Source organism: Carboxylicivirga mesophila (assembly GCF_018271975.1).
GTDB classification, from domain to species: Bacteria; Bacteroidota; Bacteroidia; order Bacteroidales; family Marinilabiliaceae; genus Carboxylicivirga; species Carboxylicivirga mesophila.
This window is the reverse complement of the sequence record NZ_JAGUCN010000022.1, coordinates 1-57671: the sequence shown is the minus strand read 5'-3', so window position 1 is coordinate 57671 and position 57671 is coordinate 1. Positions and strand designations below refer to the sequence as shown.

The following is a 57671-nucleotide window of genomic DNA, read 5'->3' as shown; positions in this document are numbered from 1 at the left end:
AATAGCTAAATCAAAACCTTTGTAATTTACTTCAGTATCAAATCCTCCGTAAATATCAGGCAGCGCACTTTTATTTAAATACTTGCGATTGGCATTACTAGGGTTATCAGTCGTCTCAACTTCTCCCGTTGGATTTCCTTCAGCGTCAAATACATCTGCATAAAACAACTCTTTACCTGTCTTTTGATCAACTCCTGCGTAATCGTACATGTAGTACTCATACATATCATGACCTTCAGACCATTTAAAAGTGGTACCTACAATAACATCATCAGGCAAAGATGTAACCTCATTTGTAACATGAGTAGCATTCAGATTAAACACCCAACTTAAATGGTCGTTGCGGATAATATCAGTACTGATTTCGAATTCAATACCATTATTTACCATACTGGCAGAGTTCTCATAGCGTCCTTTGTAACCAACAGACAATGGGAATTGACGATAGTACAACTGATCATCCTTATTTGAACGGAAGAAGTCAAGTGCTACGCGCGTGCTGTTAAATACACCCAATTCAACACCCACATCAAGTGTTTTATTACTTTCCCAGGTTACATCATCGTTTCCATACTCACCGGCAAATAGTCCAGGCTGCCCGTTATTAGGGTAAGAATTATAGGTTGACTGATAAGCATAATACTGAGCATCTCCATTTGTTTTCAATAAACGATCATTACCAGTCTCACCATAGCTTACCTTAAGCTTTAGATTATCTAACCAGTCTGCTCCAACCAGGAAGTCCTCTTCAGACATACGCCAGGCTCCGCTAACTCCCCAGAAATTACCCCAACGATTATCAGGATGGAAGCGCGACGAACCATCAGCTCTGAAGCTGAATTCTGCAAAATATTTACTCTTGTAGTCATAAGCGAAGCGCGATAAATATGACTCCAACGAATACTCATCCTGGTATGATCCAGAATTCTCATTAACAGCGGCCAAATCTAATTCAATAGCATCAGGCGTTGGAAATCCGGTTCTGGTAGCGGTCATTTGGTTAAAGCGACGAGTAAAATTCTCATGCCCAACTAAAGCAGATACTTTATGATCTCCAAATTGCTTTGTATAAGCAACGCGCTTTGACCAGGTAACGTTGAACGAACGATATCCATATTTTGATGTACGACCTTTGTAGTTGGCTGCATCACCATAAAGTGCATTTTGATGACGGGTATAGTGACGTGCGTAATAGTTAACACCCAAAGCAGAAGTGAAAGTAAAATCTTTCAGAAACTTAATGTCAACATTCAGCTGTGGATTGATAAAGTCAACAAGTGCTTCACGCGAATCCAAATCTGTAGTAGCAATAACATTTGAGTTAGCAGGTACAGAAGCTGGGCGCGATGGTAAGCCATAAAGGCCATTTCCGAAATCATAGATTTTGTTACCATCTGTATCTGTTACATATCCACCTTTACCATCCATCACATAGATAGGATAGATAGGACCAATACCCTGAATATAGCTAAATGGGTTAGAAACTGAACTACCAGCTGTCAAGGTATTTTGCTTAGATGTACCAAAATCAGCATTGAAGTTCAACTTCAACCAATCAGTTACCTCATTGGTTACATTTGCTTTAGCAGAGTAACGCTCAAACTCACCATTATTGATGATACCTTCATCGTTGAGGTAACCAAAGCCAAGGTAATAGGTAATCTTATCAGAACCACCATTAAAACCAACGTTTATTTCAGAACGTTTCCCGTTATGCAGCAGCGCATCCTCCCAATCAGGACGATAAAGAATATTCGCATTTGGATTGAATGTTCCATCAGCTAAAACTACTTCTTCGTTTGCTACATCAGTAATGTTATAGCGTACTGTTTCTTTAATAAAATTACTAGAGGCATGCCCGTTAATTACCTCATCGCTATAGCCATCGTACTTTGGATTAAAACGGAAGGAGTTTCTGTAACTTTCCCAACTCTTCTGGTAAAAGTCTTCAATACCAATTTTATCGTAATCGGCTACAGCTCTCGAGTTAACACCATGACGAACATTTACGTTAACTTTGGTTTTACCCGATTTACCTTTCTTTGTGGTAATCATCACCACACCGTTTGCAGCACGCGAACCATAAAGAGCTGTTGATGCCGCATCCTTAAGTATGGTAATATTCTCAATATCCGAAGGATTTATTGAGTTTAGGTAACCACTGTAAGGCACTCCATCTACAACATAAAGCGGATCGCTCGAACCATTCAAAGAACCAATTCCACGAACACGAATAGTTGCATTAGCACCCGGCTGCCCTGTGGTAGTAACAACCTGCACTCCGGCTGCTTTACCTTGCAAGGCCTGTGAAACGTTAGATGTAGATGTTTTTTCCAACATTTTCTGGCCAACAACAGAGGCAGAACCAGTAAAGGATTCCTTCTTTGTAACACCATAAGCTGTTACAACCACCTCATCAACCGCAATTGCATCGCTTTGCAGCTTAACATTGATTACTTTTTGACCAGCAATAGCTACTTCCTGAGTTGTCATTCCCACAAATGAAAAAACAAGTGTAGTAGCATCTGACGGAACTTCAAGGGTATAATTACCATCCGGCATGGTAATCGTTCCTACAGTAGTTCCTTTTACAAAGACTGACACGCCTGGGATGGGCATTCCATCGCCGGCATCAGTCACTAAACCGGTTATGTTAGTGGTTTGAGCCAATAATGACTGCAAGCCAAGCACAACCATAAACGAAAGCGCAAATAGTACTTTCTTCATAGACTAAAGGTTTTAAAATTAAATACTAGTTGTTTACAAAAAATTGCGGCGCTAAAATAGTATTACTAGTTTTTCAATAGCAATAATGATTCATGATTATAGTCATGCTATTTTTCTTTTACTTTCGATTTGAAAGTTCTATGGCGAATTACTATCCGTAATTTTTTGGGAGCGCAAGTATAACAATTATTCTATAACCCTTATGGGTTCGCGCTTTCATTTATTATATTAACATTTTTTATCTACTTTTACCGCTTAATTAAACATCTGTTTCAAAGGGTTATTTTTTGGTTAATTATCCTTAAATAGCAAGCTATCCGTGTTAATTATTGTTATCACTTTTACTTCCTTACATTTCGAAAGTTCTGCTAAAATTGAAGTCCAATAATTCACCTGATTCGGTTTTTCGATTGAATAATTTTACTTTTGAAACCCAAATTAGCGGCAGGCAACCTTTGTTATATTGCCTCACTCATAACACTAGATTCAAACTTTTAAACACCAACACTTTGGCTAAAACAACAAAAGCTCCGGTTCAAACTCCATTAATGAAACAATACTATAGTATTAAGGATAAATACCCTGATGCTATCCTACTATTCAGAGTTGGAGATTTTTACGAAACTTTTTCAGAGGATGCTATTAAAGCCTCAGAGATACTGGGCATTACCTTAACAAGAAGAGCCAACGGAGCAGCATCCTATGTTGAATTAGCCGGTTTTCCTCATCACGCCTTAGATACCTACTTGCCTAAACTGGTAAGAGCTGGTGAAAGAGTGGCTGTATGCGACCAACTGGAAGACCCCAAAATGACAAAAAAGATTGTCAAGCGTGGTGTTACAGAGCTCGTCACGCCTGGTGTTGCCATCAATGACAATATATTAGAGCACAAAGAGAATAATTTTCTGGCCAGTGTACACATCGATAAAAAAGTAGCTGGTGTAGCCTTTTTGGATATATCAACAGGCGAGTTTCTGACTGCTGAAGGCTCATTTGAGTACATTGAAAAATTACTGACCAATTTTAAACCTAAAGAGGTTCTGTTTGAGAAAGGCAAGCGAAAGGACTTTGAAAGCTATTTTGGTGACAAATACTATACCTATGCTTTTGACGATTGGGCATTTGCCCCTGACTCGGCACACGACCGTCTTTTAAAGCACTTCGAAACCAACTCGTTAAAGGGATTTGGTGTACACAACCTCAGTTATGGCATAACAGCGGCCGGTGCTATACTGCATTACCTCGACCTAACTCAGCACCACAAAGTGCAACACATCACTACACTGAGCAGAATTGATGAAGACAAATATGTGTGGCTCGATAAGTTTACCATACGCAACCTGGAACTCTTCTCTTCATTGAACGAAGGGGGGAAATCACTCACTGAAGTTATTGACTGCACCATTAGCCCAATGGGCTCACGAATGCTTAAACGTTGGATTGCTCTTCCTCTTAAAGATGTCAAGCCAATAGAAGACCGCCTGGGAGTAGTTGAACACTTTTTTAAAGAGCCGGATCTCAAAAGCAACATCACCGAGGAATTACACTCCATTGGTGATTTAGAGCGATTGGTTGCAAAAGTGGCAGCCGGACGCATTACGCCGCGGGAACTCATTCAGCTAAAAACAGCCCTTTTTGCCATTGAGCCTATAAAAGAAAGCTGCCTGAGAAGTACAAACGAGCATTTGCAGCACATAGGTGACCAGCTTAATCCATGCACAACTATCCGTGAACGCATCCATAGAGAGATTGAAGCGGAGCCTCCTACTCTGATAGCCAAGGGAGGCGTTATCCAAACCGGTGTTAATAACGAGCTGGATGACCTGCGCAAAATTGCCTATTCAGGCAAAGATTACCTGGCCAGCTTACAACAGCGCCTAAGTGAAGAAACCAATATCCCCAGCATCAAAATTGCCTTTAATAATGTGTTTGGCTACTATATTGAAGTCAGAAACACGCATAAAGACAAAGTTCCTGCAGAATGGATTCGTAAACAAACCCTGGTGAATGCCGAACGATACATCACTGAGGAACTAAAAGACTACGAATCGAAAATACTGGGTGCCGAAGAAAAGATTCAGGCCATTGAAACAAAACTATACAACGATTTAGTGCTGGCACTTTCTGAATTCATTCCGGCCATTCAGCTAAATGCTGTTCTTCTTGCTAAAATTGATGTATTGATATCTTTTAATAATCTGGCAACAGTATCAAAATATGTTCGGCCAGTCATTAATGATGAACTGGAATTAAGCATCAAGGCAGGCCGACATCCGGTGATTGAAAAACAGTTACCCGCCGGTGAAGAATATGTGCCGAACGATGTTTACCTTGATAACGACAAGCAGCAAATCATTATCATCACAGGACCTAACATGGCGGGTAAATCAGCTCTTCTTCGTCAAACGGCACTTATCACACTATTGGCTCAAATAGGCTGTTATGTGCCAGCTGAGTCGGCCACCATCGGAGTCGTTGATAAAATATTTACACGCGTAGGAGCTTCTGACAACATCAGTTTGGGTGAATCAACATTTATGGTAGAGATGAATGAAGCCGCCAGCATCCTGAATAATCTGACTCCCCGCAGCCTGGTTCTATTTGATGAATTGGGACGAGGCACCAGTACTTATGACGGCATCTCCATTGCCTGGTCTATTGTTGAGTATATTCATGAACATAAGCGCGCCGGAGCTAAAACACTTTTTGCCACTCACTACCATGAGCTCAATGAAATGGAGAAGACTCATAAACGCTGTAAAAACTTTAATGTTTCGGTAAAAGAAGTTGATAATAAGGTGATATTCCTGCGCAAGCTGGTGCCAGGCGGCAGTAACCACAGCTTTGGTATTCATGTGGCTAAAATGGCCGGAATGCCTAAAAGTGTTGTTAACAGGGCCAACGATATATTGGGCGAGTTGGAGAAGTCAAACCGTAAAGGTGAATTAAACAAACCAATGGATGATATCTCCAATAATCGCGAAGGCATGCAGTTAAGTTTCTTCCAATTGGATGATCCTGTTCTGACACAAATACGCGATGAAATACTCACCTTGGATGTAGATAATTTAACCCCTGTTGAGGCCCTGAATAAATTAAATGATATAAAAAGGTGGGTTGGAGGCAAATAGCCTTCAGCCTCTATTTTTTCTGCAAAAAATGCTATTTTTTTGTTTGGAGATAAAAAAAAAGCCTCTATATTTGCATCCGCATTTGAGAAACAAACTCTGATACGCAGAGGGGGCAAATGACACTGAAAGTAGGACACCAACTAGGTTTGGTGAAATACAAAACTGCGAAAATAGCTCAGTTGGTAGAGCACGACCTTGCCAAGGTCGGGGTCGCGGGTTCGAGTCCCGTTTTTCGCTCCAAGGATGCCCGAGTGGTGGAATTGGTAGACACGCAGGACTTAAAATCCTGTGGCCATTAGGCCGTGCGGGTTCAAGTCCCGCCTCGGGTACCAATCTAGATTCATCTAGAACCAAAAGCGCTTAAAACTAACGTTTTAAGCGCTTTTTTATTTTCAGAAAACTTCAAAAAAAGTGGTCAAAACAGGTATTTAGCGCGACCAAATCGAGACCACTACCATTTTTAGAATAAGTGGTCGCGCGACCACTTAACAAATTGGTTACCAGTATACAATTTGACTCATTTTGATATTATTTGAACTTGGTTTTGTGTGGAATGCTCAAGAACTTTATTCTTTTTGCGAGACCATCGAGACCACAAAATTTATTATTATGAGGTTTTATTCAAATTACTTACTTAGAAAATCCAGAACTGGAAAAGACGGTTCATGTCCCATCTATGTACGCATATTGCTTAATAGCAAAAGAGTCGAACTATCTACAGGCATTAGGGTACTTCCTGATAAATGGGATGAAGTACATCAGGTATTACTTGGTGAATATCATGAAGTACATTCTTCAAATGAACGCTTAAGAAAAATTAAAACCATTCTGATTGACATCTACAATAGATTTGTTTCATCGGGAAAAGATTTTGATGTGGTCGATATTAAAAATGAATTCCTTGGGAAAAGCTATTCGAAGGGTGTATTGGAGGTTTTTGATTATTATCTGAAGACAATTGAAAATAATATTGGTCATGGCTATGCCTACCGCACCTTAAAGCACTATCGAGTTTCGCGCAAAAAATTAGCTGTGTTTATCCAGTCTCAACTTCGAAAAAAAGATATTCCGATAACAGCTGTTGACTACAATTTCCTTAACCAATTTGACATGCATTTGAAGACAGAATATGGTGTTCATCAGAATACAGCCTGGAATTACCACAAACACCTCAAAAGAGTGATGAATTTGGCTATTTCGATGGAATATATCCAAAAGAGTCCGTACAATCAGTTTAAAACAAAATTGGAGCAGGCCAATCGTGATTTCCTAACCAAAGATGAGCTTCACAGACTCGAAACAAAAAGCCTAGAAATTGACCGACTATCCATCGTCAGAGATATATTCATTTTTGCCTGTTATACAGGATTAGCCTATTCGGATATTTCGAAGTTAAGTCCGCGTCATATTCAAAAACGAGACGATGGTAACCAATGGATAATTATTAATCGAACAAAAACCAAGTCGCAATGCAGTATCCCGCTCTATCCTAATGCTCTTGAAATACTTGAACGATATGCTGATTATCCTGAGTCCCTTTTAAAAGGAAGGGTATTACCAGTTGCTTCCAACCAAAAACTCAATAGCTACTTAAAAGAGTTGGCAAACATCTGCAACATCAACAAAAACCTAACGATGCATATGGCCCGACATACTTTTGCCACAACTGTGACATTATCAAACGGGGTACCTATTGAAACAGTTTCAAAAGTACTTGGACATAAATCTTTAAAAATTACTCAGATTTATGCCAGGGTTTTAGAGAATAAGATATCAGATGATATGATGGCAATTAAAGGTAAATTGGGGATGTAAACTATCAATCTAATAATTCATTTCTTGACTACCTAATCTATCAAACAGGTGCCAATTTTGGCACCTGTTTGATAGATTAGGTTTGCTAAAAGCTATATACAAAACATTTTACAAGGAATAACCATTATTTATACGGTTTAAACAAAGTCCTAATGAATTAAAAAGAAATATTTTAGCTCTGTTATCTACATACTAAATCAATGCTTACCTGATTCCAATCCCCCAAAATCAGTATCCGATATACGTCTTAATTCATCATGCGATTTCGTATTCGAATACTCTGCCTTTAATAACCATAATTCCTCCTTTAGTTGTTGAATAAGTTCTTGATGTTCTTGCGAATTAATCAAATTATTCATCTCATTGGGATCATTCTTAAGATCAAAAAATTCCCAAACATCCACATCGTAGTAAAAATGAATTAGCTTATACCGTTGATTTCTGATCCCATAATGCGGTTGAACATGATGCCAAAACGGGTATTCGTAATAATGGTAATACATGGATTGTCGCCAATCATCGGGAGTTTCTCCGTTTAGGTTGGCAAAGAAACTTCTTCCCTGTACTTCATCCGGAGCATGCAATCCAGCCATTTCTAATATGGTTGGTGCGAAATCGATGTTGGTAACAACATCATTCCAACTAACGCCTGCCTTTATTGAATTGGGATAACGTACCAGGAAAGGCATTCGAAGTGCTTGTTCATACATAAATCGCTTATCGAACCAACCATGGTCGCCTAAGAAAAACCCCTGGTCAGCAGTGTAAATTACAATGGTATTATCTGTTAAACCTTTTTCATCCAAATAGGCTAACACTTTTCCTATATTATCATCAACAGAACGAATTGTGGCCAGATAGTCTTTCATGTAGCGCTGATATTTCCATCTACGTGCCGCCTCTTCACTCATTCCTCCTTTTGGAATAACATTCTCATCGCGTTTAATACCAAAATCAATCCATTTCCGAAGTTGTCTTCCTTTGAGTGAATCTGGCGGTGTTAATTTCATGTCTTCCCGACTGAAATCATTCATTGTCATCTCAGTGTTACCAGCTGTTAATTCTCTCCCTTGATAATCATCATTAAAGGTAGATGGATATGGTAGTTCTATATCGTCAAACAGTTGCTGATAAATGGAGTCGGGTTGCCATGGTCGGTGAGGCGCTTTGAACTGCAGCATCAGGCAGAAAGGATTATCCTCATTTCTTTCATCTAGCCAATTTAATGCAAAATTGGTGGTTAAGTTGGTAGCATAGCCATTCACTCTGACTGTATCGCCATTATCGTTGTAAACAGGATTCCAATAGAAGCCCTGCTCACCCCTTGCAACATGGTATTTATAGTAATCAAAACCTGTTGGCTCTGATGCCAGATGCCACTTTCCAACAATAGCTGTTTGATAGCCATTGGCCTGTAGCTCTTTCGGAAAAGTCCATTGCGTATTATCGAATCGACCGCCTTTGTAATTCTTCAGGTAGCCATTCATATGACTATACTTCCCTGTTAAAATAGCTGCTCTACTTGGCCCACAGATAGCATTGGTACAAAAAACATTATTCATTAATACGCCTTCATTAGCCAAGCGATCGATATTAGGCGTTGGTGCAATATTGCTGTATATGCCTCCATAGGCTGAAATAGCATGACTCGCATGATCATCAGTCATTATGAATAGAATATTAGGTTTCTCAACCTTTTCAGCACACCCAAATTGCAGGATGATTGTAAAATAAATCCCAAACAGAAATAAATATTTTTGCATACTAAATAGATTAAAAAAAAGCACCCTAACCAAAGTCAAAGTGCTTTTAGATTATTTATTAACCAGACTATTTTACAACTACCTTCTTAATGGCTTCACCATTTTCTCCGGATATCTGTACTAAGTAAACTCCTTTGGTTAATCCAGATACATCAACCTGTGTATTATTGATAACTGACTTAACTAGTGTACCGCCTAAGGAATAAATAGAAATTTTATCTATTTTATCTGTTCCTGTTACTCTGAAATAATCATTGGAAGGATTAGGAAAAATATTAATTGATAGTTCCTTAATATTATCTATGTCGGTTGAAACACCGTTATACTCGTAAGCACCCGCGTCTGGAGAAGCATCTCTCGAATATCCTCTAGCATCAATTGTTGGTAAGGTAATACCCGTTGCAGCCGTACAATAATCAATGGCATTCGCTCCATCAGTCAATGCTAATACTTTCACTTTACCACCTTCATCGGTTAAGGTACCTGATAAGCCTGCAAATGTTGCCGTTTTTCCTTTGGCGTTATTCTTTGCGACATCATCAATAATTGGGTTTGCTGATGCGGCTGCTTCTAAACCTCCAATTATACAGTTTACCATATCAGTTAGGCTGGCATTTGTGAAGTTTATTACCTTAACTGATAAATCATCTGCTGATACAATAATAGAATTATAAGCACTTAAGTTAGTTGTATAACCCGCTGTACCAGTAAATCGCAATCCACTTTTAACAAGAGCAGCATGAGTATTATTATAAATTGTGGCATGTACAAAATTCAAATTGATATTACCCGATGTTCCGTCTCCTCCAGCATTTGTGGTCCACTGGGCAACTTTACACCAAATAGCTCCACCACCTGCTCCACCTGAAGCGCTTGTTGCATTATTATTAGAAACAGTTGTGTTCTCTACATTCACATCAATGGCATAATCATTACCATAATCATTATTTCCATTAATATATATCCCCCCGCCATTTCTACCTATATTACTATCAATTAATGACTTATTGATGTTGATAACACAATTAATGGCCGCACCATTATTTGGTACTGCAATCATACCACCACCATCAAGAGAAGACGTATTATTTGTAATAGTACATTCAATTACGTTTGCATTCGTACCAGCCAAACTAACTCCACCACCATTTTTAGCTGTAAAGTTATCTTTGATAATCAGATTCCTTAATGTAAGTAAGCCTGTTATCTTATCTGCATTAATACCTCCTCCATTATCAGTATCAGGTGCATTACCATTTTGGATACCTAAGTTTTCTATTGAAACAGTTGTAATACCCTCAACTACATTAATCACTCTGGTACCCGTTCCATCAGATGACGCAGATGCCGCTGCCTGAATTATATCAGTATTCGGATCTGCTCCTCGTAAAATGATGTTTTTATCAATTGTAATCGATTCGGTATGGACACCTGTAATTTCAATAACATCATTATCACTTGCGGCAGTTATTGCCTCTGTTATGCTGTTATAAGATGTACTACCGATTTTAACGGTTTGCGCAAAAGTTGTACCAATTGCCATTGCCAATACAAGTAGAGTAAACGTTTTCTTCATATCAATTTTATTTAGCTTTTGATTTAATTCTTTTATTCAAAATCAAATGTATTTATTGAAGTAGAAAATAAGGTTTACATATCGGTCAGATAGGTTTAAATACTGCTAACAACCTAAATACATTCCCATTACCTCCAAGGTATATTCCCTGAATTCTGAATATGCTTCATTAATTTCTTCCTTAATTCTTCCTTAACAGCCGCGTTTTCAACAGGTATTTCTACTGAACTGGTATCACTGATATGAATTAACTGATACGATTCAAAAGGGGAATTCTGCATTAACTTATATTCGCCATTGGAAATGGCATAATAAGCACGTCCTCCAAATCGATGCCCTTCACGTCGCATAAAAACCAATTCTCTGCCCACGGAATTAGGTGGTTCTTCTTTTAATAAGTTGACCAGGCTTTTAGAGGGGAGTTCCTGTTGATGATTACCCCCAGCCAATTCAATGAGACTTGGGTAAAAATCCATTAAGATGATAGGTTCTGAAACAGTATTGGGTTTTATCTTATCGGGCCAGTTAACTACACAAGGAATTCGAATCCCGCCTTCGTATAAATCACCTTTACCCCCTTTTAACAGGCCATTATTGGCTCCATACTGCAAAGCACCGCCATTGTCTGATGTAAACACAATTAATGTATTATCTGCTTCTCCACTCTTTTCAATGGCTTCCATTACTTTTCCCACACCAGCATCCAGATGCTCTATCAAAGCAATTAGCTTCTGGCGCGTTATATTGGCCTGTGGCTCTCGTTTCTTTATCTTCTCCAACCAATCTGCAGGTGGCTGAATCGGTTCATGTGGAGCATTGTAGGTTAAAAACAAGAAATAGGGATTGTCTGCATTGGATTGTATATTAATATATTCCCTTGCCCAATTGGTAAAAACATCCGTTGCATGTCCCTTAGGCTCTATCCGCTTACTACCTTCACGCATCCAGTTAATGCCGGCTCGTTTATGGGTATAATAGTCATCCATCATATCTCCCACATAACCTTTGAAATGGTCAAAGCCTCTATCGTTTGGTAAATCGGGACTTTCATAGCCTAAATGCCATTTTCCAACTAAAGCTGTGTGGTAACCAAGCGCTATTAATTGTTCTGGAAGAAAAGGAACTTCATCAGACAGGTTACCCCAGGTATTATCCGGCATATCCCTGATAACGCCAGGTACTCCAACCATATCGGGGTAATTACCGGTTAATATGGCAGCCCGACTTGGCGAACAAACTGTACTATTAGCATAAGCTCTGGTAAACTTTATACCGTTCTCACATAGTTTATCAATGTTTGGCGTATAAAGGTCTGTAGCCCCATAACAGGATAAATCACCATATCCAAGGTCATCAGCAAGAATGAATACGATATTGGGCTGTTGTGCATTAGATAATAAAGTCAGAAATAGGGTTGTGCAGAATATTAAGAGTCGCTTCATCATCTCCTTATTAAATAAGCAGGCACCTATAAAATAGATGCCTGCTTATTAGGTTTATAAATTACTTCTGGTTCTTCGGAACAAACTCCACTGCATCCGATATTGGCAACTGATAAGTATATTTTTCCAAATAAACAGGCACTTCTCCTAAACGTGGTGATGTGCGGGTATATTTCGGCATCGCCATCACCCAGTAAAATCCTTTTTTAGGCACTTTATATGACAACTCTGTCAAACCTTCTGCCACCATTTTTGCAGCTCCCGGATTATTGTCAGGTGCATAATACACGCTATAGCTATCGGCTTGTTCAAAGGCTTGCCAGTTAATGGTGCGATGTTTAATAGAGATAGCCATGTTTTGATATTCCAAAATCGGTTTGTCAACTAAGGTATGGAAACAGAAGTCACGCGCCATATCCTGATAAGCCGGGTCTAATACCAAGTTGTTTAACTCTTCCGGATCATCGACCACATTATAAAGTTGACTGATGATTCCATGCGTATAAATAAATTTATAGTCATCCACACGGAACATACGCGATGGCAGGTTTTTAATTTCCTTAAACCCATTGTAATTTCCACTGCGGTACTCCGAAAGTATTGGACGATTTAATAGTCGGGTTCCATTCTTAAGGTTATTGACAATAGAAATACCTTGCGCCGTTTCCGGCACTTCTGTTCCTGTCAATTCGCACATCGTTGGCATGATATCCACAAAGCTCACCAACATATCATTTACCTCACCTTTAGGAAAAGCCTTAGGGTATGAAATAATAAAGGGGACATTTACCGCATCCTCATACATACAATGCTTACCTCTTAAACCATGCTCAAACAAGTGCTCACCGTGGTCGGTTGTATATACAATGATGGTATTGTCGTATAGACCTTCTTCTTTTAGGGCATCAACAACACGCCCTACCATATCATCAACTTGCGTCACACAGGCATAGTAAGATGCCATAATATTTTTTGTGGCTACCGGGTACTTGTTTGGCCAGCCTGAGTGAATCCAGTCGGGAACCCATGGATATTTCCCTTTGCCATGCCATTCGGTAGCAGTTTCAGGCAAGGTGAAATCTTCCGGATTATACATATCCAGATACTTCTGCGTGGTGGTAAATGGCGGATGTGGTTTTTCAAAACCTACATGTAAAAAGAAGTTTTCTCCGTCTTTACCACGCTTTTTGATAAACTCCACTGATTTGCGGGCGACGACCATATCAAAGTTATCTTCATCTTTCTTCACCAAAGCTGGTTCATACTTCTCGTTTAAGTGACCAGGCCCTCCTTTATATACTTTAGCATACTTTTTAAACTGACGATAACGCTGGTAAGCATCTTCACCCACCTCATCCTGATAATGTCCTCCGGGAAAATGAGTGTAGTAACGAGTATTGATCTCATCCCAACCCAAATTATTACCTTCCGGATGATCCTCATCAACATTCTTTTGCAGCTCGCCATGCACATGCATTTTACCCGGTGAGGCAGTAATATAACCATTAGACTGAAAGGCCTCGGCTAAAGTCACAATGCCCTCATGGTATCCTGTTTCTCTAAGAAAACCAGAGCCTAAATGTTTTTCTTTGCCATTGGCCATTTTAACAGGTGCCTTGTGATAAGGAGCTCCGTTGGCAAACGGATACATACCAGTAATCAATGCCGCGCGACTAGGAGCACACACCGGCGCTGCCACATAACAATTGGTTAACCGTACGCCTTCTTTAGCCAGCGCATCAATATTGGGCGTAATCACCAGTTCATCGCCATAACAACCCAATGCATCTTTTTTATGTTGGTCAGAGATGATGAATACCACATTGGGGCGATTATTCTCTTTCTTTTTCTTTGCCTGCACCAAGCCTGGCATTAACACCAGACTTAATACAGCTATACACACAAATCTTATCATCACAGTCATTCTTATTCGTCAATATTATCGTTGGCAGACGTCTCGGTAATAGGAATTGGCCACGTATAATCCTCAGGACCACGAATACCCTGAATTTTACCCTGATTCTTCGGATCAAAAGCAATCTTACATTTTTCCTCATAAACACCCAGGCGCGTCAGGTCAAACCAGCGCTGACCTTCCATAAAGAATTCAGCTGCTCTTTCTCGTAATAATGCTTCTCTGAATTCAGCCATGGTCAGGCCAGTAAAATCTAAACCAGCCATTTCGACACGTGTACGAAGCATATTAACATCAGAATTCGCCAATGTAGGATCTTCATTTATTTCTGCTAAAGCTTCAGCGCGCATTAGATAAACATCAGCTAAACGAATCACATGCCAGTTTTGCTGACTTGTATATTCAGTTGTTGCATCGCTGTCGATAAACTTTGACGTAAAAACATTATAGACAGCTCCTTTTCGGTCGCCAGAATCCAGTAGGTAACGCGCATAACCGTTATAGGCTGGTAGTAATTCATAACGATAGGTATTATCTTCATAATATTGAATGATTCCTTTATCGAAGCGTACATCAGTGGCATCCACACTATTTTGCGTAAAACCGGCCACCATTTTATTGGTGCCACCCCAACCTCCGCCACTTAATCCAGCATTACGTGGGCTAAAGAGGTTGGAAACAGCAGTACCTTGTCCGGTAGCTGATGAGCCTTGAATATCAAATAGCATCTCAGGAAAATTTCCTTTATCTGCATCAAAAAGGGTTTGCCACTCTTCAAAAGAAGATGATAAAGCATAACCTGGTTGTATTAAAACAGAATCACACATTACTCTACATGAATCGTAATACGTTTTGTAGTCAGTGCCAAATTCAGCATATGGCGAACAGCCTTCGCTTCCTTCTGCTGCGCAACGGGTTGATGAGGCGATATGCAAATATACACGAGCCAATAAAGCCTGTGCAGACGCATCTGTTGCACGTCCTAAATGATTCGTTTCACCCAGGCGTGTCTCATTACGCCCCCAACAATGCTCTGAGGCATATTTCAGATCACTGATAATGACATTGTAAATATCCGTCCTGGTTGAAACAGGCAGGCCTGCATCTTCACCAGGCTGAACAGGCTCAGTACGCAAAGGTACTTCACCCCAGCAACGCACCAGGTTGAAGTAATGCAGAGCACGCAAAAATTTAGCCTCACCTATTATACGCGCTTTGATGGTTTCATCCATTTCAACATCGGCTACATTGTAAATCACATTGTTGGCATCGCGAACTGCAATATAAATCTGGTTCCATGTCTCTGGCAAAGTACCGTTGGTAGACGTCAGAATTCCTTTATTATAGTCACCATGTTTCCAGCTGGATGTGCCCTGGTCGGATGAAGCAAACACATTGGATAAAAACTGCTGATTATAATAACCCGGCCCATTTTTTAGCTGTGCATAAGCCGCTGTTAAAGCCATTAAGGCCTGGTCTTTATCCTGATAGAAGTAATCGGTTCCAATTTGGGTTTTAGGCTCTTCTTCTAACCAGCTTTCGCAGGAAGAAAAAACAACAATACCCAATAGTAAAAATGTGATATATTTTAAATTATTCATTGCTTACAGTTTTGCTGATTAGAAATCAAGTTTAACACCAAACACATAGTTTCTCGTTCCAGGGAAAGCTCCGAAGTCAATGCCTCTTCGCTGTGGATCTTTATTGAAAGCCTGAACTTCAGGGTCATAACCAGGGTAATTCGTCCAGGTAAACAAATTCTGACCTGAAGCATATAGTCTCAGACTTTTCTTGTTTTTGAATCGGAAGGTATAACCAACATTGATGTTCTTTAATTTGATAAACGACCCGTCATAAATCTGACGGTCAGATACAATTGCTCTTTGTCCACCATCGGTGGCAGCTGCCGGGTTAGCTACTCCTGTTGTTTGACCAACAGCTGGGTTATAAGCCACTTCGTAGGTATAGTCTTCTGTTACCTCATCATAAACGGGCGTTACAGTCAATGGTGCTATCCATGAATCATTATAAGCTTCAGTAGCTACATTGGTACTTTTCTTCAAAGCATTTAAAGGCCATGAATCAACCCATAATATGTCACCACCTTTTTGGCCGGTAAACAATATGCTTAAATCCCAGTTTTTATAGCTTACGGTATTATTTATCGAAGCCGTAAAATCAGGGTTTGGATCACCGATCTGCACATAATCATCGAAATTGATGGTTTGAACATCCAATGGATTTCCTTCTTCATCATAATCTACAGAGTGGTTGATGTATTTAATCTCACCTGCTGCAGCATCATTTATACCACTGGCTGCTGCCTCATCCCAATTGGCATACACACCATCCGTTTCAGCACCCCAGAAAATACCGAGAGGTTTTCCTTCCATAAACATAGATGGATAGGTTTTATCATAACCAACCGCAGGTCCTAACTGACGTTCAAGATTAGAATTTAGCTTCACTAACTTGTTTCGATTCACACTAAATGTTCCCAGAACGTTCCACTGCCAGTCTTTATTTCTAATTATATCACCACCAATTGTTAGTTCAATACCTTTATTCTCAACTTCTCCAAAATTGTCTGTTCTCCAAGGATATCCATTTGAAGCAGGTAGATTTACTAGCTGCAATAAGTCGTGTGTCAGCTTGTAATAAGCATCAAAGGTTAGGTTTAGTCGCGAATTAAACATACCAAAGTCAAGCCCAACATTGTACTGATCAGTTGTTTCCCATGTTAAGTCAGGATTGGCCAAATTCTGTTCAAAATAACCTACTACAACCTGACCATTAAAATTGTAACGGATAGGTGACATCACACCCAACGACTGGAAAGCTGCGATAGGGTTACTACCAGTTTTACCATACGACATTCTTAATTTAAGATTAGAAATAGATTCTACATTTTTTAAGAATGGCTCTTCAGATGCTCTCCAAGCTAAGGCTACAGAAGGGAAGAAAGCACTCTTTTTGTTTTCAGCAAACTTGGAAGAGCTATCCATACGTGAATTGACATCCACATAATACTTACCTTTGTAGCTATAACCAACTCTAAAAAGGCCAGATAACAACCCGACTCTTGTAAATCGTGTTACAGGAACCATGATATCGGTTGCTGATTCAAAAGTATAGTAAGTGGTAATATCACTACCGTATCCATAAGCCTTATTAAAAGTGGATCTAATATTATTAACCTCGTAGGTTCCGACCACAATTGCATCTACTTTATGCTGACCAAACTTTTTCACATAGTGCAAGTTGGCTTCGGCGTATGTTTTAATATTTTGAGTATAGGATTGTGTTGCTTCACCATTATTACGGCGACCTCGGGTTGTAAAAGTAGGATAATAACTATCTCGTAGACTCATTTGATAATTGACTGCCCCCTTAGCAGTAGCACTTAAATGTGGTGTTATTTTTCCAACTAAAGATAATGCCTGATTAAAGGTGATGGCTGTTTTCTCATCTTCCACATATTTAGCTAGCGTATAAGGGTTAGACATGATTTGACCTTCATTTAAGTCAGCATAAACATCATCATCCTGACCTGGCTCTAACAAGTCAAATATTGGCTGAAAACGTAAAGCATTAGATACCACACTTCGGTCCTGATACATTTGACCATTCCCTACTGAAGACGCTCTTCCCTTGCCATAAGAAGCATTTGTTTTGGAGTAAATCTCCACCTTTTTATTAAAGGCTTTGCGCATGCCATTCATATTAAAAGTGGCACGCTTGTAATCTGTATTGATAATCACCCCTTGATTATCAGACAAACCCAAACTAACTGATAGGTTACTATTCTGGTCACCTCCACGATAAGCCACATTGAAAGCCTTTGAGTAAGCTTTACGATACACCTCATCCTGCCAGTTAGTATTAATACCGGTTGTTGTTGGGTAAGGCAAAGTATAACCATCTAACTCCTCAAAGTTTTCCGGTGTTAAGTCCTGTGTGCCATCAAACACCATTCCGTCACGACCAGGATTGGTAATATCAATATACAATTGATTGATCGTACGCTGATTCATATACCCTTCGAATTGAGGTCCATTAAGCACATCAATTTGCTGGTTCAGCTCCGACATGGCAAAATCGGCTGTTACAGAAAATTGGTCTTTTGTACTTTTGCCATCAGCCTGCTTGGTGGTAATCACCACAACACCATTCGCACCACGTGCTCCATAGATAGCTGTTGCAGCAGCATCTTTAAGCACTTCCATCTTCTCAATATCATTCGGGTTAAGGAAACTCAAGGAACTCTGAGACTGGCCAGAATTACTGTTCCCCTGAGCATCCTGAATCGGATCAATTGGTATACCATCAACTACGTATAATGGTTGTGTACCTCCTAACATCGAATTGGTTCCTCGAATGGAGATACTCACACCGCCACCTGGTTCGGAGTTTTCGTTAACTACCACCCCAGCTACCTGTCCTTGTAACATGCGCTCTACTGAATTTGTGCGCACTTTTTCCATCTGATGAGAGGTGACCTGTGCCACAGAACCAGTCAGGTCACTCTTCTTCACATTAAAGTAACCTACACTCACTACTACTTCATCCAATTCCGATATTTCTGGTTCAATATAAATGGTTAAGTTGGTCTCATCACCCACTGCTACTTCTTTTGTTTTCATCCCAATAAAAGAGAAGACCAAAACATCTGCTTTTTTAGCTTTAATATTAAAATCTCCAGAAGTACCACTTATTGTTCCATTGGTAGTGCCTTTTATATACACCGTCACCCCTGGAAGTGGTTGGTTGGATTCTCTGTCTAATACCTTCCCTGAAATGTTTAGTTCTTGAGCAATCAGGCTTATTGGCACCAAGAACAATAATAACATTAATAGTTTTTTCATCAGATTATGTTTTTAGTTACTGTTTTATAAATTTTAAAGCAATCGACTGTAGCCCATCATTAATCATTAGCACATAAGTACCTGTTGGCAATTGACTCATGTCAAGAAGTTCACTGCTATAGTTATTATACGATTTTAGTAATTGTCCCCTAAGTGTGTAGATGCTCAGCCGGGCATTTCTAAGCCCTTTCACCTTTGCATAGTCACTTACCGGGTTAGGAGTCATTTTATAGGATAATCTTTCCGTTTCAAAATTAGTTACGTTTGTTGTTGTATCAAACTGTTCCATCAGGAATTCTGCTGCATGCCCCCAGGTGCCATCCGGTTCAATCAACCATTTCCCATCCATCCATTCATATAAAAATGAAGTTTCATATTCCACACCCTTTTCCCAGGTAAATCCATCGGGTGCACCTTGTTGACCAGAGCAGTATAAGTTCCACAAGTAGAAATATGGTAAATCCATAGCTAATGCCAAACCACACAACTTATCATATTTAGTACGAATTTGTGAGCGACTATGACTCGAATAGGGAGCATTTTCGTTGATGGCAAATTCACCAATCTGAACAGACAGATCGCCATACTCACCTGTTGAAGTGGTGAAGTAATTAATCATCTCCAGCCCTGTCCACATGGCTGATGGAAATGGATAGTCGTTATTTTCCCATCCGCCATCGTAGGCCGACCAGGAGGCCAGGTCAATGCGGCAATGCGGTATCACATCCGCTGCCAGACAAGGGGTGTTATTATCCATCATGGTTAATCTCTGCCCATCTTTTTGCATCCATAACTTATTGAGCTCTATCCCATGCATTACCCTTGTCGTGGCATCCGGAAATTCCTTTCGTGCTCTTTCCGTGCCTCTTTGACGAGCCCTGAACATACGTGCCATACCTGCAATTTGCCATTCTACATCATCTGGTATCAGTGCTGGATCTTTCTCCCATAAAACACCTTGACCACGTAACATCCAGTCACCTTCCCAGTTTTGGTAAACGAAAGTCTTATCCAGATGTCCATAGGTTTCGAGCAGTTTTACCGTTAATTCGTACCACTGCTGCTCTTCATTCACATAAGAAGCATGCTGAAAATCGGGTCCATCTTTATAATCTCCCTTATTTTTTGAAGTCACCCAAAAGGTATGAGTTTTGATATTAGAGCGACTGTATAAATCCTGTATCTCCGGCACATCCAATAATTCCACCACCCTATTTACATTACTCCAGGTATGATTGAACGGATAGGCCGAACTCATCTTTCCGTTAATTGCCGACAAAGTTGTTTTAATGGCTGTTGAACCAAACTCTTGATAGTAGTCCAAGCCTTCGGTCATAAACGGTTTATCGGTAAAGTGATACCACCCAGCTATGTGCGAAGCTCCAAATATATCACGAAGTGCTTCCTTCTCATTATTCACCGATGGCTTGTACTGATTAACCTGATTAACAATCTCTGAAGGCGGTGTTAAGGTTTCGCGATAATGTACACGAACCTCACCATTATTTACCAGGCTAAAATTGGGGTTATCCAATGTGAGATTGGTAAAATTAATACCTTCTCCTAAACGCAATAAACCGCTTTGCGCAATTGAAAGCGTAAAGCCAGCGGCTTCCGACTTCTTATTTAAATTACCATTATTAATCATTAGTGTATAGATACTGCCTCCATCATTAATGGTGATGGACGAGCTCTCTCCATTACTTGGATTTTTAGTAAACAAACTGATATCGTTACAGACTATTAAACCATTTACAATTAAATTGGCTTTAGCTGTTGCTGAGCTCCATTGATAGGTACTGCCTGTTAAACCAAGAGTACCTTTTACATAGATATACGAATAACGTTCGGTGGTTACTATTACCCTGTTATTTGACTTCACAACGAGGTTTTCATCGCATACCAGATTATACAAATCAATCAACACATTTTTTTCGCCACTATCACTAAACATACTTAATGTGCCCGGATGAAAATAACCCTTACCGGTTATGTAAGTTGTGACATCCTGCAGATTCATGAAAATGCGACTATTATATTTGTATAACGAACCATCGCCCGAACTACCGGGCTGCACTCGACCAGATGAGAATGTGCCTTGACACTCAATACTACCGTTAATCACCAGGTCTTTGGCAAAATTATCGGTATCATGCCCCATGCTTAAACTTGCCGACTGATTAACTTTCAGATGTCGGCATAGTACAATGCGTTCTCCCGATACGCTTCCCTGTACATCGATGTATACTGAATGATTATTTTCAATTCGCACATCATCATCAGGTCCCGGAACAAAACCACCTGACCAAAGGCCCGGGTCGGACCAATTGCCACTTTTAACAGAGTATATAGCCCCGGAAAAATCAATCTGCGCACTAATATTCACAGCGTAGAATAAACCTATTATTATGTATAGAATTTTCTTCATAACCTATCTACAGTTTAGAGCTTACCTAATACTTCGATCCCTTTCTTTTTGAAGACCTCATATTCTGGATAAACTTTGTGCTCATTTTTATAGGTTTTCAAGAACTCATTCATCTCTGAATAGAAATTCTGATGCAGATAATAAACCGGCTTCTTTTTACCTTCTTCACTAATCATCGACATCCCCTTGGACACTCCTGCGTTTGTGTATTCATTATTGTACATCTCCCAATGCAATGCAAAAGGCAAATTCAAATCCAGACTCACTCTCATCATTCGTTTAGTCAGAAAGAGCTGTTTAGCATCATCCTGATTGGCATTGGTTTGATAGCCATACTCGCCAATATATACACGACGTTTAAAAGGGACCCCATCTTTCTCAGCTAACTTACTCTCAATGTAGTCCATAGCTTCGCCTACGGCTTTCTTTAACTCTAAGTAGGTTGGCTTCTTCTTGATGATTTCGTAGCTGGAGTAGGACACCAAATCAGGGTTTGTATGTGGTAGCACACTATTGACAATGCATTTTTTACCTTCTAGACCTTTAGTCACAAGGTTAAGTTCAATATAGTGCCAAACCTCAACCTCTTCATGAGGTGTATTCCTTTTAGCATCATCCACTGCAATCTGACGAATATTGAACCAGTCAATCATACCTTGAACCTTCTCATCGGACGGAATATTGTCTCGTTTACCCAAACCGTGTAGCAACCAATCGCCCTCCCAGTTCCCAAACAAAAAGGTTTTGCCGGACCCACTGTAGGTTTTCAATACATACTCTGTCAGTTCATACATCTCCCGATATAGCATCAACTTCTCCTCTGAAGTTAAGCCATCCTGCCATTTGGCTTCTGTAAACGTATGAACCCAGGCGAATATGTATTTAAAATCCATATCCATGACCTTCTGGTAGTCTTCTTTCTTCTTAATTAAATCTAGTGTTGTTTTAATACCTGAAGCCGGTTTCATGCCGTAAGATTTGGCATAATTTTTACCCATTGAAATCTTCAGGATATTGGAGCCCATACCTTGAATATGTTTGGCCTGCTCAACAATAAACGATTCTTTGGTAAACTTATAGTTAGCACCAATGGCTTGAGTTCCGCAAACAAAGTTATAGTCTTCCAGTTCAGGCGCTTTATCAAATATCTCTCCATCTACTGTTTGGGCCTTAAGCTGGCCCAATATAACTATGACAACTAATAAGATGTTTAAAGCTCTCATCGTTCTCTATTTTAATGCATTAAAATTCAAAGCCGCTTCCTTAAATATTGCCAAGGATGGTACATGGTTATGCTCTTTATAATACCTTTTGACAAATCGCTGACTTTCTTTATAGAACTTATTATGAGTGTACCAAATTTGCTGTTTCTTACCCTCGTCATCAATCATCCAGTAGCCCACTTGTTCGCCAGTTTCCTTCTTTATTTCGTTGTTATACATTTCCCAGAACAAAATAAATGGAGACTCCCACTCTAAGCCTGCTTTAATCACCCATTTAGCACGCTCATCCTGCACATCTTCGCCATGACTCATAAATGGGCTGCCATATTCGCCTATCCAAACTCGCTTACCTTCAGGGAGTCCTTCTTTTGCAGGCAAATACGATTCAATGTAATCCAAAGCTGTTTTAAGCTTCGTGTTCAACTCAGCTTCTGTTTTAGGCGGGTTGGTTACATCGTAAGTTGAATAGGATACATAATCAGGATTGACCTCTTTTAACACAGAGTTGGTAAGCACTTTATCATTCAAATCGATGCCACGTTGAACCAAATTCACCTCCATGTAATGGTATATTTCTACATTTTGGTATTCCGTATCACGCTTGGCATCATCAATGGCTTTTTGACGTATTTTAAACCACTTTTTGATACCTTCCAAGGTAGCTTCATCTGCTGGCTTTGTACGGTCGTAGTCCCAACGCAAGTGCCAGTCACCTTCCCAGTTACCCAGGTAAAATACCTTACCGGAGTTGTTAAACTCCTTCAGCATGTATGTTGTTAAATCGTATAATTCATCATACAATGCCTCAGCATAGCAATCTTCATAGCCACCAATGAACTTAACTTGCGTGGTGTCGTTTTTCTGCCCAACAGGTTCGGGTAAATATTGCGAAAAGCCATACACCCAAATGTGGTAATATTTAAAATCCATGTTCAACACTTCTTTAACCGATGGCTCCAGCTGTGCCAGTTTTGTTAAAGAAGTGATCTCTTTATTCTCGGGTAAACCATAATTCTCAGTACAATAACGAGGATGCATCGAGAACTTAAGCAAGTTGGAGCCCATGTCTTTTATCTGTCGTGCCGTTTCCACCAACATGGATTCTTCGGTGAATTTGTATTTCGACCCAACTGTTTGTGTGCCGATCATATAATTATAATCGTTAATCACTTTTTGAGAAACGTCATCTTTTTTTTGTCCGGCCAATGCCCAGGCACTCACCAGTATGACCAACGCGATGACAAAATAGATAATCTTCATATTACTCGTTTTTCTTTATAGTTATTGACAATTTCATTTTTAGAAGTACATATTCACATTCATCCATTGATTACGCGATGATGTACTTTCACGATTGCAATATGAAAAACAATAAGAAAACAAGGGTTTGAATGCTGTGCAGATAGGTTGAATCTCCAACCGAGCAAGATAAGACACTAATTCACTTGCACTTATCAAATTTAAACATGCTATAAATTATACATGTAACATTAAGTTTGTTATCCACTAATATCCTTTTTACACAAAATATAGACTCATAAAAAATGCGGATAAAACAAAAGTCCTCCGCATTCATATTTTAAACTTCAGTAGTTGACTATCAACCCTGACTTTCCATAAACTCTTTGGGTGTTTTACCATGGAATTTTTTGAAAACCGTGCTAAAATATTTGGGATCATGAAAGCCCGATTCGTAGGCAATATCAGCAATGCGCATATTCTTACCCGATTTAAACAACTCTACGGCATGGTTAAGTTTGATCTTAATCATCAGGTCAGATGGTGTCATACCGGTTAAGCCTTTTAACTTGCGAAAGAGGTTTGAACGACTTAAGCCCAATTGCTCACAAAGCACATCAATGGTAAAATCACGGTCCGTCATATTCTCTTTGATGAGCTGAACCGCATTGGACAAGAACTCTTCATCGGGTGACGCATGCGTTGCTTTCTTTTCTTCACCAGACTGCTCAACCTGCCCGAGGGCCTGCCGTGTACGCAACAGGTTATTAATGGTGGCTTTTAACACTTCAATGCTAAAGGGCTTCTCCACGTAGGCATCGGCACCCACTTCCAATCCCTCCACCTTATCGTCAACACCAATTAAGGCCGTAATCATCACCACAGGGATATGACTTGTTTTAAAATTACTTTTTATCACCTGGCACAATTCTTTGCCATTCATTTGTGGCATCATCACATCGGTAATGATGAGATCAGGATTTTTCTCAACCGCTAACACCAAGCCCTCTTTTCCGTTGGGTGCCTCAATAATCCGATAGTTCTTAGCCAACTCCGATTTGATGGTTGCCCTTAAATCATCGTTATCTTCCACCAGCAATACGAGTTTATTCTCACCAATGATATCAGCTACTTTCTGTCCTTCATCAACATGGCTCTCTTCCAGCATGATTTCATCACTAACAAAATGCTGCGAACCCATGGGCAGTTCAACTGAAAATGTGGACCCTATGTTTTCTTTACTTTCCAGACAAATCGTTCCATGGTGCAACTCAACAATGCGCTTGGCCAGCATTAAACCGATGCCTGTACCGGCTATACCTTTTAAGCGTACGTTTTCACCACGTGAGAACCTGGAAAAAATCTGCTTCTGCTGCTTTTCGGGCACGCCTAATCCATTATCGATAAAATCAATCCTGAGCTTTCCATCTAACAAATGGGTTTTCACCTTAATATGCCCACCTTCTTCACCGTACTTAATGGCATTGGATATTAGATTATTAAACACACGACTAATTTTTACTTTGTCGACCCATAGGTTGACTTCATGAGATGACACCTCGATATCCATTGATTGTTTTTCCAGTAGGGGTTGAAAATCACGACTTATGGAGTAAAGTAGTTTACCCAAGTCAACCTTCTGCACCTTTAGTTTTAACTTCTGACGTTCGGCTTTTTGGAACTCCAGAAGCTGAGAAACATATTCATTAAGACTACCGGCGTTACGCATAATTAACTCAATGGCGTCCTTACTCTTCTCATCTTTCGGCAACTGCTCAACCAGTAGCTGAATTAATGATATGGGCGTACGAATATCATGCGCCACATTCACAAAAAACTGTATTTTCTCATCACTAAAGCGTTGTTTCTGCCTGGCCTGGTTGGTCATAATAACAAGTATTAACAAACCTAATATCACGAAGACATAAACCACAAAAGCCCACCACCTTAACCATAATGGATTTAAAATCTTAATATCCAATCGGTATTGCGAATCGAGGTATTTACCATCGGGAGAAATGGCCTTTACAATCAATTGATAAGTACCAGGCCGAATTTTTCGATAGCTGGCTCTTCGTTTATCCGATGAAACAATCGCTTGCTCATCATAACCTACCAGCTGCCACTCAAAACTGCTTTTACGCGGCCCATGCAATTCCACCACTTCAAAAGTAAATGCCAGTGAATTTTGATTATAGCTTAACTCCAACTCATCGAGATAATTCACATCTTTCAATACTGTTAATGTGTCAGGACTTAAACCGTTAATTAAAAATTCCGACACTCGTAGTTTGCCCCTATTGTTATATTCCCTCACGCTATCGGGGTGAAAAATAACGGCTCCATCAGGACCTCCAAATGCCAGTTCTCCATTCTTCAATTTGGCAGATGCTCCAAAACCAAATTCGTTAGCTACAATACCATCCTTTACATCGTAATGCCTAAAGTGTTTTTTATTCATGTCGAGCTTCCAGAGCCCTGTGCTGGCTGCCAGCCATAGATTATTGGAATTATCATCCAACAAAGAGTATACGATTCCAAGTTGCTTATTGCTTTCTGGATTTAATTGCTCAACGTCATTAGATTGTAAATCATAGACAAATAAACCTTTATCAGTGCCAATCCACAAATTATGTTTGTCATCGTAAAATAATCCATATACATTAGTAAGTACATTATTCGCTATTTCAGTTGAATATGTCAATCTTCGATGACTACCATTACGCTTATTTAACTCAAATACACCATTCATGCCACCAACGTATATGGTCTCATCTTTTCCCTTGACAAAATACTTGGCACTTCCGACCGGATAGGTTTGATGCAGTCTACCACCAACAAAACACATAACCGGGCCATCGGTCCCCCCTATCCAGACCTCATCATCGTCAACAAAAGTGGTAAATACCAATTTATGAGGCGGTTTTTCAATTAATTTCCTAGAATCTGATAAGCCTTTGAGTGGATCAAACTCAATGATTCCTTCACCATATGTTCCCAACAACAGATGCCTATGGTACCCTGAGATAGACAACACCGGAATATCTGATAACTGATTGAATCGATTAAAGGTAGACCATTCACCGCTTGGTGACAAACAACTTAATCCATCTTCTGTACCAAACCAAATATTACCATAATTATCCTCACAGATTGAGCGCACACTGTTGTTGTGCAAACTATTCTTCTCATTTAAAATGTGTGCTATATTCTTAAATGGTTTATTACTATTGTAAAGTATATCAATCCCGGTTTCTCCTGAGGCCAGCCAATAGGTATTAAACTCATCGATGTAAATATCATGAATACTATTTTGCCGAATGCTATTTGTATTATCCGGATCATGCGCAAGTTGCTGTTTGACCTTATGTGATTTATCCATAATAAATAAACCTAACCTGTCTACAGCAACAACTGCCTCTCCTTGTTTATTAAAGGCAATACTTCTAACGGTATTATACCTGTCAGCCGATCTAAATAAATCCGGGTGATGTAACTTGTCCGTCTCATCAATAATGAACAAGCCATCATTTTCAGTACCTACCCAAAGCTGATTGCTCTCATCAATATCAAAGTGAATAATATCCATCTTCTCCAAATAGACTTTACTCTTTGTAAGTTGTCCATTATTAAAATGGAAGATATGAATACCTTTCGATGTAGCTAAATAAATCTTCCCATCTTTTACTTTAAGGTGACGGTTGTACGTTAACTCAGGAAAAATCACTTCGCTAAATTGATTTGAATTGATATCGAACACCAACAAACCATTGAGCATGCCAATAACCATAAGGTTGTCATCTACCAGACAAGCAGAAATAAACTCATGTTCATAGGCTTCACCAAGGGTTAAAAAATCGTCATATTCATATTGGTACTTATAAATACTACCGCCAGTGCTTATTACAAAAAGCTCACCTTCATGATTGATGAGCTCAATAACCCTGTTACCCCATTTGTTTTTCTTTTGATTAAAGCTATAGTTGCGAACTTCATACCCGGAGTGGCGGTTCAGACCATTTGATGTAGCAATCCACATATAACCCAGTGAATCCACTTCAAAGTCATTGACATAACCATTACTTAAGCCATCTTCAACACCAAGATGTTTGATTTCATAAGCGTGCGATGCATGGCTCAAAAAAAATAATACAAAAAGCAAAACTGTGTAACACTTCCCAACGACTGCTTTCATTCTTCACTTCTTTAGTTTTCTCAATGACAAAAATAAACATTATTCGTTTAGCTGAAGTTGATATAGTTGTGTATGCCCCTTAGTTGCACCACTTCGATTCTTATGGCGCTTCCACCTCAACTGTTCAGCGCGTTGAATGGCTTTCCGATCCTCTTCCTGCATCCACTGATTCAAGGCATTCAGATTATCACGCACCTTAAAAGCCGATAGGACATAATCATTGGTAGCCTGCATCTGACTTTCCAACTCTTGTCTTAGTTTTTCGGCAATATCCTTGCATGCCGGGTCATCAATCAGGTTATGTAAGGCATCCGGATCCTTCTCATAATCGTAGAGTTCCTCAACACTGCGATACACCCAATGCTCGTAGCGTTCTTTCACCTCTTGGTTGGAAGTGGCTTGTGCTTTCATATATTTATGGCTGGCATAAGCATCGGCCGAACACTTAAACGGATATTTACCCGTTGCCCAGGCATTAAATACATAGCCATATTTTTTTGTCAATACGGTTCGTGAAGGCCGTGGTACACCACCTGCATTCTCATCAAATTGTGCAAACACATATTCAGAGCTACTCAAGTCTTTTCTTTTCATGGCCTTGTAAAACGATTGTCCTTCCATACCTGATGGCGGCTTAACACCAATCATATCCAATACCGTCGGCATAAAGTCAATGGCAGAAATCATATTATCCGTATTGACGGCACCTGCCTCAACCTCGCCGGGCCAGGCCACAATCCATTGGGTTCGGATACCATTGGGATAAACTGATGACTTGGCAAACGGTAAGGGCATACCATGGTCCGATACAAAAATCACAATGGTATTCTCATGATAGGGGCTCTTCTTCAGCACCTCAAGAATGGCACCCACGCAATCATCTCCACGTTTCACCGAGTTGTAGTAATTAAGCACCTCTTGTTTTACTTTTGGCGCATCCGGTAAAAAAGCCGGTACATCCACCTCATCGACAGAGAACACTTTTGAGGGTACAAAAGCATCAAATCCTTGCTTTTTCGATTTGGCATCGTTGAAAAAAGGCTTGTGCGGGTCGGCCACGTTCACCACACAATAAAAAGCTTGCTTTTCTTGCTCTACTGTGGAAAGAAATTCCTCCAATTGCTGACCATATGAAATGGCGGAGCGTTTCTCGGCGCCTTTAAAATCGATCTTAACATCCCAATACTTTTCAAAATCGGGACTCAAACTACTATCTGCTGATTTGTTGATGACCCCGGTAATATATCCACTCTCTTTTAATACCTCGGGCAGGGTTTTAAAACCAGCTTCCACATAAAAGAAACCACGCATACCGCTTTGATGTGGGTAACGGCTGGTTTGAAACACACTGCGCGATGGTGAACAATTGGAAGCCTGTACATAGGCCTGTTCAAAACGCATTCCTTCCTCAGCCAGGCGGTCAATATGAGGTGTTATTTCTGGTATCTGGCATCCATAAGCCCCAATGGAGTTCCAGTTCATATCATCGACAGTGATGAATAAGACATTGGGTTTGTTTTTTGATGATGCGAACATCATTAAACCAAATGCGCATAATAAGAGGGTTATAAAATAGATCCGTTGCATATTTCAATTTTTGCCAATAAAATTACTACGTACTTCCAAAAGCTTTGTTTATAAGGTATTCATAAAGGTGTAAATACTGGTCATTTCCCATGTCAAACACTACTATTAATACAAGTGCTAATTGTAAGCAAACCTAATTGACAGGAATACAAACCTCAATAAGCTTATGCTACTTTATTTTGCATGCATCGATTCACTTTTGAAAAAAATCCATTATGAAGTATGTAACGATTATTTTAACCTGCCTGGGACTATCTTTACTTTTTACACTTAACGCCTGCGATAAGGATTCAAACAAAGCAATTGAAGAAGAAAAAGAGTTACCTGCAGAATCGCCTGACAATAATAACAAAGATAAGGTAGCTGATTATTCAGATATTGAAAGCCTGCCTGCAGATACCGGTGGCGAACAGCTAGCCTACCTCAAAGGCACTACAGCAGCCAGTTATGGCTATTATGCCTATACACCTTCTGCATACCACCAGGGAACAGAAGAATACCCATTGATTATTTCTTTGCATGGTGCCGGAAAGCGAGGTGATGGCACTGATTTAGATGATTTGAAGAAGGTGCTTTGGCTAGGACCAGGTAACCTGATAAAGAAAGGTGAGTGGAATCCTACGTATCCGGCCATTGTGGTAGCTCCCTTAACAGCCACCAACTGGGATGCCAAGAAAGTACATGCCTTTATTCAATACCTGATGGACACATACCGGGTTAATAAGCAACGCATTTATTTAACCGGCAACAGCATGGGTGGATTCGGCACCTGGAACTACATTCAGGAATATGGAGACCAAGCACTTGTAGCCGCCATCATACCTATCTGCGGAAAAGGAAATCCTGATTTAGCTCATCAGTTTACTAACATTCCAGTTTGGGCATTCCATGGGATTGATGATAACACAGTGGATGTGTATGGAAGTATTGACATGGTTAAGGCCATTAAAGCTTTGGAAGTGGATTTGACTTACACACCTAAATTAACGCTTTACCCTGGTGTAGGCCATGATTGCTGGACCATGACTTACGATGGCTCCGGCATGGGACAAGGTAACCCCAATTTTGATGCTTTTGACATGAGCATTTACGATTGGCTGTTCAGGTATAAGAAGGAATAAACGTCTATTAATATTTTAATTATAAATCTATGAACAAAACATTTAAATATGGTTTTGCAGGGCTAATCCTGATTATTCTGGGAGCTGCTTGTAATCCCTCAAAGCGGAAAAAAGCGGAAAAGCACCCCAATGTATTGGTGATTATGTGCGATCAGCTGAATTACGAAGCCTTGAGTTGCTATGGCGGCCCTGTGCCAACGCCCAATATCGATCGCATTGCCAAAGAAGGCGTACGATTTACGAGAGCCTATAGCACAACTCCTTTTTGCTCCCCTTCTCGAGCCTCTATTGTAAGCGGACTTTATCCTCACCAGCATGGTGTAGCCCATAACCTAGGGTTCAAGCAAAAAGAAGGCATCACCATCAAGGATGAGACAACTGGTAAATTATTGAATAAAAAGGGGTATAAAACCCACCAATTTGGAAAGTGGCACATTGAGAGCGATTCCATAAATTATTTGCCTTACTATACCGACCAGTACGACTATGGCTACCAGTACAAAAAAGAAATGGAAGACAAGGGCATTACCGTTCGTAAAGATGATGGTAAGGATTGGATGAATTTTTACAATCAGTTTTGGCCGGTAGAAGTGAGTCCTTATATGAAGGAGAAGAGAAACTATCTTGAGTCATTGTGGGCGGATCATAGTAATAAAGACTTTCCTATTAAAATGGGTCGATTGAGATTAGAACAAGAGGACTGGATCGACGATAAGTTAGCTAGCCTGACGGTTGATAGAATTCGAAGAGCTACATCCAGTAACGATCCGTTTATGATTACGACCTCTTTCATTTGGCCTCACGACCCTAACTTTGTCCCGGATCCTTACTATGACATGTTTAATCCCGATTCGTTACAGATGCCTGCAAGTCAATTTCCGGATAAGAAGTTTGATAAGTCATGGTCACGAAGAATGGTAAAAGGCTATGGAGACGAAGGCCTTAAAGAGTTTATGCGTATCTATTATGGTGCTGTCAAATACCTCGACGACAGGGTAGGTAAGATATTGGCGGAACTGGAGAAACAAGGTGTGATGGATGAAACCCTTATCATCTTCACCTCCGATCATGGCGATATGATGGGAGGCCACGGCATGGTATGGAAGGTGAATGAATCATTTTACGAAGAACAGGCGGCTGTCCCTTTTATTATCCGTTACCCTAAGCTCCTAAAAGCTGCTGTTTCAGACATACCCGTGAGCCTTGTTGATATGAAACCAACCATTCTATCGGTGACGGAAACAGCATTTGAACAAGAAGTGGCAGGCGTCGATCTTATTCCTTTCCTCACGGGAGAAAAGGCTCGATCATTGGCACCTAAATACTCATTTTGTGAGCGCATTAAACCTAACCCCAATGGTAGTCGTGAAGTGCTGGAAGATGCCAAAGGGTCGTTTATGATTCGTAATGAACAATATAAGTTAATCATCTACCATGATGGGGATCGCTTCTTTTATGATTTAAAAAATAATCCGAATGAAACGGAAAACATGGTTAATGACAGCGCTTACAAGGAACAAGTCCTGGAGTTGGAAAACGCCATGCAAAACTGGTTAGAAGATACTGGGTGGAAAGGTCAGAAAGTGAAGTACATGTACCGAACATAGTTAGATAAACCACTAAATATCAAAGTCAGGCTGCAAACAGTCTGACTTTTTTTATGTCTTTTAAAGAATCTGGCTTATGTTATTTGGTAATTAGAAGATATCCATAACACAAATATTTCTCACAAAGTGCGCAAAGCTATATAGTCGCGAAGAACGAAAAACACACAAAAAAAGCATTCTATATTTTGCGACCTTTGCGTAATTCTTAGCGGTCTTAGCGTGAACCTTATTTTTCAGATACCAATACTTATCTGTCCATTCTATGGTTTTAACAGGAAGATAAAATGCGATTAACAGGTCCTCTCAATTGAAAAAAAAGCCTCTATCATCAATAATGACAGAGGCCTAATACAAACTTACAAATCCACTTTTACGCTCAACTCAAGTCGCTTAAATATTATCATTAATGCTTCTTTTTCTTTTTGGGTGCTACCTGGCGCAGCCACCAGTCGCGGTCAGGGTTATAGTTGCATTGCACTTTTAGTCGCTCAATCTCCTGACGTAACTGAGCTTCCACTTCGGCATACTCAGGCATTCCAATCAGGTTATTCATCTCTCCCGGATCGTTTTCCAAGTCATACAGTTCATCAATATCATGGTCTAAGAAACAATCCACTAACTTATACTTATCGGTTCGTACAGCCAACATATCAGGTCCGGCGTATGGATATTCATCATCCACATAATACTGGAATAACATGGACTGGCGCCAGGCATCATCCTTTTGATGTTTCAATAGTTCTACCATTGATTCACCCTGCATATAATCCGGCTGTTCAACACCTGCTAACTCAAGTATGGTAGGTGCCATATCCACATTAAGGCACAGCTCATTAATTTTTAACTCCGGCTGAATCAATTTTGGATAACGAATCAGCATTGGAATTCGCATGGAAGCCTCATAGGCAATACGTTTATCCCAGTAGCCATGCTCTCCCATAAAATAACCATTATCGCTGCTATAGATGATAACCGTATTCTCTAATTCACCTAATTCCTCAAGGGTAGCCAATACTTTACCCAACGATTCATCCACGGCCTTTAAAGTTTTGAGTAAGCGCATAAACTTATCACCTTTCACCGGCCATTTTTTAATCGGCAGTGAATCAACAGGCACATATCCTTTCCACTTGGCATCGGCTGCTTTAATGCGCTGCCACTCCGGTTTACCGGCAAAAGTCTCGTTGAGCATGCCATGTGGCGGCTCAGGCAGTTTCTCATCCGCATACAAATTATCGTGACGAGGTGCCGGCGAATGATCCTCATGCACCGCTTTATGCCACAGGTTCAAACTGAAGGGTTTATTTTTATCACGCTTTTCTTTTAACCAGGTAATGGCTTTGTCAGTCAGGATATCGGTCATGTATCCCTTCTCCTGGTATTCACGACCATTATCATTTACCTGTGGATCAAAATAATCGCCTTGTCCGTTAAAGCTGAACCAATAATCAAAACCCGGACGGATATGTTCAGCTCCTTTTTTATGTGCCATGTGAATTTTACCCACATGAGCCGTTTGGTATCCGGCATCCTGTAGTAATTGCGTGTACGGCTTAAATCGATTCCAATCCGGATCAACATGGCGGTTATTTTGGTTCACCCCATGAATATGTGCATACGTTCCGGTTAAAAAACTGGCACGCGAAGGCGAACAAATAGATTGCGTACAAAAATAATTTTCGAACAACACCCCTTCTTTGGCCAAGCGATCCATATTGGGTGTTTGTAAAAACGGATAGCGTTCATTCACACCTAACGCATCATATGGTTGGTCATCTACCAATACAAACAAGAAGTTGGGTTGTATATTTTCCTTCTTTTTTTTTGCCTGGCAAGAAGTAAAAACCATTACTACCAGTGATACCAATATTATATTTCTAATCATTTTATCTTGTGTTTAAAAAAACATAAAGTACATCGTGAAACAGGCAATTACGAGTAGCAGTGACAATACCCTGAAGTTCTTGTACAATACTACATTTTTCAACTCTTCCGACTCTTGTTTCCAAATGTCCAAGGTCCATGTATTTTGCTTCACCTTGTCTTCATCTGGCAAGTGCGTTGCTAAACTCACAATAACATTAACTATTACACTTAATACCAAAATGATTGGCGCTAATAATAAGAAATGAAGTTGTATTTCCATACCCAGCACATATTTGCTAATCATGATAATGGCTGCCAATAACAAACCTGACATCAAACCAAAGAAAGCCCCTTTTTCATTAGAACGTTTCCAGAATAAGCCTAAGAAAAACGTACCTACAATCGGTGGTGCCAGATATGAGGTCACCTCCTGGTAATAAGCTACTAAGGAATCAAATTGCTGAATGATGGGTGCCCAGAAAACAGCAAACACCAATACTAAAAATGAGGTAATCCGCCCCACCCATACTAACTTCTTTCCATCTGCATTGGGATGAAAGCGTTTATAGAAGTCCATGGTGAACAGTGTCGAAACAGAACTCAGTGTCGCACTTAAGGTGGATGTTAATGCCGAAATCATGGCTGCCAGAATAATACCAATTAAGCCAACCGGCAATAACTTTACTATCATACGCGGATAAACCTGGTCGGTATTAATGCCAAAGCCTGACTTTAAGGCACTACCATCTATCATTTCAAATGGCAGGTTTTCCACTCCAAACAAATTGATACCACGAGCAATTAATCCTGGCAATATGAAAATAAACAGGGTAAAAAGGTACAGAAATCCAACAAACAACACGCCTTTTCGGCCATGGTCAATGGTCTTAGCCGATAAAACCCGCTGCACCATCACCTGGTTATTACCCCAAAAATAGAAGCCTAAAATGGGTATACCTATCCACATGCCTAGCCAAGGCACGGTTGGGTCACTCATGGGGCGGGTTAACTTTAACCATACGCCTTCATTGAAAAGGGTATATAATTCTTCCCATCCGCCTATTGAATCGAGTGCGAAGAAATACAGTATAGCCGATCCTACAATTAAAACTGCTGCCTGAATCATATCGGCGTTTATGGCCGATGACAATCCACCAATAATTGTATAACTACCAGCTACAGCTGCCATAATAACAATAATGGTGAACAACTCTAAATCTGGAAAAATCAACTTGATAATTAAGGCTCCTGTATATAGCGTTGCTGCCGCATCCAAAAATACATTTCCAAAAATGGTGATGAATGAAAAGTAATATCTCGACTTCTTATCGAATCGTCTCTCCAGAAATTCCGGCATGGTAAAAATCCCTGATTTTATATAAAAGGGAAGAAAGAACAGCCCAAAGAACACCATTACCAACACGGAGATCCAGTTATAGTTGAATACGGCTATCCCACTAATAAATCCTTCGCCTGAATGTCCCATTAATGTGGAACTTGATACACTGGCTGCAAATAAGGAAAGACCTATCACCGGCCAGGTCATGCTTCTTCCGGCTAGGAAGTATGAGTCAGAATCTGAACTCTTCCCATTCTTCAAAGCCCACCATATGATGCCGACTAAAAAGATAACTAGGATGCTAATATCTATTGCACTAATATTCATAATATTGAAACTTTTTATGTGGATAACTCCTACTTCGTATTGTCTTTTATGAATTGTACCAACTCATGAATATTAGCTGTAGCAGCACAACACCACTGATCTGAAGCTCCATAGTAAACATACAAGGTATCATCAACGATCACATTTCCTGTTGGGAAAACGACACCCCATTTATATAAGCCGTTTTTCTCAATATCTGTTTCAGGTTCCAGAATAAAATCCTGAGTACGATACAGTATTTTAGTTGGATCTTCCAAATCTAACAGACAGGCTCCTAATCGGTAAGTAAAATCCTTATCCACACCATGGTAAAGCATCAACCAGCCTTCATCTGTCCTAAGAGGTGGTGTGTTACCACCTACTTTCGGCTCCCACCACTCTTCACCTTTCAGCAATAATTTACTTTCCACATTCCACGACATCATATCATCTGATGATTTAATCCAAATAGCAGGGGCATCAGTTCCATATTCTTCACCTACATAATTTTTTGGACGGTGAAGCATGTAAAATTTACCATTTATCTTTTCCGGAAATATAATAACGTCACGGTCATCTAAACTAGGCTCTGTCAAACGGCCCACTTTTTTGAAATTAACCAGGTCTTTTGAGATGGCTAGTGCTGTATTTCCCACATTCTCGCGTAAACACTTTGGTGCGAACTCACTTAACTTAGGCGCTTCTATCTGGTCGTATTCATTCTTCCAATACTGTCCCGGAGGATAGGGGCGAAATGCATAAGTCATATAATACTCGTCGCCAAACTTAACGACCCTTGGATCTTCAACAGAACCTGCATCATAACCATTAGGATCTGGCGTTAAAACAGGTTTATCCTGAACACGCTTGAAGTTAAAACCATCCTTACTTGTTGCTAACCCAATATGTATATGATGTTCCTTATCGTCACCTGCAGCTCTGTACAATAAATAAAATGTTCCATCTTCATACCAGACAGCAGGGTTAGTTGCAACTAAACTTTCCCACTCATTATCCGGATTAGGTGATAAAATTGGATTTCCTTCAAATTTCTTCAGCTTCATCGTTATCTTCTTTAATTGTTATTTTTCCTATAGCTGTTTGGAGACATTATCCCAAACTGATAAGCCAAATATATTGGTCATTAAAGAAGATGTGGTTTTATAACTGGTCAAGGAGTTTCAAATGTTGTTCACCTATCTTTATATAATTACTAATGTGACATATAGATATGTGCATTTTTAATAATTAATCTTTTTCATTGCTATAATTACTTAATCATACTATCAATTTCCTGAATAAACAATCCCTGTATTTCATTCCAGAATTATTAACTTCTTTTTATAATACTAAAAATAGGAGCTGAACTTAAACCAACTCCTATTAATATAATTAAAATCCACTAACATCCTGAAAGATAATATTTTAATATATGGTGCCGCAGTTTACTTCTTAATAAGCTTAATAACTGAATCGCCTGCTTTAACAATGTATACACCAACCTCTAAATTCGCGACTGAAATAGTACCGTTAGCAACTATAGCTTGCTTCACCATGGCCCCATGTACACTGTAGATTTCAAGTACAGCTCCCTCTGCAGCTCCACTAATATTCAAAACATCAGTTGCGGGATTAGGATAAACTGAAACATCTGACTCATCAATAGCATTAAGGCCAGTAGACTGATCTTTATAAAAATAGACGTTGTCAATATAAAAGGTGCCATAGGAGAAGTTACCTGGTGTTCCTTCTGTATCGAATTTGAACTGATAAATATCGTTAAACAGCATATCAGGCTTGGCATTTGTGAAATAACTTATGGGTATATCCACGCTAGTCCATTGCTCCTGTGTTATTGTGCTAATATGGTATGCTGTCTCACCAGTATTCTGACTAATTGGCGAAGCTCTTAATTCTATTCCATCAGCCGTCCAGTAATCGAAATGCAAGTAATCTGCAGCAGAAACATCCATTGCATCGAAAGTGGTTCCCTGATAGTTCAGTTTCCCAAACTTCAATGTTGATCGACCATTAATATCGATTAAGGAGAACTCCGTACTTTGCCACCAACCCGGATTGTAATCCACATTACCAGGCGCTATATAACTGTCACTAAAAATAGCGGTAACATCAGATTGGGAATGATTAGGAACTGGAGCATTAGTAGCGGGCAAAGGATCCACAGCTACCGCCGTACCAACAGGTCCGGTAATATTATCAAAGTACAGTTCTACACCATTAGTTATTGTTTTTTCTCCGCCAGCACCGTCATACCCTGGGAGAAAAAGAACGTGCAGATATTCATCATTAGCACTAACCACACTGCCGTTCCAGGCCACACTAAAGTCAAGACTAATCGATTCCCATCCACTACCTGCAGTTGTAAAACCAACTTCCACACTTGAACCTCCATTTAAAGACGATTCGAGCTTTATTATACCTCCTGCCACTTCAGTCGTATAAACGTCAAAAGTTACTGTTTTATCTACCCCTGTCAGATCAATGTAATTGCCGATTAACTTTATTTTAACAAGCTGCCATTGTTTAGGGCCATCCTGGTCCCACGCTACGGTAGGGCCACTTTCAATATATTTAAGCACTTGTCCATGAGTGCCACTAGCATCAGGATCACTGACAATTTCAGCTTGTCCGCCATCACCTGTTAATAAGTTAGCGCCATAATCGGATTCGAAATCCAAGGGTAGCGTCTGAGCCATCGTCATACAAACTGTCAGTATGAGCATTGTAAAAATTGTAGAGATTCTTTTCATGATTTTTGTTTTAAGAATTTATTAAACTGATCTACTCCTCGTCAGGAATCATCTTCTTGAAATCAATTCACCAGGCCACATCACTGTTGCCAACCTACCATTTCAACACTCACATTCTTTCACATACATGCACACTCAAACCCCAAGGGTCAACAAAAAAACAGTGATCCGGAAATAAACATCTGGAGTAAGAGGAAAAGTAACTAGCTGTTAAACCAATTATCTTTACCTCTAACATTATAGCTAATTAGAACCTTCTAAAAGGACATGTCCATCTGCCACTTTGAGTAGCATTAATCATTACAACCTCGCTACCAACCTGCACATTAAAGTCCCCTTCTTCCAATACCCATTCACCAGCCAGGTTAACAAAGGCTAAATCAGACGCCTTCACTTTTATTTGAACTGTCTTGGTTTCATTAGGACTCAGCTCAATTTTATCAAACCCGCGCAAACGACGATTATCAGGTGTAATGGAAGCATACAAATCTGATGCAAATAGCAGCACAGATTCTTTTCCTGTTCTCTTTCCAGTATTGGTTACATCAACAGAAAAAGTTAGTGTGTCTGATGGGGTAAACTCAGGCTTATCAACCTTCAAATTACTGTATTCAAATGTTGTATAGCTCAACCCATGACCGAAGCCATATTGTAAATCCTGAAGAGCACCGTAATTATAGGCACCTTGCATCTCCGTCCTGTTCTCAGCCGGTTTATAATCATAATTCATCAATGAATTGGGATGCTTGGGATATGTATAAGGCAGTTTACCCGATGGATTAGTAACGCCAAATAAAATGTCAGCAGTCACTTCTCCTCCGAATGTTCCCGGAAGGTAGGTTTGCACTATAGCTCCGGCTAGAGGCTCTATATCCGAAATGGTACGCGGGCGTCCTTCATTCAATACCAATATGATTGGTTTACCTGTTTGAGCTAAGGCCTTAACTAAATCTTGTTGATTTTGCGATAAAGACAGATTGTTCAGATCGCCGGGTTTCTCGGTATAGGTGTTTTCTCCTATACAAGCGACGATTACATCAACATTTCTGGCAGCATTTACAGCCTCGGCGATATTAGTCGTTTCTTCTTTCCACCAGGCATCCATTTTGTAAGATACCCCAGGTGCATACACCACATCATTAGCATGTTTCTTAATTGAGGTTAAGAAGGTATTGTGGTTATCAATGAATTGTTCGACCTTTTCGCCTTGCCACGAAAGGGTCCAGCCACCTTGTAAGGTGCGCATTGAGTGCGCATTGGGTCCTGTCACCAATATTCGTAGCTTAGGCGATAGGGGCAAAAGGTTTTCAACATTTTTTAGTAAAGTGATTGACTCTTCTGCAGCTCTTCGTGCCTCATCCTGATGGTCTATGCTGGCAAACTTCTCATAACCAGCGTAATCAAACACGGGCTTTTCAAATAGTCCAAGACGATATTTTAAAAGCAAAATACGACGCACAGCGTCATCCAGACGAGACATTGATATTTCACCTTCATTGATTAATTCGATAAAATAGTCGGTATAATCCACATCATAAGGTACCATGGCCATGTCAATACCTGCATTAAACGCTATTTTTATGGCCTCTTTATCGCTTTTAGCAATACGGTCACGTTCGTAAAGATTATTAATGTCCTGCCAGTCTGTTACCACCACGCCATCAAACTGCAGGTCTTCTTTCAACATTTTTGTTAGCAGATTATAACTGGCATGAACCGACTCTCCATTCACAATACCTGAGTTAACCATTACTGTAAGGGCTCCGGCCTCCACAGCCCTCACAAAAGGCTCGTAATGTTTCTCTACCAGTTCATGTAATGGGATATTGGCAGGCGTTCTATCCTTACCATTTACAGGAGTACCATAGCCCATATAGTGTTTCAGGCAGGCTGCAACATGGTGTTCATCTACTACATCTCTATCAGCCCCCTGGTAGCCTTTTATCACTTCCTTTCCCAACTCTGAAATGAGATACACATCCTCGCCAAAAGTTTCCCAAATTCTCGGCCACGCAGCATTACGCCCCAAGTCTAGTACTGGCGAAAAATTCCATGGCAGATTTGATGCTCGTGTTTCGTACGCTGTGTTTTCAGCACCTTTTCGTACCAAATCTCTGTTGAATGTGGCTGCCTGTCCAATTTGCTGAGGTAAGAAAGTAGCCTTTTGTGTGTAGGTGGTTCCGTGTATGGCATCAATACCATAAATCACAGGAATACCTGTTGCTTCAATGGCTATCTCCTGAATGCGGCTGACCACAGCTTGCCATTCATCCAGTGTTAGTGGTGTATTGGTCGCCGTATTAAGTATAGAGCCCGTTTTCCGATTGACTAATACGTCATTTAGCATCACTTCGTCCAGTTTAAACGGAAAGTGACTTGAATATACATTCTCACCTTCTCCAATCACATCGAGAGTAAATTGGGCTGTTTGCCCCACTTTTTCTTCAATAGTCATTTGAGTCAAGAGCGCCTCAATTTCTTTATGATAAGGGGAATGACTTTCTTTCTGACCGCAGGATATAAAAGAGATAGTTAATGATATGACAGTAACTATTGCGAGTACATTTTTCATTGTTTCTTAATTCTAGATATGAGACAGAACCCGGAAAGTATTCATCAGGCTCCATTAATTGGTTTAATTGAAATCGAATCTTTATAATGTTTTCAATTGAGTTTCTTCAACTCAATTAGTAATTAATGTAGGTTCAGTTGAGCGTAATGGTGATGACAGCGCTCTGTGTGGTTTGTCCCCTGCTATCTTTGGCTTCTACATACCAACTCAGATTTCCTGCATTCAGATGGCTTGTATACGATGTACCTTCAATACCTTCTTTCAGCAATGAAAAGCCATTAGCAGCATCTTGTTGAATGTATAAGTCGTAGGTGATGGTTCCTGTGCCGGCAGATGAGGCATTCCAACTAAAAGTAACATCACCAGCTGGCATATCTGCTTTAGGAGCTATGAGTGCAGGTCTGGAAGGCAGCACTCCACTCTCTCCTTCACCAATTGTACTAAAAGAATTAATTTCACTTTTAGTGCTCGAAGTTCCATCGTAGGCCTCTATCTGCCAATAGTACTTTGCGGCTATATTTAACTCCTGAGAAAGGGTATAACCAGGGTTTTGAAGATTATCACCTGCAATACTCAAATTATCCTGTGTTGTTCCAAACCAAAATGTGTACGTAAGGTCATCCTGCTCCGGATCGCTTGCTTCCCAAGTAAAAGATGGTTGCAATGACTCGCAGGTTTCTCCGTCAGCGGGTGAAAGTAGTATTGGTTGGGTGGGTGGCAAATTGGGATCCTTTGATTTACTACAACCCAATAGAACTGTCACTATACTAAATATCATTATTTGTGTTCGCATAATTTTTCCGTATGAAGAGGGGTTATTGCACAATAAATCGCATGGTTTCTTCCATGCAATCATTAGATATCTTTAAAAGGAAGATACCCTTTTTTAGCTGACTCACATTTACCTTAATCTTATTATTGGATGCATACCGTCGTTGCGATAGCAGGTGCTGCCCACTAATTGAAAAGATTTCCAATGAATACACTTCTTCCTCAATATTTGCAGGGCAATTGATTGACAGCACTCCAGTTGTTACAGGATTAGGATAAACTGCCAGGGAATTAATAGCAAATGATAGCATACCATCTTCAGAACACTGGTTGCTATCCATCAGACTAGCAACATAATGACCTGTTGACAGTTTGTTTAGTGTGAATGTGGCCGATTGACTTGCATATTTTTCTCCATTTAGCTCAATGGTGTATGGCGCCTGGCCACCCTGAATCGTAATGGTTACATCGTTTCCTGCGACAGTTGCGGCACCCTTTAGAGCTTCTGCCTGATTTAACACAACTGTATAATGACCTTTGTAATGATTAACCGATGTAGCAAGAAGTTTATATTCGCCGGCTGCTAAATCAGATATCGTGTATGCCATGTTCTGGCTTATCGGATGTGAACTGCCGTCATCTAAAGTGACCGTTATAGGGGCCACTTTGCTCAATATCGTTATGCTCCCATCATCTAACTGGTAGCATGATGGGGATACATACGATATTTGAAAATTATTAGCAGAAAATATTTCTTCAGCATCATCGGAGATAATTTCCCCAACCTGTTTAAATTCAAACCAGTTAAGATTATGCTCTTGTTGTTCTACTTTAAATCGTAGGATATAATTGCCTTTATTTAATAATAAAGAAGGTCCTTTTTGCGTTTGCCAGGTACTCCAACCACCCGTGCTGCTCAAATTAATTGTGGCAAGCGATTCAAATGTTTCACCATTATCGCTGCTTAACCACATGGATAGCTTTGGCGCATTATTTTGCGATGCAACGCGCATACTTAAATCATAATAGGCTGTGTTTTGAACCGTAATCAGATAATCTAGATAATAACCATCGCGAGCATATGATGAGTTTTGACCTCCTCCGGCGTCAGAACAATTCTCAAAAGTAAAACCATAATTAAAGTGAAAATCTTCAGCTTCTATTTTGCCCGGCACCGGATGACGCATTGGCAAATTATTCTGCACCGACATATTTGTAAAACTACCTAAGGTCTGTGTTCCGGCTTTAACGCTAGTTCCATTATAGGATAATAATAGCTCATCAAAATAAGTAAAAGCAGAAGCCGTGGATAATTGCAGTACCTTGGAATTCTCAGAACTGATCTTAACCTCAACTAATTGATAATTTGTTCCATCTTTGTCAGCTAAAATAAAATCATCTAACTGCAGACTGCTGGCCGATGTCACCTCCTTATTAAGCGTCAGGTAAACCTCGGTTCCTGCGATGTTGGATGCTGCCGAAAAAGCGTTAAACTCAACGTTACTGATTGGCTGTGGATTAACAAATTCAAAATAATTGAGATTGGCACCTCCCTGTTCAAAATAGAACACCAGCTTCACCTCCCCGGCTGGTAATATAATATCATCAAAAGCCGATGTTGCCCACGTTTCGTAGTTAGCAGTTGATGGTAATTCCAGTGCAGATGATATATCCAGGCCATTGGCCATTAATTTTATTTTTGCCGTATTACCGGCATGTCGAATATTTAATGTATATGACTGCTCCAAGTCATTATTAATCGTGTACTGTAGCCATTCCTTATCTGCCGTCCAACCAACATTATAAGGGGCTTCCACAAATGAGCCATCCTGATTGGTGTCGCTACTGTGCTGAATATCGACCCCATCGCTGCGATAGGCCCAACCGGTATTCCAGTCGGTATAGTCGGTCACCTGGCTTAGGTTGGCTGTATCGGTATCCCAGTAGGCATAACCATTACGTCCCAGGTCATAGTCAGCAAACCAGGTTCTCTCGCCAACATTGTGCTGTTTATAGGGCTTTGTATCAAAGGTATGTGGCTGACGAATCATGGCATCAATCACATCATGCATCACACGCACATTTTCTATTTTATGATTATTGGCCCATTCGGTAACCGCATCAATAGCTGCCTGACCTGTCACATCATCTGATGTGGCACTGGTTCGCCAGCCATCAATAAGTTTTTTGTAGGATTCAGGCTCTTCAACATACATTACATTGTTGATACCATTCTTTTTAACTGGCCACCACGACCAGCCAATGTCCTTGCTTTCGCATAACTGAATCAGATGCGTGTACCATACATTGGAATTTTCGCCACTCTCGCCTAACCAAAGTGGCACATTGTGCTGTACACTTCTTTCGATGATCCAATCAAGTGAGTTGGCATCTACATTATTCCAATATTTATGAAAGCTAATGACTAAGTTATCGTCCCACAGAGGATCAGGTAGTCCATCGTAGTTATTAGCCCAATCGTTACCTTCCAGAAAGATTATGTGATTATCACCTGTTGAACGGATAGCATCCGTACATTCTTCAAGTAAACTCCACAGCATTTCATTGCCATTATCCTTGAGTTCACTCCAGTTGGTTTCATTCAATAGGTCGTAGCCGCCTATCCAGGGTTCATCTTTATAACGTTCTGCCAACTTTTTCCATAAAGCCACCATCTTATGTCGGTTATTCACATCCTCCCACAAAGATAGTTTGCTATCGTCATAATCACTGATGTCAGCATTACGACCTTGCCCGCCTGGTGCCGCATGCAAATCTAAGATGAGGTACATATTATTTGCTTTGCACCAGCTTAACACATCGTCCACACGGTCGAAACCACTTTGATGCCAAGTGTAATTTTTAGCACCTAAATCAGTAACACTTTCTTCTTCAATTGGTGGGGTAAACTGGTTGTAGTGCATGGCCAGGCGGAGGCTATTGAACCCCCATTTGGCCATCGAGTCCACATCTGCCTTAGTCATGTGGTTGTTCCACCATAGCTCGAAGAATTCATCGGTGGCGGCTTCCCCTATAACCTCATTGAGTTTGGTGCGGAATTCATGCTGTGTGCCTGCTACACCGGCCGTTTTCATCATGTACCCTTCCATCAACACCCAGTTACCGGTTCCAATGCCACGCAGAATAACCTTATTTCCCTGGTCATCTTTAATCAGCCGGCCTTCGGAGGTAAGAGTCTGGGCATTTATAGCACCAATGCCAACAGCCAGTAATATAAAAAGGAGTATCTGTCTCATCTTGTCTTGTTTTAAATCACTAGTAATAATTAAATTACGTTAGCAAATAGCGTCTACAATGATTCAATTATTACTATTTGGAAGTAAAGAGGTGAATTGGCATCCACCTCCATTCTTCTAACCTTTTAGTTCTGTTTTTTAATGCCTGAATACTCTTTCTTTAAGACAATCTCATCCACGTAAATAACACCACTGGTTCCTTTACCATGACTGAACATTACCCATAAATATCTGATATCATTGGCATCAATATTGCCGTGTGAAAAGTCCTTATCGGAGAAGTCAAATGATAAGTCAACCCAGCCATCTGTCTCAGTTATAGCGTGCTCCACTTCAACACGTCCATCCCATGTATCCAATGTGGAAAGTCCTATTTTTAGCAGACGCTCATTTTCTGGCATATTAAAATTATAATCAGTTCCGCCAATATTAACCGTATTTCCCTCTAAATACACACGCAAGGACACTTCGCTGTACTCACCCAAGAAGTTAAGTGTTACATCCGACAAAGCATAGCGGGTTTCGGTCCACCAGCCGCCTGTTTTTCCCATTAGCAATACATTGCTTCCATCAAATGTATAAGGATTCGTATCCGGGTGAAACTCATTCAAGAGCTTTGTATCTCCATTAGCATCACCCCAGCCACCAGCATAGGCTGCTTCATCGTCAAAATTGTTAAAGAGCATGCTCTGCTTTTGAATATCCCCGCTTTCAATTGTAACAGTTGCTTCAGCTGAGAGTAAGGCTCCCTGAACAGCCGACTCAAATTTCACGGTATATGTCCCGGCATCTAAATAGCGTAAGGTAGTATCCGTAGTTGAAGTATTCACCCAGTTACCATTGCCAAAGTCCCAGCGACTATTTGTAAAAACAGTCGACGCATCGGCATTTATTTTAAGTTGTCGTAAGTTTTCCTCACCGGCCACGCCTGGAGTTGACACATCACTTACTAAAATAAGTTCATCGGCTGTAACACTTATCTCATCAAAGGTTTCAGTATTCATCCTATTGCCGAACACAGCTGTAACCTTGGGCTGATAAGTGCCATCTACGGTGTAAATAAATACACCTGACTCCTGACGTACGGTCTTTCCATTTCCAAAATCCCACTCAATGTAACTCAACCCAGGTGTCTTATTCTCAAATGCATAGCTATTGGCAATACCAATCTCGGCGGAAACATCTGTAAAAGTAACATCGAGGTCAATGATGTTCTCACTCCAGTCTTTTGGTTTGTTTTCATCTTCGCAGGCCACTGTTAATGTTAACAAGGTAATTGCGATGGTATATAATATTTTATTCATTGTATTAAAGATTTTAGAATACATACTGTTATTCGAAGCAACCTGGTACCTTTTGGACCAATTCAATATCATCAACCATGATAACACCTGTCCCGTCGCGGCCAGCTCCCCTGTCATTATCCCAAGCATGGGTAAACATCACCCAAATGCTTTCGACTTGGGTTGGGTCAATCTGATCGAATGCGTTGTCGGTAAAGTCAAATTCTACGTCAATCCATTGGTCTAACTCGTTCAACTTTATTTTTCGCTCAATCTCCTGACGACCAGAGCCATCGTTTAATCCTATCTTTAAGTTCAGGTATGACTCTGGTATGTTAAAGTCGAAATTGCCTTCCGGCACTTCAAATGTGCTTGGGATATAAAAACGCATGGCCACTTTACGCCACATGCCTGCATGAGAGAAGTCAAACACCTCAGTGTCGAAATCATAGGCCACTTCGGTCCACCAGCCACCGGCTTTACCAATTAACAATACATTGTTATCTTCAGGAAACTGATACGGTGCATCGCCATCTACATGGTAATCATTAAAAAGCACAACATCATTGGGGTGTTTTTGCACCCATGTACCTGCGTATGTCGCCTCATCATCAAAATTATCGAGCATTATACGCTGACCGATAGCACACCAAAGTGTTTCGGTGGCAGTTACTGTTTCAGCCTCTTTAGATAGCTCGCCATCATAGGTGTAGGCATTGAAAGTAATGGTGTATTCACCCGGATTGATGTAGTACACTGTGTCTTTATCCTGCTTACTGGTTTCGCCATTCCCAAAGTCCCATGTTATAAATTGGATGGCATTATCGGCCTCACCACCACCTCCACGCACATACTCTACTTCGTATATTTGAGCGGCAATTTCGGTCACATTAATCTGAAGTTGATCAGCCAATTCTTTTAAACTCTCAGGATTTGGTTTTTTATAGTCGTCTACAACACCTACTTCTGTTGGTTCACAATTCCATAAACCTACAGCCAGGATTAACAATAGTATTTGTGATATATGTTTCATTTTTAGTTTTTTTTAGTTGCTTAATACCCTGCATTTTGCTTTAGTGGCTTCGAGCTTGAGCTTGATAGTTGAATCTGCACATCGGCTATTGGCCAGATCCCGCGCGTTGCTTTATCAAAGGTGACATCAAAAGGACTTTCGTAATTATTTGTTATAGCTGCGTCGGCCACGTCAATACCCTGTCGTAATAGATCCCAGTAACGCAGGCCTTCACCGAAAAACTCCTTTCTACGCTCTTCAAAAATTCTATCAATACTTACAGGAGGATGTGTTGTGAAACCAGCACGTATGCGCACTTCCTCGAAATAGCTTTGGGCAGTTCGGGTAAATGCTCCCCCCTTTAGTGATAACTCTGCAGCCATTAAAAGCACATCGGCATACCGAACAACTGTCCGTCCATCAGGATGACCACTGAACGCTGGATCATCAACGTATTTGCTAAGTGGAGTATACTTTTTAAAATAGTACCCCGTATGCTGATAGCTATTGGAATATTCATTTTCACCCACCTCACTATTGGCATCTAATATGGTTGCATTACGCCGTTCATCGGCCGGATCAAAAATATTGTATACATCTGGATGAATGGTTCCAAAGCCCCAACCTGCCGCATATGTTGATGTATTGGACAGGTCTCTTAAACCATAAAACTGAACATCGGAACGGCTGGCCCCTTTGCCATTGTAAGAATAAGGAATCTGGTAAACATGTTCTCTGCTGTAATATGATTCATCGGAGCCGGAAACTAACCATAGATCAGCAAAATTATCGACTAAACCATAGTGATTGTCTTCAATAATATTATCAACCAATGAACTAATTACATTTAGTGTAACGCCTGGCATGTCGGTTTGAGAATAAAAGCCTGTATAGAATAAATACACACGAGCCAACATCGCCTGTGCGGCATATTTTGTAACACGTCCTTCTTCCCCTTCAACTGATTCGGGCAAATCTTCGATGGCTGCCAGGTAATCTTGCGCTATCTGTTCATACACCTCATCGGGATCGGCCTGGCCCACATCAGCATCGGCCAATGTGATAGGTTCGGTAATCAATGGTATGTTTTCATACATACGCACCAGATTAGAGTATATATATGCACGAATAAACTTGAGCTCAGCCAGTATTCTTGCCTTCTCAGTCTCATCTCCAAATGTGATGTTGGGTATTTTTTCAAGCGCTACATTCGTGCGGTAAATACCCACATAGCCTCTCCACCAAAACTGGTCGTGCTGCCAGTCGGTAACCAGCATCTTATGCTTTTCAAAACGTCTGACATCTGTTCCATCGGATGAACTGCCTCCACCAGTAAACATATCATCGGAACACATATTAAGGAAAAATTCAAACTCATTGGTGCCGCCCTTGTCATCTGTTATTGCGTTATAAGCAGCATAAAGAGCAGCATAAGCATCTTCTTCAGTCTGATAAAAATTATCTTCGGTAGTTGCTGTGTGATTATCAACCTCTAGGTAATCGTCACATGCAGCAGCTCCTAAAACCAACAGAGCCATTGTGATGTGTAAAATATATCGTTTCATACTTTATAAATCTTTTGTAACTATTTAAATATGTGATTCAAACAACCCTTCCATTAAAACCTTAAGTTCATTCCAACGGTAAAGGTCCTGGCCTGAGGATAAGTACCAGTATCAACTCCTGAGTTAATAGTACCGGAACCAAACTCAACATCCACACCCGAATAATCGGTGAATGTGTATAGATTCTGAGCCGCCACATAAAGCTTTAGATGTTCAATTTTAAAACGCGATAGGGCTTTCTGACTAAAAGTGTATCCCAGCTGAACATTTTTAATGCGCAGATAATCCCCATCAACAACATATCTATCTGAGAATAGACTGTAGTTTTTGTTAGGATCTTCAATGGATGCGCGTGGCTCGTTGTTGGTCGAATTTTCGCCTGTCCAACGGTTAAGCATTGTAGCAGGCAGATTGGTTAGTCCTGCATCTAAACGGCGCGAAAGGTTCGCAATTTGATGGCCGCCTGCGCCCTGCATAAACACAGATACATCAAAACCTTTCCAATCGGCGAACAGTGATAAGCCATAGAAATACACCGGATTTGAGTTACCCAGGTTAATTTTGTCGTTATCATCTAAAACACCATCACCATTCTGATCAATAAAGCGTACATCACCAGGCTGTGCATGAGGCTGCATCTTAACGATATCACCATTCTCATTAACTGATACCGGCATATTATCAATATCTGTCTGATTCTGAAACAAACCATCGGTTTGGTAGCCCCAGAAATAGCCCAATGGTTCGCCTTCTTCTGCCCTGGTTACCAATCCATATGTTTGAACAACAGCACCACCCAGTACCTTTTCATCATTACCAATATAGGTTACCTCATTCTCGTTAAATGAAATGTTGGCATTGACACCCCAGTTAAATGCACCTGCCTTATCATTGTAACCAAATTCAAACTCATATCCACGGTTACGCACCTCTGCTGCGTTATCTATAGGCGAGTTACTACCATAATGCCCGGGAATCTTGACCGCCAGCAATAAATCTTTTGTCAGCTTATTATAATAGTCAAAGGTAAAGGTGAATTTGCTATCTAAGAAATGTGCATCTAAACCAATATCAGTTTGTTCAGAGGTTTCCCAGCGAATGTCTGGTGTAGGAATGGTGTTAGGCGCTAGGCCCTGCATGGATATACCGCTGGTAAGCGGATTGCCAATCACATAGCTACCTGCATCTGATATATTTGAAACATACACAAAGTTGCCAATATGGTTACTACCGTTTTGTCCCCAGCTGGCTCTTAGCTTAATAAAGTTGGCAATACTTTTAAGAGAAGCCGCATAGTCTTCATTGGTCAACACCCATCCTCCTGAGAAAGAAGGGAAATAACCGTATTTATTATCTGGTCCGAATCGTGATGACCCATCAGCCCTGAACGTAGCAGAAAAGAAATACTTTTCATTATAATCGTAATTAACCCGAGAAAAGAAGGATAGCAATCGGTTAGGTATCCCCATACCACCGCTTGAGTTACGTGTTTCTTTATCGCTGATGGTATTATCAATATATGCGTAATCTTCTCCTTTTGGTGTTTTGGTAATATCAACCCCACTACCCCAAAGACTATGAGACGTTTCTTCTAGGATGGTGCTACCCGCAACCGCATTAATACTGTGTTTATTGAGTTCCAGATCATAGGTAACCACGTTTTCCCAGTTGTGATTAAAATAGCGCGTCATACTTTTTTGCACATCATCAACCAGGTTAAAATCAGAGGGACTTAGTTTATAAACCGGATTATAGTTTTCCCAGGTTACGTAGGCCAGGTCAATACCATACGAACTTTTAAACTTCAGATTTTCCAGAATGCTGTATTCAACAAACATATTACCAACAAACTTGTCCGTTCGGGTTTGTGAATGCAGGTACTCCATTTTCCCAACCGGGTTAGTAATACCCTGGCTGACGTATTCTGACACACCATACTTTCCATGCTCATCGCGTACCGGCGTTAACGGATCTAAGTTATAGGCTGAAGCCAAAGGACCGCCATAGATATTGTTTACATCAATACCACTGCTTTCTATATTAGAATAGTAAAGCGATGTACCTGTGCGTAACTTATCATTATGGCTCTTCGTTTCTGCATTTACACGAGCGGTAATACGGCTATAGTTAGAGTTATCAGGTGCTACCAACCCCTCTTGTCCGAAATACGAAATACCTGAAGAAATCTTTGCCCTTTCCGTGCCGCCATTCAATGTCACACTATGATTCATCATTGGTGCATTCTTGTTGTAAATCTCATCTTGCCAATCCGTGTTCGCCCGACGATTAAAATCCATCGGTCTGACACCATCGTTTAACTGAGCTTCGTTATAAAAAAGCACATACTGATCGGCATCCATCAATGATAATTTACGCTCAGGATTTTGAATACTTTGAAAACCATCGTACGTCACCGTGAAGGCCTGGGCTTTTCCTTTTTTAGTGGTAATAAGTACAACGCCGTTAGCTCCACGGGCTCCATAGATAGATGAAGATGCTGCATCCTTTAATATTTCCATGCTCGCAATATCACCCGGGTTGAGATAGTCGATGCCACCAACCGGCAAGCCATCTACAATATAAAGGGGATCGGAATTTCCATTGGTACCGGCACCACGAATACGTACCGACATACCTGCACCCGGCTGAGCAGAACTACTGGTTACGGTAACACCGGCCGTACGTCCTTGCAATGCCTGTTCTACTCTTAAATTTTGGGTTTTCTCTATATCCTTTTCGCCTACCGACGATATGGCAGCTGTTAGCGAGCTTTTCTTACGGGTTCCATACCCTACCGCAACCACTTCGTTTAAGCTGATGTTTCCAGACCTTAAAACAACATCCATTTTTTGACCACCACTCGCATTCGTCAGTTGTACTTCCTGCGTCTCCATACCAATAAATGAAAACACCAGGATGTCACCTGCTGCCAAATTATTTATGGTATAGAATCCATCCATATCTGTTATCACTCCTTTTGATGTTCCTTTCACCGTAACATTTACACCGGGTATTGCCTCCCCATGCTCATCAGCCACCTTACCAGTAACATCTAATGTTTGGGCTAATAAACCTGTTACACTGCATAGCAGCATTGCAACGAAAAATAGTTTCAATCTTTTCATAGTAACTTTACTTTTTATCAGACTTAGTCTTTTCCATGACATTTAGATTTCTTGTATTTGCCGATTGTAAAACTATTTATTCGGAGTATCCAAGCCCAAGAAAGCACATAGACTATAGGTAGACAGAGTAAATTTGATATGGACATCTTATAGACAGCTTGACGTTAGTACTTGACAATCAAAACCTTTTAAGGCCCAAACTTTACACTGGCAGGTGCGTCTTTTACTTACAAATATTAAGCGAAAGAACATTCATTATCATTCGAATCTTAAGAATAAATCAGGCATTAGCTATAGTATAAAGTAAGCTACCTTTATAATGCACTCCCTATATTGATTAATAATGAGCAAAATGCCAAGTGAGTATGACACACCAATAGCCACATCACCATGATGCTTCAATACAAAACCAAGCTACTTAAGGCAATTTGATTTGAGATGAATGATAAGTTTTCAACTATCACCCTGAATAAGAAACTATCTTAAAATTCTCTGATGAATTTATACAAGTTCTGAGAGTGTTCCAGGTTTAGCTTTTTACGTAAGCGATAACGGGCAGTATCCACGCTGCTTGGCGAGATATTTAAGAACTGTGCAATTTCGTTGGTATTGGCATTAATACGAATAAAGGAAATCAGGCGAATATCATGTTGGGTCAGTTCAGTAAATTGGGATGATATGCGTTGAATAAAATACTGATGATCTTCTGCAAAAAGCTTATGAAACAAGAATTCCTTCTTTTCTTTGTTTATCTCCTGATCTATTTTATTCACCCATCGTGACGCTGCACTGTTTTTCATTTGAGCCAGTGCACCTCTCACCTCTAGCAAAAAGGTATTCTTATGCCGTATTATTTCGGTAAATTGTAATAACTGTTGTTTTTTAGATTGTATCTGAGCTGCTGCCGCCACCTTTTTATAATGTTTATGCTTCAATCTTAACTTCTGATTTTTAGCATATTGTATCGCAATCAATGCAAGAGACAGAATAATAACCAATAAAACACTTAAGCGCAGATAATAATAGCCTATGCCTTCGATAAAAATGGGCAAGATTGTTTTTCTTTCTACCGTACCATTAAAACGGCTCTCAAGTTCAAAGTGGTATTCCCGTGGCTTTAAATCCCCATATGCAACTTGTATCTGTGAAGAAGACCATTCTGACCATTCATTATCATATGGCATTAGCCTATATCGATATTCAACATTGTGCTTTTTACCACTTGCAAATGAGAGTGTAAGTGTTTTAAATTGCCGACTCACCAGGTTTAAGGTATCCCTGGTATATGGATAATATAACGTTTTAGGCTTATGTATCCCTGAATAGGTTATTTCAATCTTTGATATAACAGGCTCTTTTATAACCTGATAATTATACTTGAGGTTTAATGGCAGTACTTTCACCCCTTGTTCAGTGGCTATGTAGAGTAGTTTTTCAAATACTTTTAAACATTCAAACTGCTTAAGTATATCATTATTAACCTCACTTAAGAGTTTACTGTGAACCACTGTAGAACCATCCGCCAGTTCTTCAATCATCTTTAATTCATCATTTTGAATATAAACCGCAATATTGTTTTCAGGAGATACTTCAAGAGCTGTGATACCACTCCCTTCAATACTTCGCGTTAGCCCAATCCGACTCTTTACAAAATGCCCCTCTACATATTCAAATAATGCTGCGCCATCATAAAAGAAAAAGCCATTACCCGTGGTAAATACATTCTGCATGGCAGTTGCTGTCACAGCACATGTATCATCATTTATCTGAACACGATAAACAGTGGCATCAGCACTACCTCCATGCACCCATATACAGTTATTGGCTTTATCAAAATCAAGTTTAGGATTTCCCCAAATACCTAGATTTTGCCGTTCTTTAAATTTGCCCCTTTCTTCTTGCATCCATAAAGTACCAGTATATGCAGAAAATAAATAGTGATGTGAATTGCCAAACTGTGCAACATCCATCACCCCTGTTTCGCTATAAATTAATCTGGAAGAAGCCTGGTTTATCTTTAACAAACCTTTATTATGGCATGCAAACAGTCCGGAGGCGGACTCATTCAAGGCCCAAACCTGTCCCTGTGTTCCTGATATAATTGAGAAATCTTCTGGCTTATAATTGGCATACAATCCTTTGTTGGTGGCAACATATGTTGTTTGATTATTTAATAAGATATCGTAGGTCGCACCTTTGCTAATGATTGACTTTAAAAGACTCTCTTTGTTAATCTTTGCAATACCGTAATCAAGTCCGGCCCAAATATTTCCATTCTTATCCACAGCCAATGATAACACTGTATTATCAAGAAGTCCTTGTTGCTGTTGTATCTTACGTTGAATACCCCCCCTATTATTTTCGGTCTTTACTGGAATTATTCCGTCCAAAATGGAACCAATGTAAAAGGTATTTTCGTCGTAATGAATTGCTGAAAAGCAAGTCATACTTTCGGGCAATACAACAGTATTAAAATAAGTACCATCGTAATTATAAATCTCACCATTCAACAATACAATGTAGAGTTTATCATCATGTTCAAATAACACTCTAACTTCCTGCTCCATGGCAGGTGCAAATGGCTTAACTAAAGTAAACCCATCTGAATTCAAGGTGCCCAGGCCTTTTTCAGCACTTATGGTCCATATTTGATTTCGCCATTTGCCTAAACCTGATAAAGTCTTAGGGAATGTGAACTGTGCTATGCTTTTTGTTTGAATGTTATAAACAGTTATTACACTATTAGACTGAAAATAAACATTGTCTCCATTTGCCTCAATATTCCAAACATTACCATTGACATCAGCAAGATGGTGGTAAGTCAAGTTCCCTTCTTCATCGATATCGAAGCAGCCTATTTCGTCACCGCCGCACCAAATTTTATCTTTGTAAATAGAAATAGCGCGTAACGATTTGCCATTGGGCAGTTCATTTAATATCCACTGTCCGTAAATATAGCGTAACAGTCCTTTATCGTTTGCAATGTAAATAATGTTTTCAGCATCAACTTCAATATCCCAATTCTGTCTGCCAGCCCTGTAATCATTCTTGTCATAAGAGGTAATATCAGGAACATATGTATATTCAAGTGCATTAGTAACGCTAAACATGAAAAGGCATAGGATTATTAGTAGGTTATATCTTAATCTCATGATAATGAATAGTGGCTATTTTGGGTTATCCATCTTCCTCACACAACTCAGAACAAGTTCTTACTTGAATGTGCCATACAAATGTAGGTAATTATTTCCTTTTTCATTTTTATAGTTAGTAACGACTAAACCTTTATATTAACTGACATAACCACTTATATAACTATTACTACACATTACCTTCTGCCAACATTTTGCCGAATAACCGCCATCTCCTCCTCATTCCGATAAACATTAAAAACGATATCGAGCCAACAAGCCACCTCCATATCAATATTATTGGTTGCTTTAAGGTATCTTAATTGAAGGTCACTGTCTTTTAAGTTCTGATTCTCATAAATCAAATAGAAACAGAAGAAAACCGCGATTGCAAATAACACCTGAAACACAAAGACTTTATTAGCCTGAAGTTTTCGTTGGTGAAGACTCCGCTTCGCCTCGTTCATTGATAATACGAGAGCGTTAGCCCGCTCATCCATTTTTAAAAGTACCTCATTATATTCTTCTGACACATATCAGTTGAAGCTCAAAACACGCCATGAAGGTTTGCCTATAATTCTCAGTCAGTATATAGGCATCATAGAAATGGAGCTTGTGTACCACTTGATTCAGGTTGATGCATATTTTGTCAAGTATATCTTAATTAATATAGTCCGACGCTGCTCGGTGTATTTTCTTTTTATGCATTGATTACGGTATTACGTAATTTTCTGCTCTTATTCATTTTAGTCCCACCGGGCAAGTCCTCCCGTTTTTAGGTACCTAAAAACACATCTTGCATCCACTTCGTAAGAAATATTTCAAAACCTCCTTTTCTTTATCTGAAAGTGCATACACTGAGGCCTTTTTACATGCGTAAGCCACCCATTTTTAAAAGTCATGGTTTGGCAAAAGGAAGCGGAATAAAAAGCCTCGTGCGCTGGGAAGAGAAATCAATTCAAAGAGATTTTGAGCGGACAGAGCAAAGGGCTTGTATTTTGCGGCACGCAATAATACCAAGCTTTTTGCTCTCGGGCCTGTGCGATGGAAAAGAAAATGTCTTTGATTGATTTTGGCGCGTTTATGCCGAACGCTTTTGCATCAAACCACGATCGGTCACACCTTTGCTGAAGCATGTATAAAAAGGCATGGCTTTAAATAATTCTTTAAGTTTCATACTGGTAGTTTATGAGTGTTATTTCTACCTCATTAAAAAGAGACGAATACAACATGGCATTCGCCTGTTATTTTCTTTTGGGAAGGAACTCTGCCTATTGGCAGATGAACTATTGGGAGAATGAAACTTTTAAACCTGAGCAATTTAAATTACCTTTGTTTGTAGTCAATTATATCAAAAGTGACCATTTGACGACCACTTATTTTTGACAACCATAACTCACTGAAAATATAAGCGTTGCGGGCACACCAAAAGTCCCGCCTCGGGTACCACTTTAAAGCGCTTAAACAATGTTTAAGCGCTTTTTTATTTTCAGCAACTTCGAAAAAAGAATATTCCAATAACAGCGGTTGACTACAACTTCCTTAATCTATTTGACATGCATTTACAGGCCGTATATGGCGTCCACCAGAATACAGCCTGCAATAACCACAAACACTTCAAAAGAGTGATGAATTTAGCTGTTTCCATGAGGTACATTCAGAAGAGCCCATACTATCAGTTTAAAACAAAACCGGCACACGCCAGCAATGTAAGTAACATCAACAAGTCTGGAGCAAAACGCCAGTACTTTTACTAACTCTTATGAATAACAGCAGCAACTCCCCTACGCTTAAATTGAACCACCACCCTCCCACTCATTCAAATAAATAGATACTAACACACAAAGCTCAACGAATTTTTTCATTCATCATAAAAATAAAATCATTCATCAAATACTGGAGATAATTAAACAAACTATTCCACATCTAATGTTAACTAATTATTTAAGAAAGCTATTTTTATGACAAATGTTGCGAAGTAAACCGCCGGCTGGTCATCAACCTGGCAAGATTGGCGTCACGCTTTGGAAGAGGAGGCC

29 protein-coding genes, 2 tRNA genes and 1 pseudogene (1 of these 32 running past the window's edge) are annotated in these 57671 nt (G+C 40.0%); 7 read left to right on the top strand and 25 right to left on the bottom strand.

Going from position 1 to position 57671, the window contains the following annotated elements; translation table 11 throughout:
- Positions 1–2727 carry the 5' portion of a SusC/RagA family TonB-linked outer membrane protein gene (locus tag KEM09_RS17055; RefSeq protein WP_212230121.1) on the bottom strand. The gene continues 417 nt to the left of window position 1, outside the view, so 2727 of the gene's 3144 nt are visible here — the first part of the coding sequence; the start codon lies at positions 2725–2727; its stop codon lies off the left edge, out of view.
- Between the two features lie 548 nt (positions 2728–3275).
- On the opposite strand from KEM09_RS17055, the gene mutS reads away from it, so the two are divergent.
- From mutS to KEM09_RS17035, 4 genes are all read left to right on the top strand, one after another.
- The gene (mutS, locus tag KEM09_RS17050; protein ID WP_244825080.1) at positions 3276–5858 is read left to right on the top strand and encodes a DNA mismatch repair protein MutS; all 2583 of its coding nucleotides are present in this window, start codon (positions 3276–3278) and stop codon (positions 5856–5858) included.
- A gap of 164 nt (positions 5859–6022) precedes the next feature.
- A tRNA-Gly gene (locus KEM09_RS17045) sits at positions 6023–6098 on the top strand.
- 5 nt (positions 6099–6103) lie between these two features.
- Positions 6104–6190 (top strand) — tRNA-Leu (locus tag KEM09_RS17040).
- A 277-nt stretch (positions 6191–6467) separates the two neighbouring features.
- Positions 6468–7673, top strand: a complete 1206-nt coding sequence (locus KEM09_RS17035) for a site-specific integrase (RefSeq protein WP_212230117.1) — start codon at positions 6468–6470, stop codon at positions 7671–7673.
- Between the two features lie 197 nt (positions 7674–7870).
- Here KEM09_RS17035 and KEM09_RS17030 read toward each other — a convergent pair whose 3' ends face one another.
- The 11 genes from KEM09_RS17030 to KEM09_RS16980 all read right to left on the bottom strand — a co-directional run bounded on the left by KEM09_RS17030 (position 7871) and on the right by KEM09_RS16980 (position 29906).
- The gene (locus KEM09_RS17030) at positions 7871–9436 is read right to left on the bottom strand and encodes a sulfatase family protein (protein WP_212230115.1); all 1566 of its coding nucleotides are present in this window, start codon (positions 9434–9436) and stop codon (positions 7871–7873) included.
- Positions 9437–9503: 67 nt separating this feature from the next.
- Entirely contained in the window at positions 9504–11012 is a 1509-nt protein-coding gene (locus tag KEM09_RS17025; protein ID WP_212230114.1) for a T9SS type A sorting domain-containing protein, read from the bottom strand.
- Between the two features lie 128 nt (positions 11013–11140).
- A complete protein-coding gene (locus KEM09_RS17020) occupies positions 11141–12454 on the bottom strand; it encodes a sulfatase-like hydrolase/transferase (RefSeq protein WP_212230113.1) in 1314 nt (437 codons plus the stop codon).
- A gap of 61 nt (positions 12455–12515) precedes the next feature.
- On the bottom strand, positions 12516–14369 hold the full coding sequence (locus KEM09_RS17015) for a sulfatase family protein (protein WP_212230112.1): 1854 nt from the start codon (positions 14367–14369) through the stop codon (positions 12516–12518).
- Positions 14370–14380: 11 nt separating this feature from the next.
- Positions 14381–15970, bottom strand: coding sequence for a RagB/SusD family nutrient uptake outer membrane protein (locus tag KEM09_RS17010; RefSeq protein ID WP_212230111.1), 1590 nt, complete (start codon positions 15968–15970; stop codon positions 14381–14383).
- An 18-nt stretch (positions 15971–15988) separates the two neighbouring features.
- Entirely contained in the window at positions 15989–19234 is a 3246-nt protein-coding gene (locus KEM09_RS17005) for a SusC/RagA family TonB-linked outer membrane protein (RefSeq protein WP_212230110.1), read from the bottom strand.
- Between the two features lie 16 nt (positions 19235–19250).
- The gene (locus KEM09_RS17000; protein ID WP_212230109.1) at positions 19251–21662 is read right to left on the bottom strand and encodes a T9SS type A sorting domain-containing protein; all 2412 of its coding nucleotides are present in this window, start codon (positions 21660–21662) and stop codon (positions 19251–19253) included.
- Positions 21663–21676: 14 nt separating this feature from the next.
- Positions 21677–22885 carry a hypothetical protein gene (locus tag KEM09_RS16995; RefSeq protein ID WP_212230107.1) on the bottom strand — a complete coding sequence of 403 codons (1209 nt, stop codon included), beginning with the start codon at positions 22883–22885 and terminating at the stop codon, positions 21677–21679.
- A 6-nt stretch (positions 22886–22891) separates the two neighbouring features.
- Entirely contained in the window at positions 22892–24145 is a 1254-nt protein-coding gene (locus KEM09_RS16990) for a hypothetical protein (protein ID WP_212230105.1), read from the bottom strand.
- Positions 24146–24485: 340 nt separating this feature from the next.
- Entirely contained in the window at positions 24486–28319 is a 3834-nt protein-coding gene (locus KEM09_RS16985) for a hybrid sensor histidine kinase/response regulator transcription factor (protein WP_212230103.1), read from the bottom strand.
- A gap of 39 nt (positions 28320–28358) precedes the next feature.
- Positions 28359–29906 (bottom strand): sulfatase family protein, encoded by a 1548-nt coding sequence (locus tag KEM09_RS16980; protein WP_212230101.1) that lies wholly within the window; start codon positions 29904–29906, stop codon positions 28359–28361.
- Positions 29907–30121: 215 nt separating this feature from the next.
- Here KEM09_RS16980 and KEM09_RS16975 point away from each other — a divergent pair, with 215 nt between their 5' ends.
- Both KEM09_RS16975 and KEM09_RS16970 read left to right on the top strand, forming a co-directional pair.
- Complete coding sequence (locus tag KEM09_RS16975; protein WP_212230099.1) at positions 30122–31027, top strand: carboxylesterase family protein; 906 nt, start codon at positions 30122–30124, stop codon at positions 31025–31027.
- A gap of 29 nt (positions 31028–31056) precedes the next feature.
- Positions 31057–32634: a sulfatase family protein gene (locus KEM09_RS16970; RefSeq protein WP_212230098.1), complete on the top strand. Its 1578-nt coding sequence runs from the start codon at positions 31057–31059 to the stop codon at positions 32632–32634.
- 403 nt (positions 32635–33037) lie between these two features.
- On the opposite strand, the gene KEM09_RS16965 is transcribed toward KEM09_RS16970, so the two are convergent.
- The 13 genes from KEM09_RS16965 to KEM09_RS16905 form a co-directional block, all read right to left on the bottom strand.
- Positions 33038–34519: a sulfatase family protein gene (locus KEM09_RS16965; protein WP_212230096.1), complete on the bottom strand. Its 1482-nt coding sequence runs from the start codon at positions 34517–34519 to the stop codon at positions 33038–33040.
- A 12-nt stretch (positions 34520–34531) separates the two neighbouring features.
- A complete protein-coding gene (locus tag KEM09_RS16960; protein ID WP_212230093.1) occupies positions 34532–36166 on the bottom strand; it encodes a sodium:solute symporter in 1635 nt (544 codons plus the stop codon).
- Between the two features lie 29 nt (positions 36167–36195).
- On the bottom strand, positions 36196–37209 hold the full coding sequence (locus KEM09_RS16955; protein ID WP_212230090.1) for a glycoside hydrolase family 130 protein: 1014 nt from the start codon (positions 37207–37209) through the stop codon (positions 36196–36198).
- Positions 37210–37590: 381 nt separating this feature from the next.
- A complete protein-coding gene (locus tag KEM09_RS16950) occupies positions 37591–38916 on the bottom strand; it encodes a T9SS type A sorting domain-containing protein (RefSeq protein ID WP_212230088.1) in 1326 nt (441 codons plus the stop codon).
- A 247-nt stretch (positions 38917–39163) separates the two neighbouring features.
- On the bottom strand, positions 39164–41488 hold the full coding sequence (locus KEM09_RS16945; protein WP_212230086.1) for a glycoside hydrolase family 3 N-terminal domain-containing protein: 2325 nt from the start codon (positions 41486–41488) through the stop codon (positions 39164–39166).
- A 133-nt stretch (positions 41489–41621) separates the two neighbouring features.
- The gene (locus tag KEM09_RS16940) at positions 41622–42281 is read right to left on the bottom strand and encodes a hypothetical protein (protein ID WP_212230084.1); all 660 of its coding nucleotides are present in this window, start codon (positions 42279–42281) and stop codon (positions 41622–41624) included.
- A gap of 22 nt (positions 42282–42303) precedes the next feature.
- The gene (locus KEM09_RS16935) at positions 42304–45516 is read right to left on the bottom strand and encodes a cellulase family glycosylhydrolase (protein ID WP_212230082.1); all 3213 of its coding nucleotides are present in this window, start codon (positions 45514–45516) and stop codon (positions 42304–42306) included.
- Between the two features lie 125 nt (positions 45517–45641).
- Complete coding sequence (locus KEM09_RS16930; protein WP_212230080.1) at positions 45642–46820, bottom strand: PKD domain-containing protein; 1179 nt, start codon at positions 46818–46820, stop codon at positions 45642–45644.
- A gap of 28 nt (positions 46821–46848) precedes the next feature.
- The gene (locus KEM09_RS16925; protein ID WP_212230078.1) at positions 46849–47832 is read right to left on the bottom strand and encodes a PKD domain-containing protein; all 984 of its coding nucleotides are present in this window, start codon (positions 47830–47832) and stop codon (positions 46849–46851) included.
- Positions 47833–47852: 20 nt separating this feature from the next.
- Positions 47853–49376, bottom strand: coding sequence for a RagB/SusD family nutrient uptake outer membrane protein (locus tag KEM09_RS16920; RefSeq protein WP_212230076.1), 1524 nt, complete (start codon positions 49374–49376; stop codon positions 47853–47855).
- Between the two features lie 53 nt (positions 49377–49429).
- Complete coding sequence (locus KEM09_RS16915) at positions 49430–52501, bottom strand: SusC/RagA family TonB-linked outer membrane protein (RefSeq protein WP_212230074.1); 3072 nt, start codon at positions 52499–52501, stop codon at positions 49430–49432.
- A gap of 482 nt (positions 52502–52983) precedes the next feature.
- Positions 52984–55611: a helix-turn-helix and ligand-binding sensor domain-containing protein gene (locus KEM09_RS16910; protein ID WP_212230072.1), complete on the bottom strand. Its 2628-nt coding sequence runs from the start codon at positions 55609–55611 to the stop codon at positions 52984–52986.
- A gap of 218 nt (positions 55612–55829) precedes the next feature.
- Positions 55830–56165 (bottom strand): hypothetical protein, encoded by a 336-nt coding sequence (locus KEM09_RS16905; RefSeq protein WP_212230070.1) that lies wholly within the window; start codon positions 56163–56165, stop codon positions 55830–55832.
- 966 nt (positions 56166–57131) lie between these two features.
- Here KEM09_RS16905 and KEM09_RS16900 point away from each other — a divergent pair.
- Positions 57132–57389: pseudogene (locus tag KEM09_RS16900) on the top strand (phage integrase SAM-like domain-containing protein); the annotation flags it as partial.
- Between the last annotated feature and the right edge of the window lie 282 nt (positions 57390–57671).

Excerpts from the sequence above, each read along its gene's own strand:
- KEM09_RS16920 (WP_212230076.1), bottom strand. The coding sequence starts at position 49,376 with ATGAAACGATATATTTTACACATCACAATGGCTCTGTTGGTTTTAGGA.
- KEM09_RS16940 (WP_212230084.1), bottom strand. The coding sequence starts at position 42,281 with ATGCGAACACAAATAATGATATTTAGTATAGTGACAGTTCTATTGGGT.
- KEM09_RS16925 (WP_212230078.1), bottom strand. The coding sequence starts at position 47,832 with ATGAAACATATATCACAAATACTATTGTTAATCCTGGCTGTAGGTTTA.
- KEM09_RS17005 (WP_212230110.1), bottom strand. The coding sequence starts at position 19,234 with ATGAAAAAACTATTAATGTTATTATTGTTCTTGGTGCCAATAAGCCTG.
- KEM09_RS17025 (WP_212230114.1), bottom strand. The coding sequence starts at position 11,012 with ATGAAGAAAACGTTTACTCTACTTGTATTGGCAATGGCAATTGGTACA.
- KEM09_RS16930 (WP_212230080.1), bottom strand. The coding sequence starts at position 46,820 with ATGAATAAAATATTATATACCATCGCAATTACCTTGTTAACATTAACA.
- KEM09_RS16945 (WP_212230086.1), bottom strand. The coding sequence starts at position 41,488 with ATGAAAAATGTACTCGCAATAGTTACTGTCATATCATTAACTATCTCT.
- KEM09_RS16995 (WP_212230107.1), bottom strand. The coding sequence starts at position 22,885 with ATGAGAGCTTTAAACATCTTATTAGTTGTCATAGTTATATTGGGCCAG.
- KEM09_RS17000 (WP_212230109.1), bottom strand. The coding sequence starts at position 21,662 with ATGAAGAAAATTCTATACATAATAATAGGTTTATTCTACGCTGTGAAT.
- KEM09_RS17010 (WP_212230111.1), bottom strand. The coding sequence starts at position 15,970 with ATGAATAATTTAAAATATATCACATTTTTACTATTGGGTATTGTTGTT.
- KEM09_RS16960 (WP_212230093.1), bottom strand. The coding sequence starts at position 36,166 with ATGAATATTAGTGCAATAGATATTAGCATCCTAGTTATCTTTTTAGTC.
- KEM09_RS17035 (WP_212230117.1), top strand. The coding sequence starts at position 6,468 with ATGAGGTTTTATTCAAATTACTTACTTAGAAAATCCAGAACTGGAAAA.
- KEM09_RS16985 (WP_212230103.1), bottom strand. The coding sequence starts at position 28,319 with ATGAAAGCAGTCGTTGGGAAGTGTTACACAGTTTTGCTTTTTGTATTA.
- mutS (WP_244825080.1), top strand. The coding sequence starts at position 3,276 with ATGAAACAATACTATAGTATTAAGGATAAATACCCTGATGCTATCCTA.
- KEM09_RS16990 (WP_212230105.1), bottom strand. The coding sequence starts at position 24,145 with ATGAAGATTATCTATTTTGTCATCGCGTTGGTCATACTGGTGAGTGCC.
- KEM09_RS16950 (WP_212230088.1), bottom strand. The coding sequence starts at position 38,916 with ATGAAAAGAATCTCTACAATTTTTACAATGCTCATACTGACAGTTTGT.
- KEM09_RS16935 (WP_212230082.1), bottom strand. The coding sequence starts at position 45,516 with ATGAGACAGATACTCCTTTTTATATTACTGGCTGTTGGCATTGGTGCT.
- KEM09_RS16915 (WP_212230074.1), bottom strand. The coding sequence starts at position 52,501 with ATGAAAAGATTGAAACTATTTTTCGTTGCAATGCTGCTATGCAGTGTA.
- KEM09_RS17015 (WP_212230112.1), bottom strand. The coding sequence starts at position 14,369 with ATGATAAGATTTGTGTGTATAGCTGTATTAAGTCTGGTGTTAATGCCA.
- KEM09_RS16980 (WP_212230101.1), bottom strand. The coding sequence starts at position 29,906 with ATGCAACGGATCTATTTTATAACCCTCTTATTATGCGCATTTGGTTTA.
- KEM09_RS16910 (WP_212230072.1), bottom strand. The coding sequence starts at position 55,611 with ATGTTTAGCGTTACTAATGCACTTGAATATACATATGTTCCTGATATT.
- KEM09_RS16965 (WP_212230096.1), bottom strand. The coding sequence starts at position 34,519 with ATGATTAGAAATATAATATTGGTATCACTGGTAGTAATGGTTTTTACT.
- KEM09_RS16955 (WP_212230090.1), bottom strand. The coding sequence starts at position 37,209 with ATGAAGCTGAAGAAATTTGAAGGAAATCCAATTTTATCACCTAATCCG.
- KEM09_RS17020 (WP_212230113.1), bottom strand. The coding sequence starts at position 12,454 with ATGAAGCGACTCTTAATATTCTGCACAACCCTATTTCTGACTTTATTA.
- KEM09_RS16975 (WP_212230099.1), top strand. The coding sequence starts at position 30,122 with ATGAAGTATGTAACGATTATTTTAACCTGCCTGGGACTATCTTTACTT.
- KEM09_RS17030 (WP_212230115.1), bottom strand. The coding sequence starts at position 9,436 with ATGCAAAAATATTTATTTCTGTTTGGGATTTATTTTACAATCATCCTG.
- KEM09_RS16970 (WP_212230098.1), top strand. The coding sequence starts at position 31,057 with ATGAACAAAACATTTAAATATGGTTTTGCAGGGCTAATCCTGATTATT.